The organism is Type-D symbiont of Plautia stali (assembly GCF_001485335.1).
GTDB classification, from domain to species: domain Bacteria; phylum Pseudomonadota; class Gammaproteobacteria; order Enterobacterales; family Enterobacteriaceae; genus Pantoea; species Pantoea vagans_C.
On record NZ_BBOC01000040.1, the window covers coordinates 1 to 47,815 of the forward strand.

Annotated in this window: 56 protein-coding genes and 2 pseudogenes; 44 read left to right on the forward strand and 14 right to left on the reverse strand. The window is 50.5% G+C overall.

Annotated features, from left to right (window positions below):
• The 6 genes from PSSD_RS13845 to PSSD_RS13860 all read right to left on the reverse strand — a co-directional run.
• A partial coding sequence (locus PSSD_RS13845) for a DUF3037 domain-containing protein (protein ID WP_235589233.1) occupies window positions 1-748 on the reverse strand: 748 nt, incomplete at its 3' end.
• Window positions 730-1,470, reverse strand: a complete 741-nt coding sequence (locus tag PSSD_RS13850) for a HipA family kinase (RefSeq protein WP_058972662.1) — start codon at window positions 1,468-1,470, stop codon at window positions 730-732. The genes PSSD_RS13850 and PSSD_RS13845, both read right to left, overlap by 19 nt.
• A gap of 99 nt (window positions 1,471-1,569) precedes the next feature.
• Complete coding sequence (locus PSSD_RS13855) at window positions 1,570-1,782, reverse strand: hypothetical protein (protein WP_058972627.1); 213 nt, start codon at window positions 1,780-1,782, stop codon at window positions 1,570-1,572.
• A 38-nt stretch (window positions 1,783-1,820) separates the two neighbouring features.
• Window positions 1,821-1,919: a YoaK family small membrane protein gene (locus tag PSSD_RS27455; RefSeq protein ID WP_013512152.1), complete on the reverse strand. Its 99-nt coding sequence runs from the start codon at window positions 1,917-1,919 to the stop codon at window positions 1,821-1,823.
• 142 nt (window positions 1,920-2,061) lie between these two features.
• The gene (locus PSSD_RS27460; RefSeq protein ID WP_153011440.1) at window positions 2,062-2,442 is read right to left on the reverse strand and encodes a hypothetical protein; all 381 of its coding nucleotides are present in this window, start codon (window positions 2,440-2,442) and stop codon (window positions 2,062-2,064) included.
• A gap of 34 nt (window positions 2,443-2,476) precedes the next feature.
• Window positions 2,477-3,154: a LexA family protein gene (locus PSSD_RS13860; protein ID WP_058972628.1), complete on the reverse strand. Its 678-nt coding sequence runs from the start codon at window positions 3,152-3,154 to the stop codon at window positions 2,477-2,479.
• Window positions 3,155-3,265: 111 nt separating this feature from the next.
• Between PSSD_RS13860 and PSSD_RS13865 the strand changes: the two genes are divergently transcribed.
• The 13 genes from PSSD_RS13865 to PSSD_RS13925 all read left to right on the forward strand — a co-directional run bounded on the left by PSSD_RS13865 (window position 3,266) and on the right by PSSD_RS13925 (window position 12,640).
• Window positions 3,266-3,499 carry a hypothetical protein gene (locus PSSD_RS13865; RefSeq protein ID WP_058972629.1) on the forward strand — a complete coding sequence of 78 codons (234 nt, stop codon included), beginning with the start codon at window positions 3,266-3,268 and terminating at the stop codon, window positions 3,497-3,499.
• A 134-nt stretch (window positions 3,500-3,633) separates the two neighbouring features.
• Window positions 3,634-3,906, forward strand: coding sequence for a CII family transcriptional regulator (locus PSSD_RS13870; RefSeq protein WP_058972630.1), 273 nt, complete (start codon window positions 3,634-3,636; stop codon window positions 3,904-3,906).
• 78 nt (window positions 3,907-3,984) lie between these two features.
• The gene (locus PSSD_RS13875; RefSeq protein WP_058972631.1) at window positions 3,985-4,911 is read left to right on the forward strand and encodes a replication protein; all 927 of its coding nucleotides are present in this window, start codon (window positions 3,985-3,987) and stop codon (window positions 4,909-4,911) included.
• Window positions 4,908-5,603, forward strand: a complete 696-nt coding sequence (locus PSSD_RS13880) for a replication protein P (protein WP_058972632.1) — start codon at window positions 4,908-4,910, stop codon at window positions 5,601-5,603. The genes PSSD_RS13875 and PSSD_RS13880 overlap by 4 nt, the downstream gene beginning before the upstream one ends.
• A 186-nt stretch (window positions 5,604-5,789) precedes the next feature.
• Window positions 5,790-5,927, forward strand: a complete 138-nt coding sequence (locus PSSD_RS27755; RefSeq protein WP_167347675.1) for a hypothetical protein — start codon at window positions 5,790-5,792, stop codon at window positions 5,925-5,927.
• A 56-nt stretch (window positions 5,928-5,983) separates the two neighbouring features.
• Window positions 5,984-6,442 (forward strand): YbcN family protein, encoded by a 459-nt coding sequence (locus PSSD_RS13885; RefSeq protein ID WP_058972633.1) that lies wholly within the window; start codon window positions 5,984-5,986, stop codon window positions 6,440-6,442.
• Window positions 6,435-6,653 carry a hypothetical protein gene (locus tag PSSD_RS13890; protein ID WP_039330965.1) on the forward strand — a complete coding sequence of 73 codons (219 nt, stop codon included), beginning with the start codon at window positions 6,435-6,437 and terminating at the stop codon, window positions 6,651-6,653. Before PSSD_RS13885 ends, PSSD_RS13890 begins: the two co-directional genes overlap by 8 nt.
• Window positions 6,654-7,128: 475 nt before the next feature.
• Complete coding sequence (locus PSSD_RS13900; RefSeq protein WP_058972634.1) at window positions 7,129-7,746, forward strand: recombination protein NinG; 618 nt, start codon at window positions 7,129-7,131, stop codon at window positions 7,744-7,746.
• Window positions 7,747-7,857: 111 nt separating this feature from the next.
• Entirely contained in the window at window positions 7,858-8,460 is a 603-nt protein-coding gene (locus PSSD_RS13905) for a hypothetical protein (RefSeq protein ID WP_058972635.1), read from the forward strand.
• Between the two features lie 2,196 nt (window positions 8,461-10,656).
• Window positions 10,657-10,902, forward strand: coding sequence for a phage holin (locus PSSD_RS13910; protein WP_039331022.1), 246 nt, complete (start codon window positions 10,657-10,659; stop codon window positions 10,900-10,902).
• A gap of 2 nt (window positions 10,903-10,904) precedes the next feature.
• Complete coding sequence (locus PSSD_RS13915; protein ID WP_039330957.1) at window positions 10,905-11,396, forward strand: lysozyme; 492 nt, start codon at window positions 10,905-10,907, stop codon at window positions 11,394-11,396.
• Window positions 11,393-11,776 carry a hypothetical protein gene (locus PSSD_RS13920; protein ID WP_058972636.1) on the forward strand — a complete coding sequence of 128 codons (384 nt, stop codon included), beginning with the start codon at window positions 11,393-11,395 and terminating at the stop codon, window positions 11,774-11,776. Before PSSD_RS13915 ends, PSSD_RS13920 begins: the two co-directional genes overlap by 4 nt.
• A gap of 549 nt (window positions 11,777-12,325) precedes the next feature.
• Window positions 12,326-12,640 (forward strand): hypothetical protein, encoded by a 315-nt coding sequence (locus tag PSSD_RS13925; protein WP_039330953.1) that lies wholly within the window; start codon window positions 12,326-12,328, stop codon window positions 12,638-12,640.
• Window positions 12,641-12,755: 115 nt separating this feature from the next.
• Here PSSD_RS13925 and PSSD_RS13930 read toward each other — a convergent pair whose 3' ends face one another.
• On the reverse strand, window positions 12,756-13,091 hold the full coding sequence (locus PSSD_RS13930) for an RrF2 family transcriptional regulator (protein WP_052206038.1): 336 nt from the start codon (window positions 13,089-13,091) through the stop codon (window positions 12,756-12,758).
• Window positions 13,092-13,390: 299 nt separating this feature from the next.
• On the opposite strand from PSSD_RS13930, the gene PSSD_RS13935 reads away from it, so the two are divergent.
• From PSSD_RS13935 to PSSD_RS14000, 14 genes are all read left to right on the forward strand, one after another.
• Complete coding sequence (locus PSSD_RS13935; protein WP_058972637.1) at window positions 13,391-13,990, forward strand: hypothetical protein; 600 nt, start codon at window positions 13,391-13,393, stop codon at window positions 13,988-13,990.
• Between the two features lie 2 nt (window positions 13,991-13,992).
• On the forward strand, window positions 13,993-15,465 hold the full coding sequence (locus PSSD_RS13940; protein WP_058972638.1) for a terminase large subunit: 1,473 nt from the start codon (window positions 13,993-13,995) through the stop codon (window positions 15,463-15,465).
• 9 nt (window positions 15,466-15,474) lie between these two features.
• Complete coding sequence (locus PSSD_RS13945; protein ID WP_058972639.1) at window positions 15,475-16,941, forward strand: DUF1073 domain-containing protein; 1,467 nt, start codon at window positions 15,475-15,477, stop codon at window positions 16,939-16,941.
• A gap of 4 nt (window positions 16,942-16,945) precedes the next feature.
• Window positions 16,946-17,824, forward strand: a complete 879-nt coding sequence (locus tag PSSD_RS13950) for a phage minor head protein (protein WP_058972640.1) — start codon at window positions 16,946-16,948, stop codon at window positions 17,822-17,824.
• 25 nt (window positions 17,825-17,849) lie between these two features.
• Window positions 17,850-19,046 carry a hypothetical protein gene (locus PSSD_RS13955; RefSeq protein WP_058972641.1) on the forward strand — a complete coding sequence of 399 codons (1,197 nt, stop codon included), beginning with the start codon at window positions 17,850-17,852 and terminating at the stop codon, window positions 19,044-19,046.
• 3 nt (window positions 19,047-19,049) lie between these two features.
• Window positions 19,050-19,490, forward strand: coding sequence for a hypothetical protein (locus PSSD_RS13960; protein ID WP_039330941.1), 441 nt, complete (start codon window positions 19,050-19,052; stop codon window positions 19,488-19,490).
• 10 nt (window positions 19,491-19,500) lie between these two features.
• Complete coding sequence (locus PSSD_RS13965) at window positions 19,501-20,577, forward strand: major capsid protein (protein ID WP_058972642.1); 1,077 nt, start codon at window positions 19,501-19,503, stop codon at window positions 20,575-20,577.
• Window positions 20,578-20,586: 9 nt separating this feature from the next.
• Window positions 20,587-20,988 (forward strand): hypothetical protein, encoded by a 402-nt coding sequence (locus PSSD_RS13970; protein ID WP_058972643.1) that lies wholly within the window; start codon window positions 20,587-20,589, stop codon window positions 20,986-20,988.
• 2 nt (window positions 20,989-20,990) lie between these two features.
• On the forward strand, window positions 20,991-21,368 hold the full coding sequence (locus tag PSSD_RS13975; RefSeq protein ID WP_039330935.1) for a DUF7370 family protein: 378 nt from the start codon (window positions 20,991-20,993) through the stop codon (window positions 21,366-21,368).
• A gap of 168 nt (window positions 21,369-21,536) precedes the next feature.
• Window positions 21,537-21,884: a hypothetical protein gene (locus PSSD_RS13980; protein WP_058972644.1), complete on the forward strand. Its 348-nt coding sequence runs from the start codon at window positions 21,537-21,539 to the stop codon at window positions 21,882-21,884.
• A 2-nt stretch (window positions 21,885-21,886) separates the two neighbouring features.
• A complete protein-coding gene (locus tag PSSD_RS13985; RefSeq protein ID WP_039330931.1) occupies window positions 21,887-22,255 on the forward strand; it encodes a hypothetical protein in 369 nt (122 codons plus the stop codon).
• Window positions 22,252-22,638 carry a phage tail termination protein gene (locus PSSD_RS13990; RefSeq protein WP_058972645.1) on the forward strand — a complete coding sequence of 129 codons (387 nt, stop codon included), beginning with the start codon at window positions 22,252-22,254 and terminating at the stop codon, window positions 22,636-22,638. Before PSSD_RS13985 ends, PSSD_RS13990 begins: the two co-directional genes overlap by 4 nt.
• A gap of 21 nt (window positions 22,639-22,659) precedes the next feature.
• Complete coding sequence (locus PSSD_RS13995) at window positions 22,660-23,403, forward strand: Ig-like domain-containing protein (RefSeq protein ID WP_058972646.1); 744 nt, start codon at window positions 22,660-22,662, stop codon at window positions 23,401-23,403.
• A gap of 49 nt (window positions 23,404-23,452) precedes the next feature.
• Window positions 23,453-24,139 carry a DUF6246 family protein gene (locus PSSD_RS14000; protein WP_058972647.1) on the forward strand — a complete coding sequence of 229 codons (687 nt, stop codon included), beginning with the start codon at window positions 23,453-23,455 and terminating at the stop codon, window positions 24,137-24,139.
• A 122-nt stretch (window positions 24,140-24,261) separates the two neighbouring features.
• On the opposite strand, the gene PSSD_RS14005 is transcribed toward PSSD_RS14000, so the two are convergent.
• The gene (locus PSSD_RS14005; RefSeq protein ID WP_039330924.1) at window positions 24,262-24,468 is read right to left on the reverse strand and encodes a hypothetical protein; all 207 of its coding nucleotides are present in this window, start codon (window positions 24,466-24,468) and stop codon (window positions 24,262-24,264) included.
• 265 nt (window positions 24,469-24,733) lie between these two features.
• Between PSSD_RS14005 and PSSD_RS14010 the strand changes: the two genes are divergently transcribed.
• The 8 genes from PSSD_RS14010 to PSSD_RS26620 are packed head-to-tail and all read left to right on the forward strand — an operon-like array spanning window position 24,734 to window position 34,250.
• Window positions 24,734-27,649 (forward strand): tape measure protein, encoded by a 2,916-nt coding sequence (locus tag PSSD_RS14010; protein WP_058972648.1) that lies wholly within the window; start codon window positions 24,734-24,736, stop codon window positions 27,647-27,649.
• Window positions 27,650-27,877, forward strand: coding sequence for a hypothetical protein (locus tag PSSD_RS14015; protein ID WP_058972649.1), 228 nt, complete (start codon window positions 27,650-27,652; stop codon window positions 27,875-27,877).
• An 8-nt stretch (window positions 27,878-27,885) separates the two neighbouring features.
• Window positions 27,886-28,239: a phage tail protein gene (locus PSSD_RS14020; RefSeq protein WP_058972650.1), complete on the forward strand. Its 354-nt coding sequence runs from the start codon at window positions 27,886-27,888 to the stop codon at window positions 28,237-28,239.
• Window positions 28,236-28,940, forward strand: coding sequence for a phage minor tail protein L (locus PSSD_RS14025; RefSeq protein WP_058972651.1), 705 nt, complete (start codon window positions 28,236-28,238; stop codon window positions 28,938-28,940). Before PSSD_RS14020 ends, PSSD_RS14025 begins: the two co-directional genes overlap by 4 nt.
• Complete coding sequence (locus PSSD_RS14030) at window positions 28,940-29,665, forward strand: C40 family peptidase (protein WP_058972652.1); 726 nt, start codon at window positions 28,940-28,942, stop codon at window positions 29,663-29,665. Before PSSD_RS14025 ends, PSSD_RS14030 begins: the two co-directional genes overlap by 1 nt.
• Window positions 29,608-30,132 (forward strand): tail assembly protein, encoded by a 525-nt coding sequence (locus PSSD_RS14035; RefSeq protein ID WP_039333588.1) that lies wholly within the window; start codon window positions 29,608-29,610, stop codon window positions 30,130-30,132. Before PSSD_RS14030 ends, PSSD_RS14035 begins: the two co-directional genes overlap by 58 nt.
• Window positions 30,133-30,141: 9 nt before the next feature.
• On the forward strand, window positions 30,142-33,276 hold the full coding sequence (locus PSSD_RS14040) for a TipJ family phage tail tip protein (protein WP_058972653.1): 3,135 nt from the start codon (window positions 30,142-30,144) through the stop codon (window positions 33,274-33,276).
• The gene (locus PSSD_RS26620; protein WP_072214981.1) at window positions 33,276-34,250 is read left to right on the forward strand and encodes a hypothetical protein; all 975 of its coding nucleotides are present in this window, start codon (window positions 33,276-33,278) and stop codon (window positions 34,248-34,250) included. The genes PSSD_RS14040 and PSSD_RS26620 overlap by 1 nt, the downstream gene beginning before the upstream one ends.
• Here PSSD_RS26620 and cor read toward each other — a convergent pair.
• On the reverse strand, window positions 34,239-34,493 hold the full coding sequence (cor, locus tag PSSD_RS14045; protein WP_058972654.1) for a phage exclusion lipoprotein Cor: 255 nt from the start codon (window positions 34,491-34,493) through the stop codon (window positions 34,239-34,241). The two genes, PSSD_RS26620 and cor, sit on opposite strands and share 12 nt — an antisense overlap.
• Window positions 34,494-34,625: 132 nt before the next feature.
• On the opposite strand from cor, the gene PSSD_RS27975 reads away from it, so the two are divergent.
• The 6 genes and pseudogenes from PSSD_RS27975 to PSSD_RS14075 all read left to right on the forward strand — a co-directional run bounded on the left by PSSD_RS27975 (window position 34,626) and on the right by PSSD_RS14075 (window position 38,008).
• Window positions 34,626-35,594, forward strand: a complete 969-nt coding sequence (locus PSSD_RS27975; protein WP_058972655.1) for a gp53-like domain-containing protein — start codon at window positions 34,626-34,628, stop codon at window positions 35,592-35,594.
• 2 nt (window positions 35,595-35,596) lie between these two features.
• Window positions 35,597-36,037 carry a tail fiber assembly protein gene (locus PSSD_RS14055; protein ID WP_058972656.1) on the forward strand — a complete coding sequence of 147 codons (441 nt, stop codon included), beginning with the start codon at window positions 35,597-35,599 and terminating at the stop codon, window positions 36,035-36,037.
• A gap of 305 nt (window positions 36,038-36,342) precedes the next feature.
• Window positions 36,343-36,525: a hypothetical protein gene (locus PSSD_RS27760; RefSeq protein ID WP_039333590.1), complete on the forward strand. Its 183-nt coding sequence runs from the start codon at window positions 36,343-36,345 to the stop codon at window positions 36,523-36,525.
• 233 nt (window positions 36,526-36,758) lie between these two features.
• Window positions 36,759-36,998 carry a hypothetical protein gene (locus PSSD_RS14065; protein ID WP_039333606.1) on the forward strand — a complete coding sequence of 80 codons (240 nt, stop codon included), beginning with the start codon at window positions 36,759-36,761 and terminating at the stop codon, window positions 36,996-36,998.
• A 56-nt stretch (window positions 36,999-37,054) separates the two neighbouring features.
• A pseudogene (locus PSSD_RS26625) lies at window positions 37,055-37,296 on the forward strand (DUF4113 domain-containing protein); the annotation flags it as partial.
• 511 nt (window positions 37,297-37,807) lie between these two features.
• Window positions 37,808-38,008 carry a hypothetical protein gene (locus tag PSSD_RS14075; protein ID WP_039333592.1) on the forward strand — a complete coding sequence of 67 codons (201 nt, stop codon included), beginning with the start codon at window positions 37,808-37,810 and terminating at the stop codon, window positions 38,006-38,008.
• A gap of 1,668 nt (window positions 38,009-39,676) precedes the next feature.
• Here the strand turns inward: PSSD_RS14075 and PSSD_RS14080 are convergent.
• Window positions 39,677-39,880 (reverse strand): annotated as a pseudogene (locus tag PSSD_RS14080) (PTS sugar transporter subunit IIBC); the annotation flags it as partial.
• A gap of 179 nt (window positions 39,881-40,059) precedes the next feature.
• Here PSSD_RS14080 and malI point away from each other — a divergent pair.
• The gene (gene malI, locus PSSD_RS14085) at window positions 40,060-41,085 is read left to right on the forward strand and encodes a Mal regulon transcriptional regulator MalI (protein ID WP_058972658.1); all 1,026 of its coding nucleotides are present in this window, start codon (window positions 40,060-40,062) and stop codon (window positions 41,083-41,085) included.
• Between the two features lie 126 nt (window positions 41,086-41,211).
• Here the strand turns inward: malI and PSSD_RS14090 are convergent, their stop codons facing one another.
• Together PSSD_RS14090 and manA are read right to left on the reverse strand one after the other, a co-directional pair.
• Window positions 41,212-42,711: a YdgA family protein gene (locus PSSD_RS14090; protein ID WP_058972659.1), complete on the reverse strand. Its 1,500-nt coding sequence runs from the start codon at window positions 42,709-42,711 to the stop codon at window positions 41,212-41,214.
• Between the two features lie 128 nt (window positions 42,712-42,839).
• Window positions 42,840-44,015, reverse strand: coding sequence for a mannose-6-phosphate isomerase (manA, locus tag PSSD_RS14095; protein WP_058972660.1), 1,176 nt, complete (start codon window positions 44,013-44,015; stop codon window positions 42,840-42,842).
• 197 nt (window positions 44,016-44,212) lie between these two features.
• Between manA and fumC the strand changes: the two genes are divergently transcribed.
• The gene (fumC, locus tag PSSD_RS14100) at window positions 44,213-45,610 is read left to right on the forward strand and encodes a class II fumarate hydratase (RefSeq protein ID WP_039333599.1); all 1,398 of its coding nucleotides are present in this window, start codon (window positions 44,213-44,215) and stop codon (window positions 45,608-45,610) included.
• Between the two features lie 159 nt (window positions 45,611-45,769).
• Here fumC and PSSD_RS27765 read toward each other — a convergent pair whose 3' ends face one another.
• Both PSSD_RS27765 and tus read right to left on the reverse strand, forming a co-directional pair.
• Window positions 45,770-45,922, reverse strand: coding sequence for a hypothetical protein (locus PSSD_RS27765; protein ID WP_167347676.1), 153 nt, complete (start codon window positions 45,920-45,922; stop codon window positions 45,770-45,772).
• Window positions 45,923-45,955: 33 nt separating this feature from the next.
• Window positions 45,956-46,882 carry a DNA replication terminus site-binding protein gene (gene tus / locus PSSD_RS14105; protein ID WP_058972661.1) on the reverse strand — a complete coding sequence of 309 codons (927 nt, stop codon included), beginning with the start codon at window positions 46,880-46,882 and terminating at the stop codon, window positions 45,956-45,958.
• 155 nt (window positions 46,883-47,037) lie between these two features.
• Between tus and PSSD_RS14110 the strand changes: the two genes are divergently transcribed.
• Window positions 47,038-47,815, forward strand: a 778-nt coding sequence (locus PSSD_RS14110; RefSeq protein ID WP_167347677.1) for an MFS transporter, incomplete at its 3' end; no start/stop codon positions are given.

Here is a 47,815-nt window from a genome sequence, read left to right on the forward strand (position 1 = left end):
TGATCTCATTCATGGCTTTGGACTCAGATACTGAGGGAGCAGTGTGGCCATCAATTGTAAAAAGCACATTGGTAAGATTGAGCAAACTTTCATTTGCAGCTCTTGTTACACGGGCTACCCAATGGTCACAGTGCTCCATCATTTTACCAGGCTCTTTTTGATTAAAAGCTAACGGCTTGATTGCACATAATATTTTGCTTTCATGTTTTGCAACAAATGGCATCTTAAAACGCGTGAGCTCACCGCCAAGTGTATCTTCTTTAAACGCACCCTTAAGTTCAGAGTAAGAGTTGATACGTGCTCTCAACTCCTTAGTTAATATTTGTTCCCTGCGTTCTTTGCTGTATTCAGAGTGATTGATGAACTTCTCATAAAGACAGTTAAGTTCTTTCTCTGGGCTGTGGGCCATGACAACACGGGTTGAGCTAAAGTGAAAGATCGACTCTTTTTTTGCCGTTAAATAGCTGAAGAAATTGGCAAAATCAGTAGCTGTTTTAAAAGAATGTGAATGTGCTTGGGCAAGTTGTAGCTCACGAGCAACTGCATCTTTCGCAAGAGGAAAAATAGTATCATCTCGAAAGAAAGCGCTAACTCTGGCATCGTTACCATTCGTCAGCTTGAAGTAAAGAGTGCGTTTTTTTGGTGCGCACAAGACTACCCCAATGTTTGCAAACTCTTCAGTTTCTGCATAAGGTGCATATCTTACAATGCTGTAGAGACATGGCGTAGTCACTTGATATTGCTCCAAAATTTTTCTTCTAAAACCCTATCTAAAGTTGATTTAATGAAATCAACGTATGCATCATGCTCCATGTCATCCTCAAGATTCCATTCCTCAGGAATTGCGGATAGTGAAGCAGGAAGAAAAGCCTTTACTCTTTTAGTCTCGTCCTCACCAGATTCTCTATCAACTAGATCGAAAATCCATGAGCGGTGTCTTTCACTATAGACATGGTGCTCGAACTCACCAGGGGCTTCATCATGATCGAACGCAAGGTTATGGTCAATTAGGTAATGTCTATTGTTTCTGTAATCGAAAATGATGTTCACATTACCTCCCGCTGGGGACAATGCTCTATCTGAGTTATTTATCCACTTATCAAACAGATAAACCTTTTTCTGGCTAGTAATATCAACATTGCTGTGAGCCTGAGGGAAGGTTATAGGCGAAACTCCACTTATGAATTTTGTGGCGAAGGCATAGCCCTCATATAACTCATTCTTCCACTCAGGAACAAATTCAGTTAGGGCCTGCTCAACGTAGACAATTTTGAAATCTGGCAAGGATAACCCAAGCTCTTTTGCCAAGCTGGCCGAAACCCATTCTGCAATTAGTTCCTTTCTCGTTACGCATGGCATGCCTTTTACAACATAAAGCTCATCATCGTCGCATCTGCATAAAAATGGTTGAGTAGCACAATCCATTATGCGCTTAACTATCTCTATAACATGAAGATTATCTGCATTCATTATCTTGCATAGCGTCCATGAATGTATGAAAATTTGGCCCATAGCACTAAGCTAAAAAGCTAAATGCCGTGAATTCAACCCAAAGATATCTTCCGCTTATTACTCTCCAGTAATGCGCTGCTTCATCTCGCGCTGGTGCTTATGATAGTCCTCATCGCACTCAGCTGAGCAAAAGGCTGTATCTGCTATGACTTCTTCATCCTCGCACCAAATGCATTTACCGTTGCGGCTAACTAGCCTCGGTTTACGTGCTGACATTGACGCTGCCAGATGGGCTTCTTCACGCTCTTGTGCCAGATCTGCATCATCCAAAATGATTCTCCTTAGTTATCAAACCTATCTTCCTGCGATTAGCCGCCTGGCGCATAAGCTCCACTTGCGATGAACCACACCAGGAGTGTTATACCAGCTACGATTATCGCCACCGGGAACAGGTATCCGATTTTCATGCGAAATAAAGCCTCGTTTATTTAACTACGGTCTCATAAGCCAGAGTAGAGCAATGATGCCAATGGCGATAATTACGATTGCATGAATATGCTCATCTGGCATCGTCACTCCTATTTAAACGTCTCTTCAGGCCGCTAATCCTTAAAATTTGCTCCAATATCCCTGTTGACTAGCCTGACTCGTCGCATCGCCAATTAGAATCCTGAATCGGGTACCATCACTCAACTTTCCACTGCCAGAGCCATTCTCAAGGTTAGGACCATAGCGCATTACTTGTGCAGCACCTGACCTACCATCACTACAAGTAAAGGCGACTTTGAGCATTGGGGAGGTTGTAAACTGATTGTATTTCCCAGAGCATGAGAGACCACTCACGTTCTCAACATAAAAATCTCCGCGAATAAGCGAAGCTGTAGCCGTTCCCATAAGCGGCTCTTTTTGGTCTTCAGTTTGCACAACCAATCCAGTTGAAACAGAGCAGCCAGAGAGAAGCAAAACTGAAAAAGCGATAATTTTTCTCATCTTCAATCCATTGCCGTGTGAAATAAAAAATTAATTAGAGCAGTCGCAACTTAGTCTCAATAGCTACGCCAATGATCTTGCAGTTACCGTTTATAGGAGTCATAGGCCACTGTGGGTTTAATCCTTTCAGGTACTTCTGATTGCCATCGATCACCAGCTTTTTGAAGGTAGCTTCGTTATCATCAACCAGCTTGGCGATGACGAGATTACCATTAGCAGCTTCGCGTCCGGTATCGAATAGGACGAAAGTTCCCTCTGGGATACTTAACCCCATTGGAGCTGTCATCGAATCGCCTTCGACCTCAAGCCAGAACGCATCGCCTTGCAAATGAGCGTCAGATTCAAGCCACAGGTCGATGTCTTTCAGTGTATAGGGTTCACAAGCCTCTGCCCACGCACCAGCCTGTACTTTGCTTAGGACTGGATATCTTACCCCACGAGAGTAAGGAACAGGATTTGAGATATTCACATCATTGCTTGCCTGAGAATGCAACGAGTCCAGCCAACCATTAGACAAACCGAGAGACGCCTCTATCTTGCGCGCCATCTTATCGCCGACATTCCTAACACTTTTTTCGCCTAACAACTGGCTAAACTGGGACGCGCTGATCCCCAAAAGGTCAGCAAAGCTGGCCTTAGTGTTACCGCTGGACGCCAGATGCTTTTTGAGCATTTGCTCCAGATTTGCTTTGCGAATGTCTTTATTTTCCATTCATTGATTCTCACACCATTTAGCAATTCGATAAATATGCAAAATGCTAAATGATGCTTGATTGTAATTTATCATAAAGCTAAACTTGTTTCGTTATTTAAGGAGGCACCAATGGGTAACGAATTACTCCGCTGGCGCAAAGAGGCAACCAATGATGATTGGGTTCGCCTTGCAGCTCTAGCCAAAACGTCTGTTGGCTACCTTGACCAGATTGCATATGGATTCCGCCGCGCATCACCTGGCAAAGCATCCGCAATCGAAGAAGCCAGTAAGCACTTCTCCGGTTATGTGCCGGTTAACAAAGAAAATCTTGTGTTCGCACCGCAGCGTGCATCAGTAGCTTAAGTATTTCCCGCTCTCTAAAAACGGACAACCTGTCCTACGTCGCTGAAAAGCGAATCCAATGAAACAAACACATTAAACGTGGCATCTGCTTCGGCTTTGTCACGTCTATTAACTTCTAAAAGGAATTATCGAATATGGACCATGCAAGAAACAGCAAGTTAATCAATGAAGTGGAAACAGAACTCCGATCTCGCCTGACACACAAAGGCCAGCGTGTTTTGGCTGATGAAGCTGGATGGCATGAATCGAAAGTCAGCCGCTTAAACCTGCGCGATATGGCAACGGTTTTCGTGCTGCTTGAGAAGGTATGGGAAACGAGCCTGATTGCAGAGGTTGCCCGACAAGCGGTAGCTGCTGCGATGGGGAAAGAAAAAGCCCCGAGCTGCGCGAACAGCTTCGAGGCCTAGTGGAAATCAGCGTGTACTAATCACCGGAGAAAATTATGCCTGGAATAACTGGATATGTAAACAGTGGCAGGGTTATTTATGAGTAATCTTGCCCATGACAACGTTTCACCAATCAGACCTGATTTGCAGGTCGTGGAGCGCCGTGTGGTCGATACCGATAATGGATATACCAGGATCGCTAACGAGCTACTGGAGGCTATCGCAAGCGCCGATTTAACAGCGCGTCAGTTGAAACTAATGTTGGCTTACGTCCGCAAAACTTACGGTTTCAACAAGAAATCAGATCGCATTGCTGACGAGCAGATTGCTCAACTAACCGGGCTTTCTCGCCAGAATGTCAACAAGGCAAAAAAAGAACTGCTTTCAATGAATTGCTTGTTAATGGATGGGGGGTTAATCGGCGTAAACAAAGAGGTTTCTGCGTGGCAATTCAGCAAGTGTCTCCAAGTTAGCAATTTAGTCTCTAAACCAGAGACAAAAAGTGTCTCTAACCTAGAGACTTCACCTGTCTCTAACCCAGAGACACACAAAAGACATTATTCAAAAGACAAGAAAGACAATAAATATTCGTCTGAGAATTCTGACGAATCCTCTGACCCACCCTCTGCACATTTTCCGGCTCATCGACCTGATGCAGCCATCCAAACGCCGAAAGGGGACAAGTGGGGGACAGCTGACGATCTCAAAGCGGCCGAGTGGATATTTTCGAAAGTTCGCAATGTGTCGCCCACTGCCCAGCAGCCTAACTGGCCAGCATGGGCGAACGATGTCCGCCTGGCACGCAACGCGCTTAATTGCACCCATCTGGAAATCTGCGAAGTCTTCAAATGGGCCAACGCAGATGCCTTCTGGCAAACCAACGTTATGAGCCCTGCAAAGCTTCGGCAGAAGTGGGACACGCTCAAAGCCCAAATGAACCAGCCTCACCGAAACCGGCCTGTCTGTGCGGATCAGCAATCGGCTGTCAACTGGAACAGCGAAGAAGCCTGGGAGAAATTCATATGAGACAACTTCAAGCAGCAGTGCACCGTCGTGATGGCGCCGCGTTATCCCGCATGGTCGGCGATGCGCCACAGCCTCTGGATCGCCGCCTGCATCACGAAATCGAAAAGCTGATCAACGAGTTTTTCGAGGGGCTGAAGCAGGTATTCCCGGCATCAGTCAGTACCGCCTGGCGAAATGCCGGTGATGAAGCCGCAGCCAAACGCCAGTGGATCGCCGCCTTTGCCGAAAACGGTATTAACAATCGCCAGCAACTGGCCGCTGGTATGCGCCGGGCGCGCGCCAGCGGATCACCATTCCTGCCGTCTCCCGGTCAGTTTATCGCCTGGTGCAAGCAAAGCTCGTTTGCGGTTGCCGGCCTGCCCGACGAAGATAGCCTGTACTCGCTGGTGATGACCTACTGTGCCAGACGCGGTGGTTACGTCACAGCAGAAGACTACCCGTGGGGTAGCAATGCCGAATACTGGATGGTCACCGGCCTGTACAGCATGATGCGAGCTAACAATCTGAGTGAACCCGAACTACGCGTGAAATGCCGCTCTGAGCTGCGCAAGATGTCACAGCGCATCGAAGCTGGAGAAGAAATACCCGAGCCGCGTAAGCAGCTGTTAAAGCTCTCTATCCCATCAACTAACGAGAAAGCGCAGGAAGGCATTGCGATGCTCCGTGCCACCCTGAAGCGAGGTAAGTCATGAGTAGGCTCACCAAAAAGCGACCCAATGGCGATGATTATCCTCAATGTCGAGCGGGTTAAGTTCGCAACGCAAAAAATCAATAAGTTCTGCTTTACGTTTCAAAGTGTAAATTCGACTTGCACTTTACCGGTAACATCTTATTTTCAGTAGGGAGGTTCAATACACACAAACTGAAGAGGGATATTTATGGCTAAGCATCACGTTTTAAAGTCACTTGAAATTACAGCAATTGTCATTTTCGCGCTGGTATTGGCTTACTTAGCCATCACCGGAATTTTATCATCAATGGGCATTGACCACTCCTGGGCTTCACCGCACCGTTAAGTAGCTTCAGCACCAGGGGAATCAAGCAAAACTTAAAAATAAACTAGTTAAATTATATGGCCGACATCTCAAATAAAGGGGTTCGGTTGCACAAATCGAACTTCCTCGACGTGGGGCAACAGTTACTGCCTTTGCTCGAATCTGGCGAATGCTACCGGCTAATACTCAGGCCTTGGAAAGAAAAACGTAGCCTTTCGCAGAACAACCTGGCCCATATGTGGTTTGGCGAAATCAGCGAATACCTCATTAAGTCCGGCCGTATCGATGCCACACCTGAATGGGTAAAGCGCAACCTCAAAAGAACTTACCTGGGCTGTGAAGAAATCACTTACACCGACTTCGTTACCGGCGAGAAGGTCACCACCTACGAACCACGCCACACTTCCAGCCTCGATACCGGAGACATGCATTTCTTCCTGAATCAGGTTGAACAGTGGTGCGGGCAGTTCGGGCTGTCACTGACCATTCCCCACGATAGCGAATATCAAAAACTGAAGGACAATCAAAATGGCTAAAAAGACATGGTCCGATAAGGATCTGGCTTATATCGAACGCGTCGCCGGAAAAGTTCCTGTGCACGTCATGGCTGCCGCTATAAACAAATCGGTGTCAGCTGTAACAAGTAAGGCGCACTCGCTCGGTCTGAAGCTGAAGGTACCAGCAATCATTCTCAGTAAATATTGGCCCGATTATGTGCAAAAGAATCGCACAGATGAAGTGTCATAACTCCATCATGCAATTCTGTATTTACCATCTAACATTTAAACTAGAACAAAGATAACGTCCGATGTTTTAACCATGTCTTCCATTTAATAGCTTTAAAACTTCCGGGACCTTATGAATGTGAATTAGGGCCAAATGTGATCATATGGAGAAAATCCGATGAAATCAGGACTTGAAGCAGGTTGCGTTGCCTTGGTAATTGACTCAGTGAATCCTGAGAACGTCGGAAAGTCTGTAACATTACTGAGTTGGGTCCAGGCTGGAGAATTTTTCAATGCACCAGATGGCACTTGCGGAAAAATGCCTTCTAACACAGGCGGCTGGCTGTGTGTAGGTGACATTGTATGTGTTGGCAAAATGTCCGTCTCATTAAGGGATTTCAGAAATTATGGCTGGTGTATTTTCCCATCCAAATACCTTATGCCGCTAAAGGGCGACGACCTCAGATATTATGATGACCGCAGTAAGGAGAGGTGCAATGCCTGAAGAAAGGAAAATACCTAAAGTGCGTAAATGCAGAATATGTAAAAAGCGCTATAAGCCTCTTACTCTTTATCAGTGGTGGTGTTGCGATGAGCACCAGGACGAACTGATAAACCATCTCGCAACAGCAGCCAGAAAGAAACGGATACAGCAGCAGGACAAGGTCAGAAAGAAAGAAGCACAGCAGGAAACACGCCACCTCAAGATTCGCAAGTTAGCACTTCAGCCCCTCAGCCACTTCCACAAACAAGCTCAAGCCGCCTTCAACGAGTTTATCCGCACACGCGACGCCGACGATCCATGCATAAGCTGCGGTCGCTTTCATGATGGAAAATATGACGCTGGTCATTACCGTACTCGCGGGGCATCGCCGGCCACACGTTATGACGAAACCAACTGCCATAAGCAGTGCGTTCCCTGCAATCAGCATCTCTCAGGAAACATCGAAAACTACACGCCAAACCTGATTAAGAAAATCGGGCAGGATGCTTTCGATCGCCTTATGGGGCCACACCCTATTAGCAAGTGGACGCGGGAAGAGTTGCAGGAACTAGCAGCACACTACCGTCAAAAGACACGCGAGCTGATCGCACAAAGGAGCGAAGCAGCATGACCGAATACCTCAAAAAGAAGTGGCTCCGATTCACGCTCCTGCGAATGCCTGGCTTGGGGGAAATCAACTATCGGATCATCTGTAACTCAGCAAAACTCAAGAGGCTCAGACATGCGCATTGAACGAGACTTTCAGCAACTTGTCAGGCTTGCCGGTGTACGCAGCGCTGCGGACATGCGCCGCCTGTTTGGTAACGGGTGGAAGAATATCAACTCATCTCAACAGGCGTGGGTTCGCCACTTGCTCACAGTGTGGGGTCAGCACCTGGGTAATGAAGATTACGATCGCGGAGAAGTAAACGTTATTGGCCGCCTTATGATGCGTTGCGAATGGAGTGAGCAGCAGGGCAGACAGATCGAGAAAATCGTGTCAGAGCTTCACTGTGAAGGTTTGCGCGGCGAAGAGTTATTCCGCAAAGCCCGTGACCTGCTAATCCCTCAATCAGCAACGGCAAACATCATTGCTCTCGCTAAAGAATCAGATGATGCTGCCTTTGTTGAATCAGTTATGGTGAAAACATTCGGTATGGACAACCCGATTAAAAACGTGGCCAGATTACGATATTGCAAACGCAAGAGCGTGCAAGACATCGGAGCATCCATGATCTATTTCACGAGTATCAGCACAAAGGAAGCCCGCAACAGAATGGAATGGGCGCTGGATATTCTTGAGGGGGAAATGTTTTATGCAATCAAGCGAGAAATGGAGAATTAAATTCCCTTAAATAAGGGGTGAAGAGAATTGATGGCACAAATAGCTAAAGACAAAGGGCATGCGACCTGGCATATTCACTTTACGCTCGGGAAGCAAAGCGGACTGAGCAGTTCCATCATAGGTGAGTGATTAAACGCGCCACGGTTACCAGCCGTAGGCGTTTTTTTATTTACTAAAATCATATAGTTTTAATCAAATGCTAAATTCTTTTTTGCTACAACGTATCCCCCTTTGCGGAGGGGCATAACAATCGAAGTGCGTTAACATGCGGGTATCGTTGATTGTTTACGAGCCCACCGGGAGGCACCCGGCGCTGTAGCGACTATAATCTCTTAGTGGCGTGCAGGTTAAAATCATCAGCTGTTTCTATTCCTGTATGTCAATTAATCCGCCGTTAGCTTATTGGACAGAGCGCTGGCACTAGTGCCAGAGGACGGGGTTAAAATCCTTGACGGCGGCCCTCCTGTTTCCATTAGCGGCTTCAAATGCAAAGAGCATTTAGTATCAAGTCAAAATATTGATATAAAATAACTTCACTTAAATATTGCTTAACTATATGCTGGGGTTAATGCGGTGAATCACGCCTAGTGGCGTGGCAACAGTCAAAGCTCTGGGGGGCTGTCTGAGCAAGCGGCTAAGGGGACTGTACCTTACTCACCGTCTAACGAGCGGCATCGCAGAAAAGCCATAATGCTTCAGCAAAGCATGGCTCACCTTGGTGGGCCTTTTTGAAAAAAGATCCCGGAATGATAAGTCCCGGGATAAAAATTCAAGTTTCTTCAAGAGATTGGGTAGTACCCGCCGAGTAATATACGCGTAATCAGTTTAAATACCTTAAGCACATTCTTAATCAGGTCTTTCATTGGCGTTTTTTCGAATTCCTGACATTTTTTCATCGATGATGCTTCCAGACTTGAAATCCGATTGGCGCTTTCGGATTTGTACCTGCACGGCTTTACTACGATATTGATAGACGTAAACTGCTGAGCTTTGTTCTACGTCAAAATTAAAATTAACAGTGTTGAAATGCCGAAGATTACGGCTAGTATTGATTGTGTATCATTTCAATGCGCCACATCTAACGATGGATTGTTACCTAATCAATGACGATAAACGGGCGCACCAATTTCAGAAGCACAGGTTAAGCTGTGCTTTACTACGTCAAACTTGACACGATAATAGTGATTTAGTAAATAAACTGTTGCCTGGTGTTATTTGTTTTATCGTCCAATCATTCATCTCGCATACCAGGCCCTGAGCCCCGTCCTAACCGACGGGGCTTTTGTTTATGAGATAATAAGTTAATCGATCAGGGGCACGTAGTTGAAGTTCAGTTGCTTTATGTTTGATTGAGATTTCGTATGCCAACTTAAAATTATGAATAGTCTTCATAATCAAGCGTATCTGGTCTACATTTAGACCAATGCGGTGAATCCCTCTATGCGAAGGGGCGGCAGCTATTACTCTCCTGAGTAACAACAAGCCTAATCGCGGGTAAGCATGGCTGTACTTACTCACCGGGAGGCACCCGGCACCGCAGCAGATTAATTTTGGTGTGTTATTATAATAATACGGTGAATCCCCCTGTGCGGCGGGGCGGCAGTGAATGGGGCGGCATTTTTCTCCAAGACGGGACTAACGCGGACAGAGTGTACTGGCTTTGTTCACCGGGAGGCACCCGGCACCGTATGTTATATTCAGTGTTGGAACGAATCCCCCTAAGCGGCGGGGCATCAGCCAAGAACCAGCGCAAGTTTGCGGACGGAGGTGGCTGCACTTCGTTCACCGGGAGGCACCCGGCGTTTCGGCAACCTGCTAATATGATAATATTGCTATGAATCCCCCTATGCGGAGGGGCGTCAGCTTTACTCCCAAGATCGGTCTCAAGCGGTAAGTATTGGCTGGTACTTATCACCGGGAGGCACCCGGCATAGCAATTCCAAATTCACGTATATAAGGGCTCGCTTCGGCGAGCCTTTATCGTTTTCGCCCCTGCCAATCCCTATGACCTCAAGGAATATCCCCAAGTGGTGGCGGGCATCTTTTTTTTCGACTACTGGCAAAAGAAAACCCGCGCAAGGCGGGTTATGTCGAACTCTGGAAAGTTTCTTCCTCAGCAGTTGAAATTATAACCGGGTTCGCTTTCTTCATCCCTCGGCAAAATCTTAAAAGCGGATCCCCTAAATGGGGGTGGATATGAAAATTATGCCTGACAAACTTGCATCAGGTGCCAGCTATTGCGTCTCTGGCACGCTGGTCTGCGGAGGTAGTGTGTCGCAATGGATTCATGACCTCGACTGGAACCAGATTGCAGTAATCAGCGGCGTGGTAATCGGTATCGCCACCTTCCTGGTGAATCTGTATTACAAAAATCGGCAGACACGTGCTTATGAAGCCGCTCTGCGTCGTGGATACGTTCCAAACCCACCACAGGATCAGTAAACATGTCCCTATCCCCGTCTCTACGGAAAAAGCTAGTTGCTGCCGTAGGCGGCGGGGCTGGCGCGATTGCTATTGCTACAACGCTCATCCCTTCACTTGAAGGCGTTGAATACACCCCATATAAAGACGTGGCCGGTATCTGGACTGTTTGTTATGGGCACACTGGCATAGACATCATGCTTGGTAAGACCTACACAGAACTGGAATGCCGCGCGCTACTCGATAAGGATCTGCGCACAACAGCTGCTCAGATTGACCCCTATATCAAAAAGCCAATACCGGATGAAACCCGCGCTGCTATCTACTCGTTCGCCTATAACGTTGGCGCTGGCAACTTCAAAACCTCGACTCTACTTCAGCGCATCAACCAGGGAGACACCGCTGGCGCCTGCGACCAGTTGCGCCGATGGGTATACGCGGGGGGACAAAAGTGGAAAGGGTTAATGAATCGCCGTGAGATTGAGCGCGAAGTTTGCTTGTGGGGGCAGAAATGACATTTAGCCTGCGATCCGTTCTGATTACCATCGCATTGTTGATTGTCGCGGCTTTAGTTTACGGGCAGGTTCGTTACCTTAATGGCTGGTATGCCCACAGCGCCAAAGTTAACGCTGAATATGCAATCAAGAAACAGAAGGCCGAATCCAAGCTGGTTCCCATTGAGCAGAGAGCGGCAGCCGCCAACGCTGATGGAAAAGTCATCTATCGAACCATTACACGCGACGTGGTGAAATATGTTCAGGATCCGAATCGCACTGTGTGCCGTTTTGATGATGCTGCTGTCAGCATGCGGCAGCGAGCAATCGACGCGGCCAACAATATCGCAGGATTTGATGAGCCCGCCGTGCAAACTCAGTCCGGCGGGAAAGGACAGTGATGCAGACTTGCAATCGGATGTTGAGAATGCGGATTGTGTGAGAACGCTACGACTCAACACTTACCGATGGCAGGCCTGGTACAAAGCTGGCAATAGCTGAACATATGAATACTGTGAGTTGGAGGGTTGTGATAGAGGACCTTTAATGAAGTCTGTTCTGAAAGAGCAGGTAAATTCTTACTGGAAAAAAATCCGCCGTATCGGACTACGGCGGGAGATGTCACACACAGGGTTGTCAGCTATTAATGCTGCTCGTTAATCATGGAATATGCACTACGGCACATTACCAGTGCGGTCTGAATTGTATACCTTTCTAAATATGTTGCCGGGATTTGACGGAAACTTTTGGCAATAATGACAAATACCAGACATTTCTTAAGTAAATAGCGCGCAATTTAAATATAACCCATTGTCAATACTTAAGTATCCGATTCGTTTGGTTGATAAAATCTTTGCAGTACTCGAAGTCAAATTGGTCGAAAATTTGAGTGGTAGCAACTACACTTTTCTTCGTTAAGTCAAATTTCAAAGACGAAAACGGAGCTTATCATGCAAGATGACATTGCGACTGAGTGTGAAATTCAGATTAAACGTCTGGCGGGCATGTATCAGATGGGGGACGGCTACCAGCAAACCAAAGAAGCGATCAACTCAATCTTAACTCACTTCAACCACAGGCTGGGGAGAGATGTGTCTGTACGCATCATGGTATGGAGTGGTTTACATACTTCGCTAAAAAACTCCCTGATAATTTCAGCCGACCCTCGCTGGATAAAAGCGATACGCTATGCGATTTCCCGAGTTAAGTCATTCAAGCAGAATGCAATGGCATCTCATGCTGCCCGGGTGGCTTCCCATGCCTGAGCTGCGAATGAGCAGGAATGATTCACTTTATACGTTCGAATTGTAGGGACGGAAAGCAAATAGCCGGATTGCAGCAGTAAATTAACGAACTGTGCAAATGATGATATTCACGCCACTATGACTCGAGATTAGTAATTTTAGCCGAATCCTTTAAATCTCTAAGCGAAACGGATGTAAGAGCTTTTACCACAGGATAAGGAGTAGCTGACTGGATGAAGGCAGCCAAAATATCAGCCACCGTGATGATTGCGGGACTCCGGGACAGGGCGTAACCACCATACATGCCGGGCATACTCTTAACTAAGCCTTCATCCCTGAGCACTGCGATCAGGCTTTCAAGGTAACTAACAGAAATTGAAATTTCTGAAATTAACTCTCTGACAGGAGTAACTTTTTCCTCACTCAGAGACATCATGATTTTCAAAGCATAGTTCTGTTTACTGGTAAGCATCGTTTAGAAGCCCGTTAATTTTCTCTTTTAAGTAGAATACCACTGCTGTCAGGTAAAGTGACCAGCAGGGAGCGGCGTGACTGAATCCACCGACAAGGGATAACTGTTAGTCACGGTGCGAAGCTGGTGTATGATTTAGAAGTCAGGTGCGCGAGATGGCTTAGCGAAAGCTTCGACGGGACAAAGCGTGACACTAGCTGAATCAAGCAGTGGTGCCGTGACCAATACTGCAAGACCGTGGGTTCGAATCCCACCCTGACAAACTAACCGCCTACGGGCGGTTTTTTATTGGAGTGAATATGGCATCACCAGATTGGGAGGCCATCGAATTGGCTTACCGTGCTGGTTTGATGTCTATCCGAGAAATAGCTTCACAACATGGCATTACTCACGGCGCCATAAACAAACGTGCCAAACGCGATGGATGGGAGCGCGACCTAAAGGCGAAGATAAAAGCCAAAGCTGATGCGCTGGTATCCAAACGTGAGGTATCCAAAAAGGTATCCACTGAAACGGCTACCAACGAACGGATACTAATTGAGGCAAACGCAGAGGTAATAGCCAGCGTTCGCATGGAGCATCGCGGTGACATCCGGCGTGCAAGAAATATTGCCAACTCTTTGTTTGATGAACTCGAAGCAGAGTGCGCGGACGTGCCAGCGCTTCAGCAGTTGGGCGAGTTGATGTATCAGCCTGATGATAAGGGCTACGACAAACTCAACGAGATTTATCATAAGCTCATCAGCATGCCCGGCCGAGTGAAGTCGATGAAGGATTTATCCGACACCCTCAAAACGCTGATTGGCCTTGAGAGACAGGCATACGATATCGACGGCCCAACCGGCGACGATTCAACTAAGAAACTTTCCGATTTGATGGATGATTTAGCCAAGGGGTAACCATGAAGCCAGAACACCTCGCGCTTCTGCGTGACAAGCTCTGGCGACTGAACAATCTCTACTGGATCACTAACAAAGAAGGTAAGCCAGTCCGGTTCAAGATGACGTCGGAGCAGCTTGAATACTTCAAAGGCATGCACACCCGCAATATCATTCTGAAAGCGCGACAACTTGGCTTCACGACTGAGGTCTGCATCATTCAGCTTGATGCTGCGTTGTTTGAAGCTGCTAAGTGCGCTCTGATTGCCCACACCTTAAATGATGCCAAACGCCTGTTTCGAGAAAAGGTTAAGTACGCCTATGACCGGCTGCCGGCAGAAATCAGAGCGGCCAATCCTGCGAGCAATGACTCTGCCGGTGAGCTGGTATTCAAAAAGGGCGGATCACTCTACGTCAGCACCTCATTCCGCGGCGGCACGCTGCGTTTCCTGCACGTTTCTGAGTTTGGGAAGATATGCGCCAAGTTTCCCGATAAAGCGCGGGAGATAGTCACTGGTGCCTTTGAGGCGGTATCAAGCGATTGCTTCACCACCATCGAAAGCACAGCTGAAGGGCGCGCCAGTTACTTCTTCGATTACTGCCAGACAGCAGAGAAAGCTCAGCTGCAGGGCAAGCAGCTATCAAACCTCGACTGGAAGTTTTTCTTTTTCTCCTGGTGGAAGAATCCACTCTATGCAATCGACCCAGTGGAGCCATTACCGCAGCGCCTGACCGATTACTTTGACGATATCGAGTCGAAGCATGGCATTAGCCTGACCGATCAACAGAAAGCCTGGTATTACGCCAAAGAGAAGACGCTTGGCGATGACATGAAGCGTGAGTATCCATCCATCCCGGCTGAAGCGTTTGAACAGTCGGTTGAGGGCGCTTATTACGCCAAGCAGTTCCGCTGGCTTTACACCAACCAGCGCATCGGAGAATTGCCTGACAACCCACATCAACCGGTGCATACATTCTGGGATATCGGCGTGGGCGATTCCACCGCGATATGGTTCGTGCGTGAGGTTGGCGATGAATTCCACGTCATCGATTACTACGAGAACAGCGGTGAAGGTCTGCGCCATTACATGAAGGTGCTGAAAGACCGTGGCTACCAGTACGGTGACCACTGGGCACCGCACGATATCGACAACCGCGAATTTGCGGGCGACGGAAAGAGTCGTAAACAGATTGCCGCCGAAGGCTTTGAAATCGACGGCCAGATGTATTCCATACGTTTTAAGGTCGCTCCAAAGCTTGGCGTTGATACCGGCATCGACTCGGTGCGTGAAATCCTTCCCAAATGTGCCTTCGACTCAGCCAAATGCGAAATCGGTATTTCTCACCTTGAGGGATACCGCAAGGAGTGGGACGACAAGCGCGGCTGCTGGAAAGACAAGCCACTGCACGATTTCACATCGCACGGTGCTGATGCGTTCCGCTACTTTGCCGTAGCGAAGACCAACCACAAACAGACCGGCGCAATCTTCTTCTAAGGAGCACCAGTGAGTGAATTAAAACCGGGGGAGAGCTTCCTAGTAAACGCGCTGGCCGCTACCGTGGGGCGCCTGCGCTCCCTTTATGCCGGGGTAAACGGCAACACGAAGCGAACCAAATTATGGGACGAATTTGGTTATCCCGATCAGATTGGGTTTGATCAGTATTACCGCGCTTACGAACGTAACGCTGTGGCTCACGCGGCGGTGCATAAGCTGCTGGACAGTTGCTGGGTAGATCATCCAACCATCATCGATGGCGATGAAGCAAAAGAGTCTACCAAAACCACCGCCTGGGAAACGCTGGTCACCAAGGTGCTGAAGAAGCACTGGCCGAAAATTAAGGATGCGGATCGCCGTAACCTCATTGGCCGGTACTCGGCAATTCTCATCCAGTTTAGGGATGGTCGTGAGTGGAGCCAGCCGGTAGACCGCAACGTTGTAGCAAAGCTCAAAGAAAAAGCCATTGTTAAGCTAATCCCCGCATGGGAATCGCAGGTAAAGCCTGGTAACTTCGATACTGACACGATGTCGGAAACCTATAGCCAGCCGCTCAGTTACAACTTCAACGAGCAGCCAGTGGGCGACGATGGCACCTATGGCGTAGTGCGCGGCGTCACAGTGCACCCTGAGCGGATCATCATACTGAGTGAAGGCTCAGAAGATGAGAACATGCTATCAGGTGTGCCTTTCTTACGCGCTGGCTACAACAAACTTCTCGATCTGGAGAAGGTCTCCGGGGGCAGCTCTGAAGGCTTCCTGAAAAACGCCAGCCGTCAGCTCGGCATCGCATTCGATTCTCAGACCGATATGGCTACCATTGCCGCCCAGGCTAAAGAAGCTGGATACGCCAATATCGGCGAGGCGATGAATGAGAAAATGCAGAAGCTCAATCGAGGCACTGATTCAGCTCTGGTAACTCAGTCGGGCACCACGTCAGTACTCTCTGTGGCCGCCGCCGATCCGCAGCCGACATGGACAGTCACCGCCAACGAGTTCGCAGCATCAATTCAATGTCCGTTCACCATTCAGTTTGGGCAGCAGACCGGGCGCCTTGCTTCTGATGAAGATAAAGCCGACTGGGCGAAGCGCTGCAATGGCCGCCGATGGGGGTTCATGACCGCAGTGGTAACAACACTGCTTGAGCGTCTATGGACGATTGGCGTAATTGACCCGCCATCATCCGGCGAAGTCACATTGGCCTGGTCTGACTTACTCGCTCCAAGCGAGAAAGAGAAAATCGCCAACATGCAGGCAATGGCAGATGTGGCACAGAAAACACAGGCAGCTTACGGCACCCCGGCGATTGAACAGAACGAGATTCGAGCTGTAGGAGAACTGGAGCCGCTGCCAGAAAACGAATTTCCGCCAACGGTTCCACCGGGAGACCCGCTAAGTGACGACCCTCCAGCTAATCCGGACGCCGGTAATACCACGCAACAAGGCAGATCCGACACAGTCCGCCAGGCCAGTTAACAGGATGTTCCGCGATATCGACAACCGCTACTACCGCATCAAGGTTGCGTTAAAGCAATTGTTCGATGAGCGACTTACTGGCCGGGAGCGTGGCACCAACCAACAGTCGCATGCGGTGCACGGCAATGTCATCTACGAGGTGAATGCAGGCGCATATGTTTACGACATGTCCGCAACACAACTGGCTGACCTCCTGCAGCGCGTTCAAATCATCCTCGATGATGCATTGCTTGAAGGTGGCAGCAACAACCTGTGGGCGCTGAGCTATGTTTCTGACGAATATGAGCGTGGCACGCATCAGGCATTCACGAACCTAACCGTGCAGTCGCCGATTTACGAGCAGCAAACCACTCTAGCGCAGCTGCTTAGCAGTCCTGCATACCAGAATCAGGTGGCGGCGGCTTACGTCTCAACCTACAGCGACTGGCTTCTGGAATCCGATAGGGCTCGTGGTGATCTGGCTAATGTGATTTCAGATGCGATTGGCCGGGGCATAAACCCACGAGAAACGGCGCGGATCGTCAGCAAGCGGCTTGATGTATCGATGGCGAGAGCCAAGAACATGGCGCAGACCGAGCAGGTTGGCGCTTTGCGCGAGGCTCAATGGAATGAAACAGAATGGTCAAAAGAACGGCTTGGCCTCAATACCGCGTTACTGCACCTATCAGCCTTAAAGCCAACCACGCGAACAACTCATGCTTTCTGGCATGGGAAAACACGCACTGTTGACGAGGTGCGTGAGTGGTATAGCCGTGACGGCAACCGCTATCACTGCTATTGCAGCCAGATACCGGTCATCCTCGATGATGACGGCAAGATAGTGAATACCGGCCTTGTTGAGAGGCTGCTCAAAGAGCGCAAGGAGTGGCAGCAGGCCGCTTAACCTATCACCCCCATGAGGACACAGCATGAAGCGCAACCGCGTAAACGTGCTGACCGTCGTCAACTCCGCTTCAAACATCACCACTGAAACCATCGACGGGAAGCCACATATTGTGGTTCGCGGAATCACGCCCGTTGTCGATGACATTGTGATGAACCGGAAGTTGTACCCGGCAGCAGAAATTGAGAAGGCGTTTAACACGCTTGAGCGAAATCCAATGCCATTCGGCCACCCAAAGGTGGACGGCAAGCACGTATCGGCTCGCGATGTCCGCGCAGTAAACAACTATCACGTTGGCGCATGGCTCCAGAACGTCAGCCACGTTGACGGCAAAGTCACTGGCGACATGTACGTTGACCGCCGCTATGCCGAAGGCAGTGACAATGGTAAGCGCTTGATCAACCGCTTGGACGAAATGGCATCCAAAGCCAATGTAGACCCAATTCACATCTCTACCGGCCTGCTTTATTCCGGCATAGCTGCAAATGGTGAATCGAAGGGCAAAAAATACAACGAAATCGCCACGAACATGATGTTTGACCACGTTGCCGTGTTGCTCGATGAACCTGGGGCTGGGACGCCAGAAGAGGGCGTTGGCATCTTCGTTAACTCCGATGGCTCGGAGCAGCAACTGGAAGTCGTCAACCTGTCGGAAGGCCAATCACCCGACACAGATTCACCGCATGACCCCGCACTCAAATCATTTTTTACCCAGCTTAAGGCGTTTTTCAGCGCCAACAGCAATTCCGTCAAAGAGGAAGCAAACCCGATGAAAGAACTCATCACCAATGCGCTGAAAGCGAAAGGCATTGACGTTGAAGGTAAGTCCGATGCTGAGCTGATGGACGCTTACAACCAGATGGCCACCGAAGAAGCAACAGCGAAAGCTGCAGCTGATGAAAAGGCCAAGAAAGATAAAGAAGAGGCTGACCGCAAAGCCAAAGAAACCGCCACTAACAGCGAAGAGGCTCCGGCATGGTTCAAGCCCTTCGCCGAAAAACTGAGCACCATTGAAAACGGCCTCGCCGTTAACTCTGACAAAGAGAAGACCGAAAAGCGCGCCGCGGTTAAAGCGAAGTTCCAGCTTGAAGATCTGGCGGTTAATGCCCTCGATGGCGCTGCTCTCGACGGCTTGTATGCGCAATGCCAGTCAACCACGGGTCTGAACGGCGGTCTGCGTCAGGTAAACAACAACGATTCATTCAGCAATATGCCGGAGTAAGTAATGGCTAAAGACGGTAAGCATGTAATCCACGCGGGCGGCATTTTTGCTAATCCGCAACTTCATCGTGAAGGCGCCGCGGCGGCTGACACTCAACCCGGCACCATTGGCTTCTTCGATAACACCACGAAAAAGTTCACTGCCTCGGTAGATGGTAACGAAGAGGCGATCCTGTACGTGGCTAACTATGACTATCTGCGTTGCAAAACGGTAGATGACACGATTGCCGCGGGCGATTGGGTTGTAGCGATGCACCCAACGCCTGGTGTCTTCTTCAACGTGCCGGCCGCGACTGGCACCTACACCAAGGGCCAACCGCTGTCGATCGCCAATGGTCGCGTAAAAGCGTTAGCTGCTGATGAATCTATCCGCGCATTCGTGGAAGAAGACCGTTCAACCACCATCGCGACTGCAGGTGATCTACTGCGCGTTGTCATTAAGTAAGGAGCACCGAATGTTTGTATTCTCCACCCGAATGGCAACTGAGACGCGCAACCTTGAGGCAAACACTGCTCAGTTCCGTGAACTGGAGTTTGCCCGTAATTCCAGTGCGCAGGCTGTAGCAGATTTCATCGCTCGCACCCGCGCGCGTAGCGATGCCGCAAATGCGCCGCAACTGGATGCAGTGAACGCTGTTGACGATATCCGTCGCCTGTACCGCGCCTATGATCAGACTGTGCTAGCTGAGTTCGAGCCAAACACTGAGTTCACGCTGCTTAACGACCTGATGCCGCTGTCTCGCTCAGTTCGCCTGGAAGAGTCAGTGTATGAGTACGCTCGCACCGGCGGTCGCGGCTGGGCTCACACTTCCATGTCCGGCCAGATTGGTGCGGCACTTGATGCGAAGTCCTACACCTTCGACGGCACCATGGTTCCTATCCATGATTCTGGCTTCAAGTTCAACTGGCGTGATCCGGTCTTCAACAAAGGCTCTGCATTGGCTTCTCTGGCTGATGCGCAGGCTGGTTCGGTGAATGATGTTCGCCGTCAGTATGTAGACTACATCTGGGAAGGCTTCCGCGATCCGGCGGGCAACTTCATCAACTTCGACGGTAAAACGTGGAAGGGCTTACGCCACGATGAACGTGTCGCCCAAGTGACGCTGACAGTTAACTTCGCAACCAGCACCGATGTGAAAGCCATGCGTGCGGGCGCTATCGCGCTGCGTGATGTACTGAAGTTGCAAAACATGCAGTACGGTCAGCAGACCTGGTACGTCTCAAGCGAAATCATGTCGAACTGGGAACAGTATTTCGATGTGAACTCTCTGCGAACCGTGCTGGAAGAAATTGCGAAACTGGCTGGTATCTCGGCAATCAAAGAAGATTCCGAACTGTCAGGCAATGAAATCGTGATTGTTCCGCTGGCGGCCGGTGTTATCGCCCCAATCGTAGGTCAGGCTTTCGGCACTGTTGCCGATCCGCGCCAGTTCTACAACAGCGATTACATCTGGCGCACATGGGGTGCTGCTGGCCTGATGGTTAAGCAGGACATCAACGGCCACTTCTCTGTCATCCACGCCTCGAGCTAAGGAAAGATCATGGCACTCGTAAAGATCATCGCAGCAAACCTCTTTGCTGGTGCCAACTTCCAGAAACTGGAGGTTGGTAAGGTTTATGACGTGGACAGCGCGATCGCTGAAAAGTGGGTCGAGCAAGGCAAGGCTGAGACATCCAAAGAGAAGGCCAGTGAAAAACTGGTATTCGAAGTGGCCACGCCGTCAGCGCCGGTTAGCACTGACACTTCTGCGCTTCAGGATCAACTGAATACCGCACTGGAACAGTTGAAAATTTCCCAGTCTGATGCAGATGCAAAGGATGAAGCCCACGCAGCCGCGCTGAAACAGCTGAAAACTGCTCATGCTTCTGAACTGGAAGCCGAGAAAGCCCGTGCTGATAAAGCTGAAGCTGACCTGGTGGAAGCAACCAAGAAGGCGAAATAACCATGGCAGCCCAAATCACGCTGGGAGACGTCAAACCGCTGATGGCTGAATTGGGCTTCACGGTTCCTGATGCTGTCCTGCAGTTACTTCTCGACCAGGTAAACGCCACGTCTACATGTATGGACGGGGCGGGCTACTCCGAAAGCCTGCAGAAGCTCATGCTTATCTATGCAGCCGCGAGACTGGCCGCCCTGTCCGGTGCCAGAAAGATAGCTTCTCAGTCTGCCCCGTCTGGCGCTTCACGCTCGTTCACCTACGACAGCTCCGGTACGGATTACCTGTATAGGCAGTTGCTGTCATGGGATACGAACGGCTGTCTTGCTGGCCTGCCTCTTTCTGGCGTGTCGGTTGGCTTCTTCGAAGTTGTCGGGGGCTGCTGATGAACTGGCAACCCCCATCATCACCGCCGAAACCTTACGATCGCGTCTGGCTTAAAACGTCCACTGGCCGGGAAACAACCGGCTACATCAACAGCGGCGGTGAGTGGGTGTTCAATTGCAGACGTGTTGCCGCTGAAAAGCCCATTGTACTGGGCTGGAGGGCGTGAAATGTCATCATTAGCGAGCTGGTCTTACACGGCTCAGGCGACCGTCTGGCGCAGACTCGGGCTCAATGAGTATGGCGATTCGCTTGGATGGTCGGAGCCGTTAGTCATCGCCTGTGATTATCAGGGCGGCCTGTCTAAACGCCTCGGCGCTATCGGTGTAGAGAAGGTCGTTAAAAACACCATCTGGACTGAATATGCGCTGGCTACCCCTGGCGACTACATACTGATCGGCGCATCGGCTGAGTCTGACCCCATGGCTGCGGGTGCTGACGAAATCATGCAGTCAATTCAGTACGCCGATACGTTCGAGCGTACTGCTGATGACTGGGCGATCATCACGGGAGTGTGACCATGGGCATCAAAATACGTGGAGTTGAGCAGGCTAAGAGAAACCTTGATGCAGTCATCAATGATATTCAGGGGCGGAGGGTTTTGCGAGCCATCCAGAGCGTGCTGATCATCGGTTCGTCTCAGGCGGCACTCTACACCCCAATCGACACATCAACGCTGCTAAATAGCCAGTACCGTGAGGTGACTGCGAGCGGAACACGCATTGTTGGTCGCGTAGGTTATTCGGCCAACTATGCCGTCTACGTTCACGACCCTAATATCCCGCAAAACTTCAAGCGCTCAACCGCTCAGAAAGAGTTTCTGTCCAAGGGCTTTGAGGATTCGCGCGATGCCATCAGTGCAGCGATCAAAAGGGAGATGGTGCTTTGAATCCTCCAATGCATACGCGCGTGCGCAATTACTTCGTCGATGCCGGGTTAACAAACGGATTCATCACGCAACTGCTCATATGGAAAGACACTGGCAAGCAGACGGACGCTATCATGGTTTTCCGTCCCAACGGCGGCACAGCGGTGCGTAAAGGTCTGGGCTCGCAATATTTCATTATCGTTGACGTGGTCGGCGCTAAGAACGCTGACGCGGCTGTTGATAAGGCGGCACACGCTATAATCGATTACGTTCAGCAAAACCCAATGGCTGATGCTTGCGTCGGGTATCTGGAGAACCTCGGAGGCATTCCAGCCCCCGTCCTAACTACCGAAGGCCGCCTGGTCTATCGGATTCAGTTTGTTGCCACTTTCGGCAGCTCCTAAAACGTCAAAGAGGAATTAAACATGGCTGAATGCCAGAACAGCAACGAACGTTTGTTCGGTGGCGCCGTTGTGCTTGAAGTTGCCGATGGCTGCAGCGATGTGCTGCCGCAAGAGTCGGAATGGAAATCACTGGCTGCCGGCACAACAAAAGGTTTCGACTTCAGCCCGAATAGTGTCACCAGTGATGCTGATGACGGCAAGGGATATGTTGAAACTATCGTAACCAACTCGGATTTCACCATTAGTTTTGAGGGTGAAGTTCGTAAGAAGGACAAGCTTGATCAATATGGCGTTGGTCGTTTGATTAAGTATTACCACACTGAGATCTCCAACCGCCGACAGCCTGGTATTTGGGTTCGTCTGGAATACGGTCCAATCACGTTCATTGGTTACATGAACATCACTGCTCTTAGCTCTAGCGGCGGGACCAACGACATTGTGCCAATCACCACTGAGTTTAAGGTGGGTGATGCCAGTACCATTCAGGTGATCGACACCGACGAGACCATTCCAGCAACTGGTGTGACTGTTGCACCGGCGACAGCATCGCTCGCCGTTGGAGCTACGCGCCAATTAACGGGCGCAGTCCAGCCAACTGATGCAACCGACCGCACCGGAACCTGGACAACTTCAGATGCTACTAAGGCCACCGTGAGCAATACAGGCCTTGTCACTGCGGTGGCAGCGGGTAGTGCGACGATCACCTTCACATCTACCGATGGCAGTTTCACCGCCAATTGCGCAGTAACGGTTACCGCTTCGTAACCATTCCAAGGGGTAGCATGCTGCCCCTGATAATGCTTATGGAGACCATATGACACCATACAAAGAGATTGGCGAGTGCCTGGTCTCAATGGGCGACCATGATTACTTTTTCCGTCCATCCTTCGCAAATATGATGCGTATTGGCGATCCGGAATCGATAGTTCAGGCCTTTTATAACCTGCATAACGACGAGTATACGTCCCTTATTCGGCGCTCTGTCGCGGCTTATGGCGGCATCCCTCAGTGGTTGATGACGTACATTGGCAGGCCGCAATTTAATAAGCCCGTGATTTATTCGGCTATGAATGTGCTTTACGCATGCTGTGATGACAATGTCAGCTCATTGGTTGGTGAGTTGCGCCCTGGACGCACTGGCCGCTGGTCTTTTGTTTACCGTAAGGGCGCCATGCCAGTGTCGGATATGGTGCTGATCGCACAATCGCTCATTCAGCACGGCATAATCGGTAAGGCTAAGGTGAGAAAGCTGCAGCGCCACGAGGGGGGCGAGTCTACGACAGGATTCAATGCCTTTGAATACATCAGCGCCGCGCGTATCGGATTAGAGTTGTCTCGCGATGAGGCTGAAAAGCTCACAATGACCGAGTTCCAGATGCTGCTGGCTGCGAAGTTCCCGGACCAGAAGGGCTTCACTAAAGAAGAGTATGACGCGGTGGCTGATGATTATCTGGCTAGAAAGAATAGAAAGTTAAAAAGGCTGAGTAGCCCGCCTGATTAAGCTTTCTTTTCCATATGGATGTTGTCATCCATCAGATCTGCCTGTTATTGGTCTGCATGAGAATTATTGCCGGGGCGGAATATTTTCCATCCAAATTGAAGATCAGTTCTCAGATTTTCATCTCATTCCACTACAAACTGAGTGAACTCTTGAGCGCTATTGCCCAGTCCAAAACTGCGCAGTTCCTGAAGAATTTCTTGTCTTTTTTCGGGTGGCAATTTAGCGATTATCAGACCAATAACCATCTTTAGTTGAACAATTTCAACCTGTGCATCGTCCATATCATCCAGGATGCATTCAAGTTGTATGCGTTTATTGATCGCTGGCATGGTTTCTACTCATTAATTATTCGTTAGATACAAAATACCTTGATCAGCAAGTTTTGAGCAACCCAACGTCAAGGCTTTTGCACCATCCTGCGACTACGCGGTACAAGTATTTATCACAGCATGTCCTGGGACTAATGGGCACAACCTATAGCCTCATCGAACAATTACAGCGCCCCCAAGTCATAGCTGCAATCAGGGGATAATAACCCCAAGCTAAAAGTGACTGACCCGCCTCGAGCGGGTTTTTTATTGCCCGGAGATCGTGATGTCAGAAAAAGTCGGAGACATTTACTACGAGGTTGGCGCTGATATTGCCCCGCTTCTGCAGGGATCATCACAGGCCAACGCCGTGCTTGATGCCATGGGAAAAGGTGCTGACAAAGCATCAGGTAACATGGATGGGCTTGAGCGTTCCGCATCAAAAACCGGCAAAGCCGTGGCCCGCGCCGCTGACGATGCCAGCCAAGCGGCGAAGATTATGGAGCGCCTAGGTAATGAAATCGCGGTGCTAGAAGAGGCCAGCCAGAATGGAGCCCGCAGCGCCACTGTCCTGGCTGCACAGTTGATAGCAGCAGGTGATGCATCTGAAGCGCAGACAAAAGAAATTGGTAATCTTGCCGGTAAGCTTTTCGACGTTAAACAAGCAGCTGCAGAGTCAGCGAAGTTAGTTGCAGCAAATACGGCGGCGATGCAGCGCGCTCAGTCAGCTATCACATCACTGCAAAGCGATGTATCGGTGTTGAGCACTGAGATGGAGTCCGGATCACGAAGCGCGGCTATCCTAGCTGCACAGTTAAAGGCTGGTGAAGGCGCAACGCAGGAACAGAAGGCTCGCATTGGAGAGCTAACCGGCAAACTGTATGACATGAAGGCCGCGCAGGATGCTTCAGCGCGCGCCACAATGCTGGCTTCCAAGCAGTCGGCGCAGCAGGCTAATGATGCCGCAAAACTCCGCTCACTGTCTTCCAGCCTTACTCAGCAAATCGCAACCCTCACTGAAGAACAGAAGAATGGCGCACGAAGCGCGGCGATGCTGGCGGCACGTTTACAGGCAGGATCCACAGCGACAGCTGCGCAGCGTAAAGAGATAGGGGAGTTGGCCGGGAAACTTTATGACCTGAAACAGGCGCAAGACCAAGCTAATGTTGCTCAGCAGAAATCTACCGGCATTATGGGCGGGCTGAAAACCGGGCTGACAGCAATAGCGTCTGCTATCGCTATCTCTCAGTTGGTTCAGTACGGCAAACAGTTCCTTGAAATTGCAGACACAATGACGCAGCTGCAGGCGCGCATTGATAGACTGTCTTCAAGCGCGAAAGAGGGCGCAGAGACGTTTCAGGCGCTTTCAGCTATCGCGTCTGCATCAGGTTCCAGTCTGAAGGACACAGAGAAGCTTTGGGAAACACTTACCTCATCCCTGAAGAGCGCTGGAGCAAGCAACGCGCAGATCCTCACACTGACAGATACCCTTCAGAAAATTGGGCGCATTGGTGGCTCATCTACTGAAGAGATGGCTAACGCTTTACGCCAGTTTGGGCAGTCAATTGCAGGCGGAACGGTACGCGCGGAGGAATTTAACTCCATCATCGAGCAGATGCCTGAGTTAGCGCGCCAGATGGCGGCAGGCCTTGGCATTTCAGTTGGTGAGCTGCGCAAACGCATGCTTGAGGGCAAGTTATCAGCAGAGGATGCGCTGAATGCCATCATTACGCAGACAGGTTTGGTAAATCAGGAGTTCTCAAAGCTACCGCGCACCGTGGATCAGGCAACAAACAGCCTGACGATTTCATTCCAGGAGTTAGTGAAGCAGATAAATGACACCACTGGCGCAAGCACCGGAATGGTTCATGTTATCGACTCCATCACTGCGGCAATCGACAGGCTTGCAGGAAAAGTTCCAAGCGCGACCCAGCAGATTTCAGACTTGAACAGCACGGCTGACATGTTTGCCCGCCGCGCCAGAACTTACTCGTTTCTTGGTCTTGATGGCTGGGCAGCACAGGCAGAGGGAATCAACGCAGTCAGTAATAAGGCTGCAGCGCTTGTAGGAGATTTGGCAGCAATCTCAAAAGCCAATGCTTCGGCAAGTAACCAACCGATAAAGATAGCTGGCGCAGGGGCCGCAGACGAACTCAGCAAACTTGAAAAGTCCACGAAGCGAAAACTGGAGTTATCCAGGTTAGAGGGCGAAGCACGCGCAAGACTGCAGGCGCAATATGATGCGGAAGATGCTGGTATCACAGACAGCAAGCGCATTAAGGAACTTCAAGACGAATATGCCGCGACAGAAAAGAATACCAGCGCGCGAAAATCCTCAGCAGCGGAAGGTAAAAAAGCTTCATCGCAGGCTGAATCAGATGCGCAAAAGTTGGAGGTTCTTCGTCAGAAGTCTGATCAGGTTGCGGACTCAACTAAAGAGCTTTCTCGTTCGCAAGCAATTCTGCAGGCACAACAATCCCTAAGCAAAAGCGCTACCGATGCTCAGATTCTTCAGGCAGGAGAGTATGCGGCCAAGATATGGGACCAGAATAACGCCCTCAAGCAACAGGCACAGATTAAACAGGGTCAAAACTTTGCAAATCAGGAGGTTGCAGCTGGTAAGGCATCAGTTAACCCGCTTACTGGCGAAGCTGTTGATCCTGTTGCTCAGATTGACCAGCAAGAACAGAAAAAACTCGCAGCACTCGCAAACTATCAATCAATTGACCTTCAAAATGCTCAATTGTATGAAGATGCGAAAACTTCTATTCAGCAACAGGCGGCCAATGCTCGCGAGCAAATTGCGATAACAGAAAGGCAGACCTACCAACAGAACATGAGCAATTTGCTTGGCGCCACATCTGACTCTGTCGGTGCAGTCGCAGATGCCATTGGGCAGGCTGCCGGTAAGTCTAGCGCTGCTTACCAAGCCATGTTCGCCATAAGCAAAGGATTCGCAGTTGCTCAGGCAGCACTCAACTTACAAACCGCCATAGGCAATGCAATGGCGCTTCCATACCCTGCAAACATTCCCGCAATTGCTCAGGCAGTTGCAGCTGGGGGGCAGATGGTCAGCGCAATTAGCAGTATTTCCTATGGCGGCGGCCGAGAAAAAGGTGGGCCCGTTGACGGAAACAGTATCTACCGGGTAGGTGAAGGTGGTAAGCCTGAAATCTTCAAGGCCAGCAATGGAAACCAGTAGATGATCCCCGGCGATAACGGGTCGGTGATCAGTAATAAGGATATTGGCGGCGGAAGTGATGGCGGCGGCGGTATTCAGCAGGAAGTGCATTTCCATATCCAGACGACCAACGGCATTGACGACGCAACAATGCAGAAGATGGCAGGCATGATGAAGCAGGTGGCGCTTTATCAAATCAAAGACCAAAGCACTCGCCCGGGTGGCATGCTTCAATCCCGCAAGAAATAGGACATCCCATGCCAGAAACTTTCACATGGAGCCCGCAATCGGGCTTTACGGGCGAAGACACGCCTGATGTCACAGTCGTGAAGTTGGGCGATCGTTACGAACAGCGACAGGTAAATGGTATCAATCCGCTCATGGGTAAATACCCGCTGACCTTCATTGGCTATGACGATGACAAGTGCTCACGGCCAAACTTGGCAAAGGAAGTTCGAGCCTTCCTTGTCGCTCGCATGGCTGTTGAGTCGTTCTACTGGACGCCACCTGATACCGGCATTCAGGGGGTGTATGTATGCCGATCCTGGTCGATGCAGAAGAACAAAGGTGTTTACACGCTAACCGGAACGTTTGAGCAGGTGCCGCGATGAGAGACATACCAGCAGAACTCATCATTGAAAGCGTTGATGCCGGTGTCGGCGCGATGCTCGACCTGTTTGAAGTCGATCTGCAGTCGTTCGGCGGCGATGTTATCCGCTTTCACGCGGGCACAAACGGCTATTACAAAGATGTCATCTGGCAGGGGCGCGCTTACTCGGCCTATCCGATCGCCGTTGAAGGCTTCGAGGTTAAATCGGAGGGGACATATTCGCGCCCGACGATGAAGGTAGCGAACATCACCGGTCTGATTACCGGCATCAACCACGATTTCGATGATGCGCTGGGCGCCGTGGTGACGCGCCGGCAGGTACTGGTAAAGCATCTGGACGCAGTGAATTTCCCGAACGGTAATGCTGATGCAGATTCGACGATGGAAGCTGTCTCCCGCTATGTCATCGAAGAGATGGCAGAAGAGACGTTCGAGACTGTCACCTACAACCTCGCCACGCCAGTGGACTGTGATAACGCCATTATCCCGGGCCGCACCATCCTGGCTGACGTGTGCCAGTGGGTGTATCGCGGCGATGGCTGCGGCTATTCCGGCGGCGCGGTGGCCGATGAGAAGGACAATCCAACATCTGACCTGTCCCGCGATAAGTGCTCAAAGCACCGCAGCGGGTGCCGTTTACGATTCGCCAAACCCTCCGCGCTGCCATACGGCGGCTATCCCGGTTCTGCCAAGGTGTCCTGATGCTTGAATCTGAATGCCTGAACTATGCCGCCTCATCGGGTGACGAGGTTTGCGGGCTGATTATCAATGGCAATCGCCTGTGGCGATGTTGCAACTCGCATCCTGATCCGGCGAGCAATTTCCGGATCGATGACAGAGAGTGGCTGGAAGCAGAAGCGGCGGGAGAAATCACCGCCGTTTTTCATTCTCATCCTGAACCAAAGCTGGTGCTATCCGGCGCTGACCGTGTAGCGCAGTTGGCAACCGGGATTGATTGGTGGCTGGCGAGTAGCGGGCGGCTGCGTAAGTTTCGCCCGGTGCCGCATCTGCTTGGTCGCCGGTTCGTGCACGGTGAAACGGACTGCTACACGCTGTTCCGCGATGCCTATCACCTCTGCGGCATTGACCTTCCGGACTTCGAGCGAACCAACGGTTGGTGGGTACGCGGTGAAAATCTCTATCTGAAAAACATCGCGGCCAACGGATTTCATCAGGTTGGCTTCGACGCCATTCAGCCAGGCGATGTAATCATCCGGCGCGCATTCCCTGAATGCGACCCGTGCCACGCAATGATCTGGCTGGGTGACAACATCATTCTCCACCACGAAGTTCACGGCAGGCTCAGCCGCCGCGAGCCGCTGCGACAGATTCACGTCCCTCTAATTCACTCCATCTGGAGACACGAAAAATGCTCACTTTTGGATTTGCGGGGAATTTACGACGACATTTCCGCCAGATCACAATGAACGTCGACACGCCAGCACAGGGGTTACGCCTTCTGCTGGCGCAGTGTCCCGCATTCAAACGCGATTTCTACAACACCCGGATCCGCATGCGCATCGATGGCAGCGACGTCTGCGGCGACAACCTCGAATTTCACATGAACCGCCACGTTAAAGACGGTGCACGTGTGCTTATCGTTCCCGTGGTGGAGGGTTCAATTTCGGCTGTGGCCGCAGCATGGATCATGGTTGCCGTGGCGGTTGCCTCAGTGGCGTATTCGCTCTACATGACCTCGCATATGAAGACGAAGACATCAGCGGATCAGGACGCCAACTCCATCACGAATAACTCATTCACCAGCGCGGAAAACCGCATCGGACAGGGGCGGCCGGTGCCGCTACTTCTCGGTGAAATGGTGGTTGGCTCAAATGTTATCAGTCTGGGTATCGATACCACGAACAATCAGGACTGGAATATCTCTATCAGCTAAGGTGACAGCATGGGCTCAGGCGGCGGTGGTGGCAGCACTCCGAAACTAATCGACGACAACCTCAAATCAAAGCAATTCCTCCGCGTTCTCGACCTCATCAGTGAAGGTCCAATATACGGACCCGTAGATCAAAGTCACCTCTCATCATTCATGCTGAACAAAACGCCTGTGACAGATTCTGCAGGTAACGCGACTATCAACGGCGTGAGCGTGGCATGGCGGCCGGGAACTGCAACACAGATACCGATCAACGGTTTCAACGCCATTGAAGCGACAACGGTGGTCAATACCGATGTGACTCAGGCAACGCCGCTGGTGCGTACAGTTACCGACATCGATGTTGACCGCGTGCGCATGAACATTGGTGTATCTGGTCTGGTTCAGCAGGATACGAGGGGAAACCAGCTGGAGACGGCTGTCACCATGGTAATCGAAACCCGTGTTGGTAACGGTGCCTGGCAGACACAGAAGACGGTGACAATCAGCGGAAAGCAGTCAGGAGAATATCTTGAAGCGCACCTGTTTGATGCGCCAGAGACTAAGCCCTTTGATATTCGCCTGCGCCGCGTCACCGCCGACAGCAGCAGCGACCTGTTGAACAACGGCACGGTATGGAACAGCTTTACCGAAATCACCGATGACAATCTGTCATACCCATATGCGGCCGTTGCTGGATGCGTGGTTGACCGTGACCAGTACACCGACACGCCAACGCGCACGTACCACCTGCGCGGCCTGATTGTCGATGTGCCGGATAACTACGACCCGATCGCCCGCACTCATACCGGAATCTGGCTTGGTGGATTTAAGTCAGCCTGGACGAACAACCCGGCATGGATATTCCGCGCGCTGGTGAAGAACAACCGCTACGGTCTGGCGCGCCGCGCTGGCTATGTCGATGTGGATGACGGCAGCCTGTACATTCTCTCACAATTCTGCGATCAGCTCGTTGATGACGGTTACGGCGGGCAGGAGCCTCGTTTCACGCTAAACGCCTACATCACTGAGCAGAAGAGCGCCCGCGACCTGTTGGATGACATTGCCGGTATGTTCCGTGGCATCGCGCTGTGGGACGGCATGCGCTTCTCTGTGATGTTGGACAACCCGCAAGACCCTGTCGCTTCCATCACCAATGCCAACGTGGTAGACGGCCTGTTTACCTACAGTTCGATGAAGCGCTCAGAACGTTACAACGCGGTGGTGGTTTCCTGGACTGACCCGAACAACGGCTGGGAACAGGTTAAGGAATACGTCTCCGACGACGAGATGATCGACCGCTACGGCTACAACGAAACCACGATGGAGGCTTTCGGTTGCACTTCTCGCGGGCAGGCTTACCGCACCGGAAAATGGATGCTGGAGACTGCCAAGCGAGAGACCAAGAAGATCACCTTCAAAATGGCGCGTGAAGCGATCCGCTTCATTCCCGGAGATATCGTTGAGGTGATGGATAACAACTATGCGGCCACGCGCTTGGGCGGTCGAATCATCTCTCACGCCCCCAAAACCATCACTGTGGATGCTGATGTTTCAACGTTAGCCGGCGGCGGTGATTCAATGTCGCTAATGGGCTCTAACGGGAGATTTGTTAAGTACGAGATTGCCAGTATAGCGGGGCGCGTGATTACGCTAAAAACGGCTCCCTCTTGGGTACGAGACGGCACTGTATTCGTGATCAGCACTGGTGAAGTGGCGCCGCGTCTGTTCCGCATCATGGGTATTTCAGAAGACGATAACAACTCGGTCTACAGCATCTCTGCCACTCTGCACGACCCGAACAAGCAGGCGATTGTTGATGATGGCGCAGTATTCGAAATGCCAAACGATACCCTGAATGGCTATCGCGTGCCGAACATCGAAAACTTACGGATCATCAACACCAACACCGAAACTGTGCAGGTAACGGCAACGTGGGAAACGGCGACGATAACCAAGAAAATCGTGTTCGAGCTTTATGTGTACAGCACAGAGGGCAAGGTTGTAGCGCAGTATGAAAGTGACCAGTTCCGCTATGACTTTTACGGGCTGGATGCTGGCAGTTACACGCTGGGCGTGCGCGGTCGTAATGAGAATGGCATGAAGGGTGCTGAGACACAGGTAAGTCTGGTGATCGGCGCGCCGGGTGCACCATCGTTCATTCAGTGGACGCCTGGAATCTTCTCCGCTGACATCGTTCCGGTGATGAATGTCACGGCGACTACCGACACATCATTCGAGTTCTGGTACACCGGAGAGGTACCGGCCAGCAGCATTGGCGCGGTAGAGGATGAAGCACAGTTTCTCGGGCGCGCATCTCAGTGGACGCTGCATGGCTTAAAAGCCGACCATACGTATTACATGTATGTGCGCACCAAAAATGCATTTGGTGTATCGCCATTCGTTGAGGTGTCAGGGCAGGCTTCATCTGACATTCCCGGCATGATTGAACTGATTGACGAAGGGATCCGTAACTCTGAGGCGTTCGAAAACCTCACCGGAAACATCAACACCAATATTGAAGGCATGCTGCAGAACGCCCTCAATAACAACTCAATCGTTGACCATCAGTTCGCCATTAATGGTGAAGTTCGCGCTGACGTGATTGTAGTGAAAACAACTATCGCTACAGTATCTCTGGCAATGGCCGAGCTTGAAACCCAAGTACAGGCCCAGATGGGTGACCTTACTGCAGCTGTTAATGAGAAGCTTACAGCTGTTGTTCAGGACAATGGCACAGCCAAGGCATTCTATACGCTGCAGGTTGGCATCGAGCGTGGCGACCAGTTCTACAGTTCGGGTATGGCGATCGGCATTGAGCCATCAGGTAGCACCTACAAATCCACCATTGCCTTCAATGCGGATCAGTTCGGTATCTATACCGGCAGTGAGGCGGGTAACTATCAGATGGCATTTGCCGCGGTTAACGGCCAGGTGTTCATCAATGATGCTTTCATAAATTACGCCGGAATTACGCTTGCGAAGATTGGCTCCTGGTATTCCGCCAACTATGTGGCGGGAATGATGGGAACAATTATGAAGTCTGATGGCTCTTTCGAGCTAAATGGACCCGTTTCCGGCCAAGGCCGGTTTGTCGTGGATAACCGGGGCGCGGCCTGGTATAACGCCAGCGGTCAGCTTGTTTGCTCAATGGGAGCCTCTCGCTAATGGCAAATGGATTCACTGCTTTTATTAACGGGACGTCATATGACGTCCTTAATAGCATGGGCTTTAACTTTATCGTCGATATTGTTTCTATAAGTGGTTCAGGCAGTAAATCTTACAGTTACTCTAACTTTACGCTCAGTGCTTCTCTCATAGGGGGAACATTATCAAGCGGAACAACACAAAAGACATCGGTAGTTTCTATGTCAGGCCAGACAGCGTCATGGTCTGGAATTGAAGGGCAGGTGAAAATGGTTGTCACAGCATCACCGACATCTATTTTAAATTACGCTGGATTTGTTCTTAATGACTACAGCACATCACCACCAAAATTTAAAATTGCACCTAACTTTACTCCTTTTAATTTGTGTCAGGTAGTTGACCTTACCCCTACATACGACCAGATTCTGCAAACCAATGTGCCTGCTGGTCAGCCATTTATAGCGTTCCACAGAAGCATATCCTCTTCAGGTTTTGACCATGTTATGTGGACTGAGACAACTCAAAATGGATTCGTGGCACTTCAGTTCAGGTCAAACCTAGGCGGTTCATTACCTATGACCGCTACGCGGATTTATGTTTTCTCCAAAGTAATGGTGAATATACCTCAGTCTGGCTTTTTCATGTATGACAACGGAACAATAGTCTGGCACCAAAACTGCCTCCCATTAGCGATGTCAGTTGGCGGGGTGAGCTCCTCTTCAGTTCCTATGGCAATCACAAGTGGTCCTTCTGTACTGGTCAGTATCCCTGCCGATCCCGGTTACCCAGAAGTTGGCTATACGCGTTACAACTTATACAGCGCAGGCTTTCAGTCGAATGGATTGTATTCTGCTGATGGGACGGATTTGTACAGACAATCAAACTATCAGGTTCCGGCAGGAAACAGCCCTCCGCCCGGAATGGGCATTGGGCCGCCGGGGGTCATACAGACAGCTATCTATGACACTTATTACAGGCAGGCATTAGGGGTTTAATTTGTCGCATTCTGAAGTGTCGACAAATTGCGACTTATCCGCCCATGTATGAAATGGATTTCCAGCAAGGTATTTACCGTTTTCAATTTTAAATACAGCAACGTCATATATGTGATTGGTGATTTTCGCTTTGTTAAAGCAGATTGGTGGCGTATTAGATGCGCAACCTGACAAAGCTAATAACGCTACAGAGATAGTGAATGTCATCTTCATATAAATACCTTCCTTTTTTGTATACAGCATGAAATCACCTCAGCCAGTTCGATTGAAGTGAATGATTTAGATCTTATCGATCGATTTATTTACTTGATTTGAGCAGAAATGAGTACATAGCCCGGCTTGAGCGCTGGGTTTTCTTATTGCCCGGAGGAAACGATGCCAGCAGGTACTATTACGCTCACCAGTGGTTCAACAGCCGTTACTGGTACAGGCACTAACTTTGCAACTGAATTAAAAGTAAATGACTTTATGGTCGCCGTTGTTGGCGGAGTGACTTACACACTTGGTGTCCAGGCTATTGGGTCGGCTACAGCATTGACGCTGACCACTGCTTTCAATGGACCAACTAGTTCCGGATTAGCCTGGACGGCCCTTCCCAATGCAGCTCTCGTCGGAATCACGGCTCAGGTCGCGGCTGATGTGGCTAAGACAATACGAGGATTTAACTTTGATAAGGTGAACTGGCAGAAGGTTTTCAGCAGCGATACTTCTGTCACCGTAACATTGCCAGACCTGACAAAGTTTACTGGTCCAAGCTGGGGTTATATTGCGGACCAATTTAATGGTTTTCAGTCCTCTTTAGACGAGAAAGCCAATAAAAGTGATCTTGGTAATTCGTCATCAAAGGATGTTGGGACAGCCTCTGGTACTGTGGCTGCCGGAGATGACTCCAGAATAACGGGGGCTTTACAAAAGTCTGGCGGCACAATGACTGGTGGAATAACCATGGGAGGCACTGCCGGTATAGATTTATCGGGCTCAAACTTATCTACCATAAATGTGATGTCATGGGTGAGCACTGCCGCCGCACGGGCATGTTTGGCTAATGCTGGATTTTCTCAGCCATCATCAACTGTATTCGACTTGCCCGGAGCAAGTCGAACTATGCGAGTGATTTGTGCGACTGCGGTAGTAACACTCAATTCAGGAAGCACCGGAACTATTACATACCCGAACGCTTTTCCAAACGCCTGTAATGCTGTTGTGGCATGTAACGGCGACAGAAATACAACAGGAGGCAACGTAAATATCATTGGCACTTCAGCTTTAGGTGGATTTAATTTTATTTGTGAGAACAGTGCATCAAGTGGGGTTCGAATTAACTATATAGCGGTAGGATATTAACCATGCTTGAAAACATTGCAGCAGAAAATAACTCATCGGAAAAATATTATTACAGCATTACTGCCAAAGGTTTTTACCTTCAATCTGATATGGACTTATACGCCAACAAGCCTTCTGACTTGATTGAGATACCCGAAGCTGATTACATGGCTTGGTGCAATCCCCCTGAAGGTTATTATCAAGTGTTCGATGATAAAGGACCTCGTATTGAGGTGTTGCCTGAACCTGATTACCAGGCAATTGCAGATGTTAACCGTAAAACCCTTCTTGAGGAAGCTACACAGACAATCATTGTATGGCAGACTAAGTTGTTGATGGGCCGCAAACTTAGCGATACTGAGACTGAATCACTTAATGCATGGATGGATTACATTGACGTTTTGAACGATACCAACATCAGTGATGCACCTAATATTCAGTGGCCGATAAAGCCAACTGCGTAAAAAAGCCCCGGCGACGGGGCAGATATGTACCGCGCCCGTCTTAAAGCAGACTACGGGGTGGGTGATCAAAGGTTAGTTGCTCACTCCAATCCTCTCCACTTAAAATTCTTTACCGCCGTCCATTACATGCAACACGTATAAAAAAGCCCGCTCAGCGGCGGGCAAAGTGTTTCATGGCAGGGTAAACCTGCAAACTCGTACGCTAACGCGCAACATCCTGTATGCGTGTAGCTCTATTAGGCTAAAACTGTGTGAAGTGCAGTGATGTGGGAATGGTCTTACAAAAGTGAGGTTAGGATTGTTCTGTGCTGGAGCATAAAAAAGCCCGGCACAGTGGCCGGGCACTGACTAACTCTGTGGTTGACCAGCCGGGCCTTTGCCCAGCGGGCCGCCAGGTACTGATTCGCCGCTTGGTGCATGTGGTCGACCATCATGGCCTACAGCAGGGCTTTCATGATGGCATCCTGCCAGCGTCACAAGGCCTGTAATAATGATTAATCCGCTTAAAAACTTCTTCATAATTTCCCCAGTCCATGAAAGCAACGGTATGTTGCTAATAAAGCTTAGGTTTCCAAAATGATTTGTCAAAACGGAGCAATTAAAAAAATAAATCTCGTTATGCGCCAAAGGCTTTACGAAAACCTCACCTTGACGATCTTGAAAGACTCCTTTTTACAAATAATACTGTATGCACATACAGTTCTATTGAATGGTAATGACAATGCCTCGTGACTATGAAATCAAGATGGCTTTCAGGCAGGCGCTTAAACGTGATGTAGAGGGCCGTTTAACAATAAGTACAGTCGACTTTGTTGCAGTGCTTAAACGTTACAAATGGGAGTATTCCCTGAGTGAAGCAAATAAGTGGATTGAAACCAACACAACGACGTTCCGCGACATTTCCCCTAGAAACGGTGAAGAGCGCGTGTTTCAGGTTTTCAATCCCAATGGTGGAATGTGATTTTCGCGCCGGTTGATGTGGACTCGTGCTATGTCTTCAGCGCATCGTTCATCCGGCGCTATACGAAAGCAGGCGCGATCCTCGGCGACTTTTAGCCAAGGCATTTCACAGCTCAATCTCTTTGACGACCACAAACCACAAGCCAGAAGTTTGGCATTTAGTATACGGCCTTAAGCAGAGCGGGAAGGGGGAAATATGGTTCGCAGGACAGAGTACTCAGAAAGCGTGGGCAATGAAGAGGGAAATTTTGTCCCCGGCTTACACCACTCGATATTCGGATCTGCCGGTTGCGAGGTGACTCTTCCGGTTCAGAAATTGATGACAACCAGCAGTAGCTGTTACCTGGTGGAGTGGAACGGGCGAAGTTGCATCGTAGACGAGAAGCGGCGACCGCAGAATGGTGACGCTGTTCTGCTGGACCTCTCAGGAAATTACGAATGGGGGCATGCCTTTCTACATCCCAGTCGTATTATCACCGATGACGGACTGACTCTGGATGATGATCAACTCGAGGATGTGGCCGTGGTAGGAGTGGTAACGCACGAGGTTACCGCAATACACGAACAGGATGGGTCACCAATTTAATGCCTAAAAATAAAAAGCCCGGGAAACATCAGTCACCCGGGCGGCATCAGTTTATGCCAAACATTTCCATTAAGAGTAAGAGCATGACCTCAACTACGGGGAAGCAGTCAGGACTTAAGAATATTAGTATGCCTTTTATTTTTTGCTGATGAGACCAATCAAAAATTCACTCTTCACAGGATGATATAGAATGATTAAGACAATTCTCATTCCCGGAGTGCGCCATGAAGGATGCAAAGTATTTTGAAAATCTTCACTCACGTGTAATTGGGGTATTAGGCGGGGCCCTCATGTGCATTCTTGAAGAGCAAAAAGAGCTTACTAAGGATTCTCTGACAGAAGTTGTAAAGCAAAATTTTGAAGGAGACGACTACCACTTAGCTGTAGATGTTGTCTTGGACTTGCTGCGTCAGCACAACCGTTGAATCACTTCTATGCAAAAAAGGCCCGGAGCAAAGTAATCCGGGCGGCAAATATTATGCCTGCAAATGATGTCATACCGTTTGGAACGGGACAGTGTAAAAATAGCATGAGGCTTTTAATTTGCTAGGATGCCTATAAAAAAAAGCACAGGGTGCCTTGAGTTCACCCTGTGCGGAGAGTTCAGCGTGATCTTTTATAGTTCTTATTGGCCTGCTGTGATGGGGTCGGTCATCACAGCATGGGACTCCAGTGTGCTTGCATCAGAAACACAACAACTACTAGCAAATCGTAGTAATACCTGGCAGCAAAAGATATCGCATTCTCGCCTCCACTTTTCCGACTGTACCAGTTTAAATCTAGTCTACTTACACAAAAAAGCCCGCGATCCTAGTGAGATTAAGCGCGGGCAACCTTTGGGGGGAAACTATCGTACCTTCTGGTTTGTATTCATCATGCTCTTTCCTACGTTGATTATTGTGATCTGAGCCGTTTAAACGAAAAAAACCCGCTTCCAAAATGGAGCGGGCGTTAAATTGGAGTTTGTAACGTACAACATCACATCACTAATGTTGAATGGAAAATGTAACACTCTTACAACAAAATTTGGTTCGTTAAATTATCTGATTACAGTGTAATAGTCTGAAAATTAGGGACAAAAATTAACCTTTGTAAGTAATGTGTTAATTCTGGAATGTAATAAGAAATATTAGGAAGGCTAAAGTCAATTAATTTCCGGTAAGCCTGAATACAGGTGTAACCGTTTTTGGCACAAAAAAAGCCCGGAGCAATGGAGTCCGGGCGGCAATAATTAAATGCCTGACATATCAATGGAGTGTTGGTAGTTCCGAGGAGAACTGGAACGCCTTTATGATAACGATCGTCCTTGGATAATCCAGTCTTTAAACACAATAAAACCCGCACAGAGGCGGGTAAAAATTCGTTCAATGAGAAATTCTCTTTTCGTAAGCATAACGGTTGCTGTGTGTATATGAATACGTCGCTATTATAGCAATAGTTTCTTGAACGTTCCGAAAAGTTCCATGATAAGAATTTGCTGAGATGATTAGGGGATTTGGTGCCGTTTCGGAAGTGATAGTTACAAAAATAAAAAGCCCGTCACAGATGGCCTACGGGCTGCACAAAAGGTGCGAATCATGATCAATCGGAGTTTGTCGTTAGTACAGGTAAGTAGAAGCGACACCCTAATTTTAGGATGGCATCAATTAATAGCTAGCGAAGCGGCGAGCATTTTTAATCGGTATCAAGTTCTGAGGGTGAGTGATGAAAGTGAAAGATGTTCTGAATGTGTGAATGCTGACGATGTACAAGGACTCAAGGCACACCACCCAAAAGTAATAAAAAGCCCGGATGAGTCCGGTCATCCGGGCCAGACACAATACTGTGTCTAACATTTCCAATGAGCTAGTGGTCAACATCAAAAGAAATCGAAGTGACAATTAGATATTAGGATGGTCCTAAACAAAATCTAGCGAAGCGGCAGAGGTTTTTTAGCTTTATGGTAAGAGCGGGACGAATATTTGAGTGGGGCATGTATGGGGCAAAAAATTACCGCAAAACGATGTTACTACGTGCTATGTAGTGAATCATTTTGCGGTAAGGCTCTGACAAAAACCGTGATACGTTGCGACTTCAGTCGACTTCCGTTTCCTAATCCCCTCTCTCCAGATAAACAGATACTGCAGCAGTGGTTGATCGAGCATCGGGATCAGCGTCAGCACATCATGACTGCTGAGTGAGCTGCCTATTCCCAGCAGGATGCCGCAGAACGACAGCAGGGCAACAGGCAACATAAAGGTTTTACCCAGACTCTGGAAAAATTCCCAAAGTGACATTTTGGGTCGGCTGGCGGACATAGTCTCTCCTGGCAAAAAGGGGGTAAGTAATCAATTAGGTAAACAATGATAAAACGTTTTACCAAGCGTTTTTGTGTTTATAGTCACAAAGCATGACTAATGCTGGGCTTTATTTTTGCAGAAATCAGTGTAACGTTTTACCTCTTTGTTTCTTCATCAGTTGTTGGAAACGGAACGCGATGTCCCAGCAAAAAACCACTATCCACGATGTCGCGCAGGCTGCCGGGGTATCGGTCTCTACTGTCTCTCTGGTGCTCTCAGGTAAAGGGCGCATCTCGTCGGCGACGGCGGAGCGGGTGAACCAGGCGATTGAGCAACTCGGCTATGTGCGTAACCGTTCAGCATCGATTTTGCGCGGCGGGGAGAGCGGGGTGATTGGCCTGATCGTACGCGATCTCAGCCAACCCTTTTATGCCGCGATGACCGCGGGTCTGAGTGAAGTCCTTGAGGCGCAGGGTAAAGTGTTAGTGCTGACGCAAAGTGGTCAGCACGGGCAAAATCTGCAGCGCTGTTTCGATTCCCTGGCGGCGCAGGGTGCCGATGGCATTGTGCTTGGCGGCGCGGTGGCGCAGGCGGAGACGTTAATTGTGCAGGCACGGGAGCAGAACATTGCTTTGATCTGCGCGGCCCGTGCCAGCAGCCTGGATAAGGTGGATTCGCTGCGTCCGGACAACAGCCAGGCCGCACGTATCGCGACTGAATATCTGATTCGCCAGGGCCATCAGCGCATCGCGTGGGTGGGGGGATTAGGTTCATCCTTAACCCGCGCCGAGAGGATTGGCGGCTATTGTGCCACCTTAGTGCAATACGGATTGCCGTTTCGTGCCGACTGGATCATCGAGTGTGACGAACGCCAACAGAGTGTCTCGACGTTGACACAGGACCTGCTGCATCACCATCCGCGCATCACTGCCATCATTGCCCATAATGCCAGCACCACGCTTGGTTGCTATTTTGGCGCGTTGCACAGTGGTCGCTCGTTGGGGGAAGACGCGGTCGACAGTTATTTCACGCAAAAGATGGCGCTGGTGGGCTTCAATGATGATCCGCAACGCGAATCCTGTGATGGCTCTTTAACCTTTGTCAGTAGCGAGGCGAGGGAAGTCGGCCGTCGTGCGGCTGAACGAATATTGCAGCGCTTATTGCATCCGGAAGAGGACGTGCAAACCCTGATTGTGCCGCCGCTGTTAGTGCGCGGGGGGTGAGGCGGCGAAATTGATGGTGAAGTGCCTGTCAGTTAATCGCATGAGGGTCACCATTGATGGCGACCCTTCGACGATCGTGCGCGTTTTTCGTCAGGTGCGCATTCATGCGCACCTGGAAAGCGCATTTTACTCTGGCATACCTTCACTGGTCTGTGCGCCCAGCATATAGCGTGACAGGAACTGCTCCAGCGACATCTTGTCACCGTTCATCGTCACCTGGCCGTTGCCATACTGCAGGCTGGTGGTGATATTGTCATCCTGCTGCTGTGTCAGACGGAACATCTGTCCCATTGCCGCCAGCCCTTTCACCTGCTGATCCGCCAGTTTCTGCGCATCATCACCCTGATAACCTTCTGCCAGGCCGACATGGCGCATGGTTTCGGTTGCCATTGGCATGTTGATGTTCAGTTTGCCATCCAGCGATTTCAATACGCGGTCAACGGCGGCACCGAGGTTCTGGGCCTCACCGGTCACAGTGGCTGGATCGTTGAAACCGACAGTGAGGTTGAAGGTGCTTTCCCCTTTGTCATTTTTCCAGCTCAGTGGCGCAATGCTGATATTTGGCGAGCCTTTTAACAGGGTCGGCAGGTTCGCTTTCAGTATGTTTTGTACACTGGCCTGATAGCGCACTGGATCTTCCGTCACGCCAGGCTGATTCAGTAATGCCTGCATCTGCGCGTTGTAGTTATCCGAGAAGGTTTTCACTGCCTGCGCGTCAAACTGCGAAAACTTCATCGCCAGTTTCGCTTCGCCAAACGGCTGTTTTTGCAGGCTGATGTTGCCGACATTCACATCCAGATTGCCGCCGATCTTGCCGTCTTTGTTATCAAAGGATGACTTGGTATCCAGCTTCTCCAGTGACAAACCTTCCTGGCCGTTGATGCTGGCGTTGAGTTTATCCAGACTGATGGACTGATCGCCGACGCGCACACCTTCCGGGCTAAGATGGGTATCGCCATTCAACTTCAGGCCGTTGAGGGTGAACAGGACTGGCTGCTCAACCTGATTTTTGCTGGTGACGGCAATGCTGGAGAAGTCGCCATTCAGGCTGACTTTGTCACCTTTGCTGTCCGCACTGATCTCCAGCGTGCCGCCATTGGTGGCAAGGCGATCGCCAGTCTGCGCGTTGTTGTAGTCTACGGCCAGCAGATCCAGCGCGGTATCCGTTGCGCCGCTGTAGCCGACACGCGTATCGGCGGTGACCAGTGATTTGCCGTTAGTCAGTTCAAACAGTTTCTTCACTGCATCGGTGTTTTCCAGCTCGGTATGAACCGATGCCATGCTGGGGATCAGGCTGCCACGCTTCAGTTGGGCAAACGGGAAGGGGCCGTGATCGATGGTTTCATTCAGCACGATGCTTTGACCCGGCTTCAGCAGCGGATTATCTTCCGTTTGCGAGCTGGCCTGAATCACCAGCTTGGTTTTGCTGCTAAAGACACCGCGTTGATAGTCCTGATAGCTGAGCGTCAGGCGGCTGTTCGGTGCATAGGCATTCAACTGCGTATTGGCGTTTTGTAACATCTGATCCATGTGGCTTTCCAACTGCTTGCCGGTAAACCAGGAAGCACCTGTCCAGATCACGCCGAGCGCTACAATCACACCTACGGCTACCTTGGTCTTTTTCATCGCTGAGTCGTCCTTATCCTTGGGTCCGCACGCCGCTATGAGGGGCGCCGAGTGAAGAAAAACGCCCGCAGGCGTTTTAAATTAATAGTTTGAAAGAATAGCAGTTAATGCTGGCAGCGTCAGCCGGATCAGTGGAGCGCGTTGAAGACGCGCGCCAGACGTCCGGTGCCCGCGACGTTAACCGGTGACTCGCTCGCGGCGATAAAGCAAGATTCACCCGGTTTTAATACCAACTGCTCCCCTGATTTCTCTACCACTGCCTGACCCTCAATACAGAACAGCAGTGCAGCACTCTGTTGCGCCAGGGATTGTGGCGTGGCGGAAAGTGCGTGGATGGCAAAGGCAAAATCGTCGACCGGGATCGGGAAGTTGAGGGTATCCCCCTGTTGCTGCGGTTGCGTCAGCAGCGTCGCAGCCGGTTTGGCCTCAAACTTCAGATTCGCCATCAATTCGGGAATATCGATAAATTTCGGCGTCAAACCTGCACGCAGCACGTTATCGGAGTTCGCCATCACTTCCAGCGCAACGCCTTTGAGATAAGCATGCGGCGTTTCGGCAAACAGAAACATCGCCTGGCCCGGTTGCAGTGTAATCACATTCAACAACAGCGGGGAGAACAGGCCGGTGTCGTCCGGGTAATCATGCGCGATCAATTTGATGGTCTGCCACGGCTCGCCTTCGCGTGAATTCAGCGCCGATTTTAACACCCCTAAGGCCAGTGACTTCGCGTCACCTTTCAGTGACAGCAGCGTAGCAAATAGCTTCGCGAGGGTGTCTTCATTGGCATTTTCCAGGAAATGGGCAATCTGCGGATGCGCGCCCGCAACAGGCTCCAGCAATGAAACCAACTCATGCATTTCACGGAAGCCGTTCATCGCCTGAAACGGTGTCAGGGCATAGACCAGTTCAGGTTTATGGTTGGCGTCTTTGTAGTTGCGCTCGGCGGCGCTGAGTGGAATTCCGGCGGCATTTTCACGGGTAAAGCCTGCTTCAGCGGCGGATTTGCTTGGGTGAACCTGAATGGAGAGGGCTTGATCGGCACATAAAACTTTAAACAGAAAGGGCAACTCGCCAAAGCGATCCGCCACCGCTTTACCGAGCACGCTCGCCTGATCGTCATTGATGACATCGCGCAGGGAACGGGTTGCTCCGTTGATTTCAACTGTCGAAGGGCTTTTCGGATGGGCACCCATCCACAGTTCCGCCATCGGCAATCCTTGCGGATTGGCAATGCCATAAAGTTCGGTCAGTGCAGTTTTGCTGCCCCAAGCGTAATTTTGCAGCGAATTGTTCAATTTTTGCATCGTTTACCCTTAATAACCGTAAGTAAATAGGCTTATTAAAGCAGAAAGTGCCATAGAAAATACATCAACAAGTGCAATAAGCGCGACAGGCTCGCATAATGTTAATTTCTTGTATGTGACAATCTTGCTCGCTCATTGGCGTCGCGGGAAGACGACCTGAGCGGAAACCTCAAAATCTGAGCTAAGGAGACGTAGTCATGGCAGCTAATCGCATTGAAAAAGATTCAATGGGACCGATCGAAGTACCGGCAGATAAGTTATGGGGCGCACAAACCCAGCGATCGCTGGAGCATTTCCGTATTTCCACCGAGAAAATGCCGGTCGCGCTGGTGCACGCACTGGCGTTGACCAAGCGCGCGGCGGCGCAGGTTAACCGCGATCTCGGCCTGCTACCGGCGGAACGTGCAGACGCGATTTTGAAAGCTGCTGACGAAGTGTTAGCCGATAAACACAGTGAAGAGTTTCCGCTGGCGATCTGGCAGACCGGTTCCGGTACCCAGACCAATATGAACATGAATGAAGTGCTGGCCAACCGCGCCAGTGAAATTCTTGGCGGCGAGCGTGGCATGTCACGTTTGGTGCATCCAAACGATGACGTCAACAAGAGCCAAAGCTCCAATGACGTGTTCCCCACCGCCATGCACGTGGCCGCGGTCATCGCCGTGCGGGAGCAGCTGATTCCGCAGATTCATGTGCTGAAAAAGACCCTGAGCGAGAAGTCTGAAGCCTTTAAAGACATCGTCAAAATTGGTCGTACCCACCTGCAAGACGCCACACCATTAACATTGGGCCAGGAGATTTCTGGCTGGGTAGCGATGCTGGAACACAACCTCAAGCACATCGAACACAGCATTCCTCACGTGGCTGAACTGGCGCTGGGCGGCACTGCCGTGGGTACTGGACTCAATACTCATCCAGAATATGCTGTGCGCGTGGCGAAAGCCTTGGCCGACCTGACTCAGCAGCCTTTCGTGACGGCACCCAACAAGTTTGAAGCCTTAGCGACCTGTGATGCGCTGGTGCATGCGCACGGTGCGCTGAAAGGTCTGGCCGCGTCATTGATGAAAATTGCTAATGACGTCCGTTGGTTAGCCTCGGGTCCACGTTGCGGCATTGGCGAACTGGCTATCCCCGAGAACGAACCGGGTAGCTCAATCATGCCGGGCAAAGTGAACCCGACGCAGTGTGAAGCCCTGACCATGTTGTGCTGCCAGGTAATGGGTAATGATGTGGCGGTGAACATTGGTGGCGCGTCCGGTAACTTTGAATTGAACGTGTTCCGCCCGATGGTGATCCACAATTTCCTGCAATCGATTCGCCTGTTGGCTGATGGTATGGACAGCTTCAATCACCATTGCGCCGTGGGTATCGAACCGGTGCGTGAGCGCATCGATCAGCTACTCAATGAATCACTGATGCTGGTGACCGCGCTGAATACCCATATCGGCTATGACAAAGCGGCAGAAATCGCCAAGAAAGCGCACAAAGAGGGGCTGACGCTGAAAGGCTCTGCCCTGAAACTCGGCTATCTGACCGAAGAGCAGTTCGACGAGTGGGTGCGGCCGGAAGAGATGGTTGGCAGCATGAAGCAATAATGTGTAGGCCAGCATGATGCTGGCCTGTGACATTTATGAATCAGCGCCTTAACCTGTCTTACTTGTCAATTAAGCCACTGGCACTCACGCAGGCTGGTGCCACTCAAGGGCTGGCGGTCCTCGCGCCGCTACGCGGTACCTTCACTTCAATCCTCTGCCTTACGGACCGGTGCCGATGGAACATCCATGTTCCAGCGCCACCTTTCGCCCGCGTCCTGCGGGCTCTCCTGGCAGACTCATTCCGTTCAGCGCTGCGGATGCCTGCCCTTGAGTGGCACCAGCCTGCTCATCCGCTTGGGTGCGTGTTGTCAAAAGGGGCAGGTTATCTGAATCATTTTTGCCAACTTATAGCCGGTCGCTCCATAAATGCAGGCGAGGGATCACCAGATGAAGCGGTTGTGCCAGCGGTTTATAGCGATGCGCGACGTTATCGGCATCGTAATCCAGTAACTCCCCCAAAATCGGCACCTGCGTCTTATCGCGACACAGCACCAGCAGCGGTGAAGGGCAGGCGAGTTGCACCTGCTTCTTATTACTGGCGCGCCAGACACGAGCGATGGGTTGGACTTTGACAGGTCGTTTAATTTTTAGCTTAGCGCCAGCAGGCAAGGACAGGATCATCTCCAGCTCCTGCTGCACTTTCTCGGCCCACTGTTCGCGTGTCCACGGGGCTTGGGCGCGGTTGGCTTTGAGACTGCGTTCCAGTTGCTCCACCACCGCCTCGCGCGTGAGGTTTTTGATAATATTCTTATTCGCCCAACCAAAACGCAGACTGTCCGGGGCATGTAGCAAGGTGACGCTACGATAGGCATTCAAGGTGATTAAGCCGCGCAGATGCTGGTGCACAAACTCAAAGCGCGCTTCGCTCGGCAGGCCAGACTCGACGGTAATTAAGTGCTCAAGGCGCAGTTTCAGGGCATTGATATCCGCCACCTGCTGGCTGATGTGTTCGCTGGTGGCTTCATCTGCTTCAATGCAGATCGCACCCGGCAACCGCACGGCGGATTTGGTACTGAGTTTTTCCGACTGGTCCTGCATAAACAGACGGCAATAATGGGTAAGCGCCATGTCACGCGCTTTCTGGCCGAGATGCTGTGTCACTGCAATTCGATCAATCTCATCATTCTCATGGCCTTTCTCAATTTCGGGCAGGCTAAATGCGCGCGCGATCAACAGCGTTTGCTGTTCCACCTGCTGGCGCAGGGTACTGAGACTCAACTCCAGGGTATTGACGCACTCATGAAGGTCGGCGACTAAGTCATAGCGGCTCATGTTAGGCTCCATAGTTACAACATACCATTAACGTTAAACCAATTGGTGCCGATCTGCCAGCTGAAAAACCGGATTTCGCGAAGCAGGGCACACAGACATTTTTCCATTAGGATGAACGTGTTATAACAACGCTTTGCCTGCTAACGGAAAAAGTCGTGGAGCATCACCCTAAGCCTGCTGTATCTGCCATTGTCACACTGGGACTGGTGCAAATCCTGTCGTGGGGCGGTTCATTTTACCTGATGGCCGTGATGGCCAACCCGATTGTGGCGGAAACCGGCTGGTCACAGCAGTGGGTCTACGGCGCGCTGTCGCTGGGTATTTTGGTATCGGGCTTGCTGGCACCGTTGAGCGGCAGACTGATTTCAGGCTCTTATGGGCGGGTGTTGCTGGCATCCAGCGGGGCGGTGATGGCGATAGGGCTGGTGATCATGGGGTTGAGCCACCATCTGCTGCTGTTTCTCTTTGCCTGGCTGATTATCGGTATCGGGATGGCGATGGGCCTGTATGATTCGCTGTTTGCTACCCTCGGTACGTTATATGGCGGGCAGGCGCGAGGGGCGATCACCGGTATCACGCTGATTTCCGGCTTTTGTACCTCGCTGGTGTGGCCGGGTACCGCGTTGCTGATCCACTGGCTGGAGTGGCGCGGCGCGTGTTTTGCCATCGCCGGATTGTTGTGTCTCGCCGTATTACCGGCCTATTTATATGCGCTGCCCGCGCCCACGCGATCCACCACGAAAGCAGTCGCGAATAAAGGTGCCGGGAGAGATGAACTGGCGCCCGCGCTGTTTTGGTTGCTATGCAGCATTTTCACCCTCGCTTCGGTGATTATGACGGCCATTTCGGTGCAGTTGATCAGCCTGTTACAGGCCAGCGGTCATTCACTGACGGCCGCGTTAGCGATCAGCGCCATTTTGGGCCCGTGCCAGG

Coding starts and splice junctions, on each gene's coding strand:
- PSSD_RS13850 (WP_058972662.1), bottom strand. CDS start 1,470: ATGAATGCAGATAATCTTCATGTTATAGAGATAGTTAAGCGCATAATG.
- PSSD_RS27455 (WP_013512152.1), bottom strand. CDS start 1,919: ATGAAAATCGGATACCTGTTCCCGGTGGCGATAATCGTAGCTGGTATA.
- PSSD_RS27460 (WP_153011440.1), bottom strand. CDS start 2,442: ATGAGAAAAATTATCGCTTTTTCAGTTTTGCTTCTCTCTGGCTGCTCT.
- PSSD_RS13860 (WP_058972628.1), bottom strand. CDS start 3,154: ATGGAAAATAAAGACATTCGCAAAGCAAATCTGGAGCAAATGCTCAAA.
- PSSD_RS13865 (WP_058972629.1), top strand. CDS start 3,266: ATGGGTAACGAATTACTCCGCTGGCGCAAAGAGGCAACCAATGATGAT.
- PSSD_RS13870 (WP_058972630.1), top strand. CDS start 3,634: ATGGACCATGCAAGAAACAGCAAGTTAATCAATGAAGTGGAAACAGAA.
- PSSD_RS13875 (WP_058972631.1), top strand. CDS start 3,985: ATGAGTAATCTTGCCCATGACAACGTTTCACCAATCAGACCTGATTTG.
- PSSD_RS13880 (WP_058972632.1), top strand. CDS start 4,908: ATGAGACAACTTCAAGCAGCAGTGCACCGTCGTGATGGCGCCGCGTTA.
- PSSD_RS27755 (WP_167347675.1), top strand. CDS start 5,790: ATGGCTAAGCATCACGTTTTAAAGTCACTTGAAATTACAGCAATTGTC.
- PSSD_RS13885 (WP_058972633.1), top strand. CDS start 5,984: ATGGCCGACATCTCAAATAAAGGGGTTCGGTTGCACAAATCGAACTTC.
- PSSD_RS13890 (WP_039330965.1), top strand. CDS start 6,435: ATGGCTAAAAAGACATGGTCCGATAAGGATCTGGCTTATATCGAACGC.
- PSSD_RS13900 (WP_058972634.1), top strand. CDS start 7,129: ATGCCTGAAGAAAGGAAAATACCTAAAGTGCGTAAATGCAGAATATGT.
- PSSD_RS13905 (WP_058972635.1), top strand. CDS start 7,858: ATGCGCATTGAACGAGACTTTCAGCAACTTGTCAGGCTTGCCGGTGTA.
- PSSD_RS13910 (WP_039331022.1), top strand. CDS start 10,657: ATGAAAATTATGCCTGACAAACTTGCATCAGGTGCCAGCTATTGCGTC.
- PSSD_RS13915 (WP_039330957.1), top strand. CDS start 10,905: ATGTCCCTATCCCCGTCTCTACGGAAAAAGCTAGTTGCTGCCGTAGGC.
- PSSD_RS13920 (WP_058972636.1), top strand. CDS start 11,393: ATGACATTTAGCCTGCGATCCGTTCTGATTACCATCGCATTGTTGATT.
- PSSD_RS13925 (WP_039330953.1), top strand. CDS start 12,326: ATGCAAGATGACATTGCGACTGAGTGTGAAATTCAGATTAAACGTCTG.
- PSSD_RS13930 (WP_052206038.1), bottom strand. CDS start 13,091: ATGCTTACCAGTAAACAGAACTATGCTTTGAAAATCATGATGTCTCTG.
- PSSD_RS13935 (WP_058972637.1), top strand. CDS start 13,391: ATGGCATCACCAGATTGGGAGGCCATCGAATTGGCTTACCGTGCTGGT.
- PSSD_RS13940 (WP_058972638.1), top strand. CDS start 13,993: ATGAAGCCAGAACACCTCGCGCTTCTGCGTGACAAGCTCTGGCGACTG.
- PSSD_RS13950 (WP_058972640.1), top strand. CDS start 16,946: ATGTTCCGCGATATCGACAACCGCTACTACCGCATCAAGGTTGCGTTA.
- PSSD_RS13955 (WP_058972641.1), top strand. CDS start 17,850: ATGAAGCGCAACCGCGTAAACGTGCTGACCGTCGTCAACTCCGCTTCA.
- PSSD_RS13960 (WP_039330941.1), top strand. CDS start 19,050: ATGGCTAAAGACGGTAAGCATGTAATCCACGCGGGCGGCATTTTTGCT.
- PSSD_RS13965 (WP_058972642.1), top strand. CDS start 19,501: ATGTTTGTATTCTCCACCCGAATGGCAACTGAGACGCGCAACCTTGAG.
- PSSD_RS13970 (WP_058972643.1), top strand. CDS start 20,587: ATGGCACTCGTAAAGATCATCGCAGCAAACCTCTTTGCTGGTGCCAAC.
- PSSD_RS13975 (WP_039330935.1), top strand. CDS start 20,991: ATGGCAGCCCAAATCACGCTGGGAGACGTCAAACCGCTGATGGCTGAA.
- PSSD_RS13980 (WP_058972644.1), top strand. CDS start 21,537: ATGTCATCATTAGCGAGCTGGTCTTACACGGCTCAGGCGACCGTCTGG.
- PSSD_RS13985 (WP_039330931.1), top strand. CDS start 21,887: ATGGGCATCAAAATACGTGGAGTTGAGCAGGCTAAGAGAAACCTTGAT.
- PSSD_RS13995 (WP_058972646.1), top strand. CDS start 22,660: ATGGCTGAATGCCAGAACAGCAACGAACGTTTGTTCGGTGGCGCCGTT.
- PSSD_RS14000 (WP_058972647.1), top strand. CDS start 23,453: ATGACACCATACAAAGAGATTGGCGAGTGCCTGGTCTCAATGGGCGAC.
- PSSD_RS14005 (WP_039330924.1), bottom strand. CDS start 24,468: ATGCCAGCGATCAATAAACGCATACAACTTGAATGCATCCTGGATGAT.
- PSSD_RS14010 (WP_058972648.1), top strand. CDS start 24,734: ATGTCAGAAAAAGTCGGAGACATTTACTACGAGGTTGGCGCTGATATT.
- PSSD_RS14015 (WP_058972649.1), top strand. CDS start 27,650: ATGATCCCCGGCGATAACGGGTCGGTGATCAGTAATAAGGATATTGGC.
- PSSD_RS14020 (WP_058972650.1), top strand. CDS start 27,886: ATGCCAGAAACTTTCACATGGAGCCCGCAATCGGGCTTTACGGGCGAA.
- PSSD_RS14025 (WP_058972651.1), top strand. CDS start 28,236: ATGAGAGACATACCAGCAGAACTCATCATTGAAAGCGTTGATGCCGGT.
- PSSD_RS14030 (WP_058972652.1), top strand. CDS start 28,940: ATGCTTGAATCTGAATGCCTGAACTATGCCGCCTCATCGGGTGACGAG.
- PSSD_RS14035 (WP_039333588.1), top strand. CDS start 29,608: ATGCTCACTTTTGGATTTGCGGGGAATTTACGACGACATTTCCGCCAG.
- PSSD_RS14040 (WP_058972653.1), top strand. CDS start 30,142: ATGGGCTCAGGCGGCGGTGGTGGCAGCACTCCGAAACTAATCGACGAC.
- PSSD_RS26620 (WP_072214981.1), top strand. CDS start 33,276: ATGGCAAATGGATTCACTGCTTTTATTAACGGGACGTCATATGACGTC.
- cor (WP_058972654.1), bottom strand. CDS start 34,493: ATGCTGTATACAAAAAAGGAAGGTATTTATATGAAGATGACATTCACT.
- PSSD_RS27975 (WP_058972655.1), top strand. CDS start 34,626: ATGCCAGCAGGTACTATTACGCTCACCAGTGGTTCAACAGCCGTTACT.
- PSSD_RS14055 (WP_058972656.1), top strand. CDS start 35,597: ATGCTTGAAAACATTGCAGCAGAAAATAACTCATCGGAAAAATATTAT.
- PSSD_RS14065 (WP_039333606.1), top strand. CDS start 36,759: ATGCCTCGTGACTATGAAATCAAGATGGCTTTCAGGCAGGCGCTTAAA.
- PSSD_RS14075 (WP_039333592.1), top strand. CDS start 37,808: ATGAAGGATGCAAAGTATTTTGAAAATCTTCACTCACGTGTAATTGGG.
- malI (WP_058972658.1), top strand. CDS start 40,060: ATGTCCCAGCAAAAAACCACTATCCACGATGTCGCGCAGGCTGCCGGG.
- PSSD_RS14090 (WP_058972659.1), bottom strand. CDS start 42,711: ATGAAAAAGACCAAGGTAGCCGTAGGTGTGATTGTAGCGCTCGGCGTG.
- manA (WP_058972660.1), bottom strand. CDS start 44,015: ATGCAAAAATTGAACAATTCGCTGCAAAATTACGCTTGGGGCAGCAAA.
- fumC (WP_039333599.1), top strand. CDS start 44,213: ATGGCAGCTAATCGCATTGAAAAAGATTCAATGGGACCGATCGAAGTA.
- tus (WP_058972661.1), bottom strand. CDS start 46,882: ATGAGCCGCTATGACTTAGTCGCCGACCTTCATGAGTGCGTCAATACC.